52 protein-coding genes, 1 tRNA gene and 1 riboswitch (2 of these 54 cut by a window edge) are annotated in these 57,671 nt (G+C 57.5%); of the genes, 36 read left to right on the top strand and 17 right to left on the bottom strand.

Annotated elements, in window-relative coordinates; genetic code table 11:
• The 3 genes in view from EL26_RS17860 to EL26_RS25060 are tightly spaced (at most 13 nt apart) and all read right to left on the bottom strand, a layout consistent with a single transcriptional unit that may run on beyond the window.
• Positions 1–45 carry the beginning of a hypothetical protein gene (locus tag EL26_RS17860; RefSeq protein ID WP_038092002.1) on the bottom strand. 261 nt of this gene lie to the left of the window's left edge, so the window shows 45 of its 306 coding nt (coding positions 1–45); the start codon lies at positions 43–45; its stop codon lies off the left edge, out of view.
• A gap of 13 nt (positions 46–58) precedes the next feature.
• Positions 59–619 (bottom strand): G1 family glutamic endopeptidase, encoded by a 561-nt coding sequence (locus tag EL26_RS26750; protein ID WP_420802071.1) that lies wholly within the window; start codon positions 617–619, stop codon positions 59–61.
• A gap of 6 nt (positions 620–625) precedes the next feature.
• Positions 626–1,099 carry a hypothetical protein gene (locus EL26_RS25060; RefSeq protein WP_152559314.1) on the bottom strand — a complete coding sequence of 158 codons (474 nt, stop codon included), beginning with the start codon at positions 1,097–1,099 and terminating at the stop codon, positions 626–628.
• Between the two features lie 172 nt (positions 1,100–1,271).
• On the opposite strand from EL26_RS25060, the gene EL26_RS26815 reads away from it, so the two are divergent.
• Entirely contained in the window at positions 1,272–1,382 is a 111-nt protein-coding gene (locus EL26_RS26815) for a DUF1294 domain-containing protein (RefSeq protein ID WP_476689140.1), read from the top strand.
• 37 nt (positions 1,383–1,419) lie between these two features.
• Here the strand turns inward: EL26_RS26815 and EL26_RS17855 are convergent, their stop codons facing one another.
• Positions 1,420–2,241, bottom strand: a complete 822-nt coding sequence (locus EL26_RS17855) for an MBL fold metallo-hydrolase (RefSeq protein WP_038092000.1) — start codon at positions 2,239–2,241, stop codon at positions 1,420–1,422.
• Positions 2,242–2,467: 226 nt separating this feature from the next.
• On the opposite strand from EL26_RS17855, the gene EL26_RS17850 reads away from it, so the two are divergent.
• On the top strand, positions 2,468–5,896 hold the full coding sequence (locus EL26_RS17850; RefSeq protein WP_038091999.1) for an S-layer homology domain-containing protein: 3,429 nt from the start codon (positions 2,468–2,470) through the stop codon (positions 5,894–5,896).
• A gap of 42 nt (positions 5,897–5,938) precedes the next feature.
• Here the strand turns inward: EL26_RS17850 and EL26_RS17845 are convergent, their stop codons facing one another.
• The gene (locus tag EL26_RS17845) at positions 5,939–6,802 is read right to left on the bottom strand and encodes an SDR family oxidoreductase (RefSeq protein WP_038091998.1); all 864 of its coding nucleotides are present in this window, start codon (positions 6,800–6,802) and stop codon (positions 5,939–5,941) included.
• A 159-nt stretch (positions 6,803–6,961) separates the two neighbouring features.
• Between EL26_RS17845 and EL26_RS17840 the strand changes: the two genes are divergently transcribed.
• The 8 genes from EL26_RS17840 (at position 6,962) to EL26_RS17805 (ending at position 12,672) form a co-directional block, all read left to right on the top strand.
• Positions 6,962–7,669, top strand: coding sequence for an IucA/IucC family C-terminal-domain containing protein (locus EL26_RS17840; protein WP_038091996.1), 708 nt, complete (start codon positions 6,962–6,964; stop codon positions 7,667–7,669).
• Between the two features lie 142 nt (positions 7,670–7,811).
• Positions 7,812–8,717 carry an ABC transporter ATP-binding protein gene (locus EL26_RS17835; RefSeq protein WP_038091993.1) on the top strand — a complete coding sequence of 302 codons (906 nt, stop codon included), beginning with the start codon at positions 7,812–7,814 and terminating at the stop codon, positions 8,715–8,717.
• On the top strand, positions 8,714–9,463 hold the full coding sequence (locus EL26_RS17830; protein WP_052036536.1) for an ABC transporter permease: 750 nt from the start codon (positions 8,714–8,716) through the stop codon (positions 9,461–9,463). The genes EL26_RS17835 and EL26_RS17830 overlap by 4 nt, the downstream gene beginning before the upstream one ends.
• Complete coding sequence (locus EL26_RS17825) at positions 9,460–10,590, top strand: sensor histidine kinase (protein ID WP_038091991.1); 1,131 nt, start codon at positions 9,460–9,462, stop codon at positions 10,588–10,590. Before EL26_RS17830 ends, EL26_RS17825 begins: the two co-directional genes overlap by 4 nt.
• A gap of 4 nt (positions 10,591–10,594) precedes the next feature.
• On the top strand, positions 10,595–11,194 hold the full coding sequence (locus EL26_RS17820) for a response regulator transcription factor (RefSeq protein WP_038091988.1): 600 nt from the start codon (positions 10,595–10,597) through the stop codon (positions 11,192–11,194).
• Between the two features lie 63 nt (positions 11,195–11,257).
• Entirely contained in the window at positions 11,258–11,623 is a 366-nt protein-coding gene (locus tag EL26_RS17815) for a VOC family protein (protein ID WP_238546146.1), read from the top strand.
• The gene (locus EL26_RS17810) at positions 11,620–12,282 is read left to right on the top strand and encodes an MOSC domain-containing protein (protein WP_038091979.1); all 663 of its coding nucleotides are present in this window, start codon (positions 11,620–11,622) and stop codon (positions 12,280–12,282) included. Before EL26_RS17815 ends, EL26_RS17810 begins: the two co-directional genes overlap by 4 nt.
• A 57-nt stretch (positions 12,283–12,339) precedes the next feature.
• Positions 12,340–12,672: a hypothetical protein gene (locus tag EL26_RS17805; RefSeq protein WP_038091976.1), complete on the top strand. Its 333-nt coding sequence runs from the start codon at positions 12,340–12,342 to the stop codon at positions 12,670–12,672.
• A 201-nt stretch (positions 12,673–12,873) separates the two neighbouring features.
• Here EL26_RS17805 and EL26_RS17800 read toward each other — a convergent pair whose 3' ends face one another.
• Positions 12,874–13,809: a WD40/YVTN/BNR-like repeat-containing protein gene (locus EL26_RS17800; RefSeq protein ID WP_152559313.1), complete on the bottom strand. Its 936-nt coding sequence runs from the start codon at positions 13,807–13,809 to the stop codon at positions 12,874–12,876.
• Positions 13,810–13,960: 151 nt separating this feature from the next.
• The gene (locus EL26_RS17795; RefSeq protein WP_038091972.1) at positions 13,961–14,431 is read right to left on the bottom strand and encodes a hypothetical protein; all 471 of its coding nucleotides are present in this window, start codon (positions 14,429–14,431) and stop codon (positions 13,961–13,963) included.
• 145 nt (positions 14,432–14,576) lie between these two features.
• On the opposite strand from EL26_RS17795, the gene EL26_RS17790 reads away from it, so the two are divergent.
• Entirely contained in the window at positions 14,577–15,671 is a 1,095-nt protein-coding gene (locus EL26_RS17790; protein WP_038091969.1) for a CotH kinase family protein, read from the top strand.
• Positions 15,672–15,825: 154 nt separating this feature from the next.
• Here the strand turns inward: EL26_RS17790 and EL26_RS17785 are convergent, their stop codons facing one another.
• Positions 15,826–17,958 carry a HelD family protein gene (locus tag EL26_RS17785; protein WP_038091966.1) on the bottom strand — a complete coding sequence of 711 codons (2,133 nt, stop codon included), beginning with the start codon at positions 17,956–17,958 and terminating at the stop codon, positions 15,826–15,828.
• 166 nt (positions 17,959–18,124) lie between these two features.
• On the opposite strand from EL26_RS17785, the gene EL26_RS17780 reads away from it, so the two are divergent.
• From EL26_RS17780 to EL26_RS17760, 5 genes are all read left to right on the top strand, one after another.
• Entirely contained in the window at positions 18,125–19,567 is a 1,443-nt protein-coding gene (locus EL26_RS17780) for a TerB N-terminal domain-containing protein (protein ID WP_038091964.1), read from the top strand.
• Positions 19,568–19,583: 16 nt separating this feature from the next.
• Positions 19,584–20,921, top strand: a complete 1,338-nt coding sequence (locus EL26_RS17775; RefSeq protein WP_038091961.1) for an ATP-binding protein — start codon at positions 19,584–19,586, stop codon at positions 20,919–20,921.
• Positions 20,922–20,944: 23 nt separating this feature from the next.
• Positions 20,945–22,030 (top strand): AAA family ATPase, encoded by a 1,086-nt coding sequence (locus tag EL26_RS17770; RefSeq protein WP_038091958.1) that lies wholly within the window; start codon positions 20,945–20,947, stop codon positions 22,028–22,030.
• On the top strand, positions 22,021–22,887 hold the full coding sequence (locus EL26_RS17765) for a hypothetical protein (protein WP_038091955.1): 867 nt from the start codon (positions 22,021–22,023) through the stop codon (positions 22,885–22,887). Before EL26_RS17770 ends, EL26_RS17765 begins: the two co-directional genes overlap by 10 nt.
• Before the next feature lie 91 nt (positions 22,888–22,978).
• Positions 22,979–25,144: a DEAD/DEAH box helicase gene (locus EL26_RS17760; protein ID WP_052036535.1), complete on the top strand. Its 2,166-nt coding sequence runs from the start codon at positions 22,979–22,981 to the stop codon at positions 25,142–25,144.
• A gap of 167 nt (positions 25,145–25,311) precedes the next feature.
• On the opposite strand, the gene EL26_RS17755 is transcribed toward EL26_RS17760, so the two are convergent.
• Positions 25,312–26,364, bottom strand: a complete 1,053-nt coding sequence (locus tag EL26_RS17755) for a DUF6687 family protein (protein ID WP_038091953.1) — start codon at positions 26,362–26,364, stop codon at positions 25,312–25,314.
• A gap of 188 nt (positions 26,365–26,552) precedes the next feature.
• On the opposite strand from EL26_RS17755, the gene EL26_RS17750 reads away from it, so the two are divergent.
• From EL26_RS17750 to EL26_RS17725, 6 genes are all read left to right on the top strand, one after another.
• Positions 26,553–26,843, top strand: coding sequence for a YerC/YecD family TrpR-related protein (locus EL26_RS17750; RefSeq protein WP_038091951.1), 291 nt, complete (start codon positions 26,553–26,555; stop codon positions 26,841–26,843).
• Positions 26,844–26,939: 96 nt separating this feature from the next.
• Entirely contained in the window at positions 26,940–27,644 is a 705-nt protein-coding gene (locus tag EL26_RS17745) for a geranylgeranylglyceryl/heptaprenylglyceryl phosphate synthase (protein WP_038092138.1), read from the top strand.
• Between the two features lie 67 nt (positions 27,645–27,711).
• Positions 27,712–28,389 carry a response regulator transcription factor gene (locus EL26_RS17740; protein ID WP_038091949.1) on the top strand — a complete coding sequence of 226 codons (678 nt, stop codon included), beginning with the start codon at positions 27,712–27,714 and terminating at the stop codon, positions 28,387–28,389.
• Positions 28,386–29,765, top strand: a complete 1,380-nt coding sequence (locus tag EL26_RS17735; RefSeq protein WP_038091947.1) for a sensor histidine kinase — start codon at positions 28,386–28,388, stop codon at positions 29,763–29,765. The genes EL26_RS17740 and EL26_RS17735 overlap by 4 nt, the downstream gene beginning before the upstream one ends.
• Positions 29,766–29,848: 83 nt before the next feature.
• Positions 29,849–31,999, top strand: a complete 2,151-nt coding sequence (locus EL26_RS17730) for an MMPL family transporter (protein ID WP_038091944.1) — start codon at positions 29,849–29,851, stop codon at positions 31,997–31,999.
• A 19-nt stretch (positions 32,000–32,018) separates the two neighbouring features.
• Positions 32,019–32,480, top strand: coding sequence for a hypothetical protein (locus EL26_RS17725; RefSeq protein WP_152559312.1), 462 nt, complete (start codon positions 32,019–32,021; stop codon positions 32,478–32,480).
• Between the two features lie 185 nt (positions 32,481–32,665).
• Here the strand turns inward: EL26_RS17725 and EL26_RS17720 are convergent.
• Both EL26_RS17720 and rseP read right to left on the bottom strand, forming a co-directional pair.
• Positions 32,666–32,742 (bottom strand) — tRNA-Pro (locus EL26_RS17720).
• A 133-nt stretch (positions 32,743–32,875) separates the two neighbouring features.
• Complete coding sequence (rseP, locus tag EL26_RS17715) at positions 32,876–33,913, bottom strand: RIP metalloprotease RseP (protein ID WP_038091941.1); 1,038 nt, start codon at positions 33,911–33,913, stop codon at positions 32,876–32,878.
• Between the two features lie 138 nt (positions 33,914–34,051).
• On the opposite strand from rseP, the gene EL26_RS17710 reads away from it, so the two are divergent.
• The 8 genes from EL26_RS17710 (at position 34,052) to EL26_RS17675 (ending at position 44,316) form a co-directional block, all read left to right on the top strand.
• Positions 34,052–35,116, top strand: a complete 1,065-nt coding sequence (locus tag EL26_RS17710) for an AAA family ATPase (protein WP_038091939.1) — start codon at positions 34,052–34,054, stop codon at positions 35,114–35,116.
• A gap of 141 nt (positions 35,117–35,257) precedes the next feature.
• On the top strand, positions 35,258–37,498 hold the full coding sequence (gene pcrA / locus EL26_RS17705) for a DNA helicase PcrA (RefSeq protein WP_038091937.1): 2,241 nt from the start codon (positions 35,258–35,260) through the stop codon (positions 37,496–37,498).
• Between the two features lie 19 nt (positions 37,499–37,517).
• Complete coding sequence (locus EL26_RS17700) at positions 37,518–38,720, top strand: bifunctional 3,4-dihydroxy-2-butanone-4-phosphate synthase/GTP cyclohydrolase II (protein WP_038091934.1); 1,203 nt, start codon at positions 37,518–37,520, stop codon at positions 38,718–38,720.
• A gap of 87 nt (positions 38,721–38,807) precedes the next feature.
• Positions 38,808–40,820 (top strand): NAD-dependent DNA ligase LigA, encoded by a 2,013-nt coding sequence (gene ligA, locus EL26_RS17695; protein WP_038092136.1) that lies wholly within the window; start codon positions 38,808–38,810, stop codon positions 40,818–40,820.
• 79 nt (positions 40,821–40,899) lie between these two features.
• Positions 40,900–41,439 (top strand): TlpA family protein disulfide reductase, encoded by a 540-nt coding sequence (locus EL26_RS17690; RefSeq protein WP_052036533.1) that lies wholly within the window; start codon positions 40,900–40,902, stop codon positions 41,437–41,439.
• 92 nt (positions 41,440–41,531) lie between these two features.
• The gene (locus EL26_RS17685; RefSeq protein ID WP_038091930.1) at positions 41,532–42,623 is read left to right on the top strand and encodes a YeiH family protein; all 1,092 of its coding nucleotides are present in this window, start codon (positions 41,532–41,534) and stop codon (positions 42,621–42,623) included.
• A gap of 137 nt (positions 42,624–42,760) precedes the next feature.
• The gene (gene murA / locus EL26_RS17680) at positions 42,761–44,035 is read left to right on the top strand and encodes a UDP-N-acetylglucosamine 1-carboxyvinyltransferase (protein WP_038091927.1); all 1,275 of its coding nucleotides are present in this window, start codon (positions 42,761–42,763) and stop codon (positions 44,033–44,035) included.
• A gap of 23 nt (positions 44,036–44,058) precedes the next feature.
• On the top strand, positions 44,059–44,316 hold the full coding sequence (locus EL26_RS17675; RefSeq protein ID WP_038091925.1) for an IreB family regulatory phosphoprotein: 258 nt from the start codon (positions 44,059–44,061) through the stop codon (positions 44,314–44,316).
• 110 nt (positions 44,317–44,426) lie between these two features.
• Here EL26_RS17675 and EL26_RS25575 read toward each other — a convergent pair whose 3' ends face one another.
• Positions 44,427–44,567, bottom strand: a complete 141-nt coding sequence (locus EL26_RS25575; protein WP_161780751.1) for a hypothetical protein — start codon at positions 44,565–44,567, stop codon at positions 44,427–44,429.
• Between the two features lie 215 nt (positions 44,568–44,782).
• On the opposite strand from EL26_RS25575, the gene EL26_RS17670 reads away from it, so the two are divergent.
• The 3 genes from EL26_RS17670 to EL26_RS17660 all read left to right on the top strand — a co-directional run bounded on the left by EL26_RS17670 (position 44,783) and on the right by EL26_RS17660 (position 50,168).
• Positions 44,783–45,772 (top strand): MraY family glycosyltransferase, encoded by a 990-nt coding sequence (locus EL26_RS17670; protein WP_038091923.1) that lies wholly within the window; start codon positions 44,783–44,785, stop codon positions 45,770–45,772.
• A gap of 99 nt (positions 45,773–45,871) precedes the next feature.
• A riboswitch (cyclic di-AMP (ydaO/yuaA leader) is annotated at positions 45,872–46,038 on the top strand.
• Between the two features lie 117 nt (positions 46,039–46,155).
• A complete protein-coding gene (locus tag EL26_RS17665) occupies positions 46,156–47,985 on the top strand; it encodes an APC family permease (protein ID WP_038091921.1) in 1,830 nt (609 codons plus the stop codon).
• A gap of 206 nt (positions 47,986–48,191) precedes the next feature.
• A complete protein-coding gene (locus tag EL26_RS17660; RefSeq protein ID WP_161780750.1) occupies positions 48,192–50,168 on the top strand; it encodes a putative bifunctional diguanylate cyclase/phosphodiesterase in 1,977 nt (658 codons plus the stop codon).
• Positions 50,169–50,227: 59 nt separating this feature from the next.
• On the opposite strand, the gene EL26_RS17655 is transcribed toward EL26_RS17660, so the two are convergent.
• Positions 50,228–52,300: a thioredoxin domain-containing protein gene (locus tag EL26_RS17655; RefSeq protein WP_038091919.1), complete on the bottom strand. Its 2,073-nt coding sequence runs from the start codon at positions 52,298–52,300 to the stop codon at positions 50,228–50,230.
• Positions 52,301–52,386: 86 nt separating this feature from the next.
• Positions 52,387–52,917, bottom strand: coding sequence for a Uma2 family endonuclease (locus EL26_RS17650; protein WP_038091917.1), 531 nt, complete (start codon positions 52,915–52,917; stop codon positions 52,387–52,389).
• A gap of 157 nt (positions 52,918–53,074) precedes the next feature.
• On the opposite strand from EL26_RS17650, the gene EL26_RS17645 reads away from it, so the two are divergent.
• Positions 53,075–53,749, top strand: a complete 675-nt coding sequence (locus EL26_RS17645; RefSeq protein ID WP_081857308.1) for a GNAT family N-acetyltransferase — start codon at positions 53,075–53,077, stop codon at positions 53,747–53,749.
• A gap of 100 nt (positions 53,750–53,849) precedes the next feature.
• Positions 53,850–54,092, top strand: coding sequence for a hypothetical protein (locus EL26_RS25055; RefSeq protein ID WP_152559311.1), 243 nt, complete (start codon positions 53,850–53,852; stop codon positions 54,090–54,092).
• Here EL26_RS25055 and EL26_RS17640 read toward each other — a convergent pair.
• The 3 genes from EL26_RS17640 to EL26_RS24690 form a co-directional block, all read right to left on the bottom strand.
• Complete coding sequence (locus EL26_RS17640; protein ID WP_038091915.1) at positions 54,089–54,532, bottom strand: SRPBCC family protein; 444 nt, start codon at positions 54,530–54,532, stop codon at positions 54,089–54,091. The genes EL26_RS25055 and EL26_RS17640 overlap by 4 nt on opposite strands.
• A gap of 92 nt (positions 54,533–54,624) precedes the next feature.
• Positions 54,625–56,094 carry a protein adenylyltransferase SelO gene (locus tag EL26_RS17635; protein WP_238546145.1) on the bottom strand — a complete coding sequence of 490 codons (1,470 nt, stop codon included), beginning with the start codon at positions 56,092–56,094 and terminating at the stop codon, positions 54,625–54,627.
• A gap of 152 nt (positions 56,095–56,246) precedes the next feature.
• A complete protein-coding gene (locus tag EL26_RS24690) occupies positions 56,247–56,456 on the bottom strand; it encodes a DUF1272 domain-containing protein (protein ID WP_081857314.1) in 210 nt (69 codons plus the stop codon).
• Between the two features lie 132 nt (positions 56,457–56,588).
• Here EL26_RS24690 and EL26_RS24685 point away from each other — a divergent pair, with 132 nt between their 5' ends.
• Positions 56,589–57,671 carry the 5' portion of a polymorphic toxin type 15 domain-containing protein gene (locus EL26_RS24685; RefSeq protein ID WP_161780749.1) on the top strand. It continues 345 nt past the right edge of the window, so only the first 1,083 of its 1,428 coding nucleotides appear in the window; it begins with the start codon at positions 56,589–56,591; the stop codon falls past the right edge of the window.

Raw genomic sequence — 57,671 nt, 5'->3', positions numbered from 1 at the left:
TGTCAGGACCAGCAACGAGATGAGGATCCAACCTGCTTTTTTCATGCTCTGCTCCTCTCTAGTTTCCGTTGCCGTAGCTAAGCCATGTTGCTTCATAATACCCATTGTAATCAATTGTCGTGCACCCAGCAATCTGAGTTCCGGCGGAGTCTCTCATTCGGGTGTAGACTGTGCTGGCATCGTATGGATCGGGCTTTGTTTTAACACCATAGTTTGCGGCAAGACAAGTGAATGGGACGTTCGAAATTTTTGAGAGATAATACAAACTAGTATTCCGAGACGGGCGTTCTAAAATCCACTCAGCTGAAGAAGTGACACCCGACCATGCTGATATTCCAGAAACGCTGAAGGAGTAGGTTAAATTCTTCGTTTGATCGGAAATGTAGAAATGTGCAGTCATGAATCCAGAGGTGTCAAACGTTAGCCAAATATCCCCATAGTACTGGTCGCCGGGAGAATGGGTTAAGGGAATGATCATACTTCCACCTGTATCTTTGTTTGTACCGACAATCTCATACCAAACATCATAGTCGCTATTGCTACCTGTGGCGTTTGAATACGTGCCCATTTGAATGAGTGGTGCATTATTGCCTCCAAGTCCAATCCAAGTGGAAGCCAACGAAGGTTAATGAGTAGAGTCTGTAGCGGCAATCGGCTGTTTCCAGTAGCCATAGACCTCATCATATGTTTTTTTTGAAACAACTCCGTCCCAATTGCTGCTAAAAGTGTAACTAGCAAGAGAAGGTTCAGAGGCTGTTTTGACTTGTGGAGACCTTGGTATCCCTTTTTTTATTTCTCCTCCTACCCATTTGGATTTTGAAACAACCTCTGTCCATTGAGCCATCGCTTCTTGGTTTCTTGGGCGAGGCGGGTAGTTGTAAAAGTTGAGCTCTGCATCGGTTGCCGTTAACGGATTCCATCCTTGAGGAGGTTCATGTATTTCAACTCCTTGAGTGACTGAGGCTCCCGCAGTGGTTGACACCTGAACAGGTTGATCAGCGAAGGAAGCGACAGGGAGGATAGAAGTGGAAATGAACATGATTACTAGTGGGGATAAAATTTTTTCAAAGTAGCACCGCCTGATCTTATTGTGATTCATGCAGAGACAAATATATCATGAAATTTGTTATTTGGTAAATGTTCATTACAAAAGAAATCTGACTTCGCTTGTGGCGACCTTGAATTTGCTGGATCTCTTTGTGGGGCTTTGTTGATGGGACAAGACAAGCGCGGCGGACGACGCCAGGGGCTGCATCGGAATCGAGAGAGGCATGAAAAAGTTCCGCCACAAAACACAACACCGCTCGTTTCGCATCTTGGTGCCGCTGTCGTTCGTGACAGTGGCGCTGCTGTACGGGGTGTTGTTGAAGTTGATGCTGTAGAGAAAAGCCAAGGGCCGCGGGAGCGGACCTTGGCTTTTTACTTTTGCAACTCGCGAGTGATCAGGTCGATGTTGTCTTGGTGGAAGCGCCGCAGTTGGGGCGCGAACTTCCAGCGGTTGATCATGGCGGCGAGTTCGGGTTGGTTGTCCTGTTGGACGCACTCGCGGACTTGGGCAATGTACGCTTGCGACTCGTCGGTGCGGCGGCGGATCTCGTCCACAGACTCCGTGGTGCTGCCGTGGCCGGGGACGAGCAGGCGCACGGCGTGAGTTTGCAGGATGTGCTCGACTTTCTGCAACGTGCGGTCGTACTCCGTGCTGCTGTAATAGATGAAAGGAAACTCGGCGTCGGAGAGATAGTCGCCTGCCAAGAACACGCCGAGCGGCTCCACCACAGTGAACAATCCGCTCCTCTCGTGCCCGTGCGCGTGGTAGAACGTCAGCGTCGTGCTCCCCGCGCTCACTTGCTGGCCGTCGTGCTCGATCACGACATCCACAGCGGGGAACTCAATCGGGTACGGGCGCTCCAGATAGTAGTTTCCGTCAAAGTTGCGAATCGCGTCCAGTTTGCGTTGGCGCTCCGTTTCCGGATACGTGTGAACGGCGTGGCTGGCGATCACCGTCGCCTCCGGAAACGCCCGATAGCCGATGATGTGATCCCAGTCCGCATGCGTGAACAGCAGGTACAGCGGACGTTCGCCCCGGATGGTTGCGACATAGCGGCGAATTTCTTCCACTTCGCCGGGCAGCCAGCAGGGATCCGCGACGAGCACGAGGTCGTTCGTGGCAACCACCGTGGAGGTCGTTTGTTGAAGGTGACTTTGGAAAACGGTGATGGATTCCGATTGGTAGTGGATCACGGAGAAACCTCCCTAGGTGTGGTCATTCCCAAGTGTAAGGGATATCTTGAGGGTTATGCAAGATAAGGAAAAAGAGGGATTTTTATATATATTTACATAGAGGCAAATATGCTGTGCAATATTTTTAATTTAGAGTATAATTAGGCAATTGATACGCACAAGAGTCCTTCGATTCGTGGGATGTGTTCTTCAAAATTGCACTGAGGGATCAGGGGGATCGCTCTCTATGAAACAACAAGTCCGCAACTGGATGATCGCAACGCTGGCGTTAAGCACGGTTTTGACGCCGAACCTGTTCCAATCGTCTGCCTATGCTGCCGGGGAGGGGACGGTGAAGCAATCGAATTCATCTGTAGCTCCGTTCTCCGATCTGAACGGCGTGTCGCCTGAACAGATGAACAAGATCTTGCAAGCCCTTCAAGCCGGTCTGTTGAAAGGGGATGCGGCCGGCACGTTCCGCCCGGCCGATACTTTGACCCGTGAAGAGATGGCCGTTCTGTTGACCCAGTCCCTTCAATTGCCGATGGGGCAAGCGGCGACGACGTTCTCCGATGTGCTTCCGAACGGTTGGGCCAGCCGCTACATCGAAGCGGTACGCAAAGCGGGCCTGATGGTCGGCGACGGCGACGGTGCGTTCCGTCCCGAAGCGCCCGTCACGCGGGAGGAAATGGCTGCGCTGCTGATGCGCGCCGCTCAATTCCCGCTGGCAGAGGGAACGGAGTCGTCTGCCGTTTCCGATTGGAACACCGTCAGCCAGTGGGCGAAACCGTTCGTGAACACCGCGTTGAAAACCGGCTCTCTGAAAACGACCGGATCTAACTTCCACCCGCAATCTCCTGTTTCGCGTCAAGAGATCGCAGAGATGCTGTTGGACACGTTTTTCCCGACAGACAGACCCGCTTTGCTGCAAGAAGTCGAGGACGGAAAGGTCAAGATCAACGGGATCTCCTACCGTCTTTCCGATTCGGTGAAAGGATTGTTGCAACCGGCGAACCGCGCGGCGTTGCAAGGAGCGAGTATCCAGTTCAGCGCCACCGACCGCACGGTGCAATCGATCACGAAACTGGAGCTGCACGCCAGCGGGCAGGCGCCCGCCGACAAAGCTCCGGAATTCAGCGGCAACTTGGTGCTTGACGGTCACGGCGCGACGCTGGACGGAGACTTGGTGTTGTCGGGCAATTACCTCTCCGTGCAGAATTTGAACGTGAAGAAGGACTTCCGGATCACGCCGGAGCTTGCCAACGACTTTTCAGCCCGTCAACTGAACGTGCTGGGCAAGACGCTCATTCAAGGGGGCGACGAGGACACGGTTGCGTTTGCCGATTCGAAATTGCAAGACGTCGAGGTTTCGAAACCGGACGTGCATCTGGTGGCGCAAGAGAACTCGTCCTTGCAAAACTTGACCGTCTCCGCCAACGCCACGCTGGAGAGCGATGATTCGTCCCTGTTGCAAAAAGTCACCGTCGCCGACGGCGCTCAAGAAGTGAAGTTGCAAGGGACGATGCAAGATGTGGTTGTGAACAGCACCCAGCCGACCACGCTGACCGGCAACGCTTCCATCAGCAATGTGGTGGTCAACACGGCAGCGCCGCTGAAACTGAACGGAACCGGGAGTGTTGCCAATCTGCAAGTGAACAATCCAGGAGCCCAAGTGAAAGTCGCTTCCACGCTTACAGTCTCGAACGTTGCCTATGCCGCGGGCGTTCCGACCAACACGGTCGCAGGCGTGACGGATCCGTCGACTCCGACGACTCCCGACCCCGACCCCAATACCGCTCCGATCTTGGTCACTCCGTTCAGCGACCAAGCGATGACGGCGGGAGACAGCGTTATGTCGGTGAACGTATTGGGTCACTTCACCGATGCCGAACAAAGCGTGTTGAAGTACACGGTCAGTACGTCGAACCGACTCATCTGCAAAGCGACTTTGTCAGGGAACAACATTCAGTTGACGCCGATGTCGCGCGGTACGGTCACGATCTATGTGACGGCGGACGACCTGCACGGAGAACAAACTTCCACTTCTTTCAACGTGACGGTCAACGATCCGCCGCGATCAAGCGGAATCCCGGATCAGACGGTGACGTTGGGTTCCGGCGACTTGACGTTGTCTTTGAATTCCTTCATCACGGACGCGGACAACGATCCGCTCGCGTATGAAGTCAGCGTGGCGGACCCGAACATCGCTTCGTATTCGCTGAACTCCGATCAACTCGTGCTCAAGCCGCTTGGCGTCGGCAGCACGACCGTCACGGTTAAAGCGACCGACGGACGCGGCGGCACGCTGACGAAATCCTTCCAACTGAACGTGGGCGCACAGCCGAACCAAAACCCGGTTGTTGATCAGACGCCCAGCGATCAAACGATCACTCTGGGCAGCGCCGACTACACGTTGGATGCGGCGACGCTGTTCAGCGACCCGGACCATGACACGTTGACGTATGATGCGGTTTCGCTGGACCCGTCGATCGCGACGGTTACCCGCAACGGATCGCAAATCACCGTGCACGCCGTTGCAGAAGGCGCGACGAAGATTCAACTGAAAGCGATGGACGGCAACGGCGGCGAAGTCACGACCGAGTTCAACGTCACCGTCAAACCGGTTCCTTCCCAGAACAATCATGATCCGCAAGCCGTAGCCACCATCTATGAACAAGTCCTGACAGCCGGAGTGACGAACGCTCGATCGTATGACCTGTCGCAACTGTTCGAAGACCAAGACGGCGACGCGCTGACGTTTACCGCTGTCCCGCAAACGCCGGGCATCGTCAATGCGGACGTTTCCGGCGCTGCCATTACACTGTCGGCGGGCTCGACGGCTGGCAGCACGACAGTCGTGATCACCGCCGACGACGGCAAGGGCGGCACGGCGACGTACAACTTGATCGTGCACAACGCACCGCTTGTGCCGGGCGGACAGTTGAACATCCACACGAAGCAAGGCGTCAACGACGACATCACCGTCGACCTGTCGAAGTTCTTCCCGGGCCAAACCTCGTTCCAAGTGTATTCCGGAACGCCGGACTCGACGTTCACCGGTCCGACGCCGCTTTCCGGCAACACCTGGAAGTGGAACGGCGATACCTTGCTCGACTATTGGGTGATCGGCGCGGACGGAACCGCCGTCGTCTTGCATGTCAGCGCGGATCCGCAAGGGGCGGAAGATCTGTACTTCTCGCAATACATGGACATGGGGAACGGCCGCACAGCGCTTCAACTGTATTTCAACCCCGTCGGCGACACTTCGCAGACGGTATCGGGGTATTCCTTGGAAGTTCATCAACACAACCTCAAGACCAATCAGGAGACGTTCTACACCCGAGCGATGTTGCCGCTCTGGAAGGGCATGCCGTATCTCTTCATCGACCGGACTTTCTACGATCTCTTCGACATCGCCCCCGTCCAGTATTTCAATGATGAACTGATTCTGTCCGATCCGGGGAATTCGTACGTGACGGGCTTCGTGCTCAAGAAAAACGGGGTTACGATCGACGTGCTGGGCAACCCGAACTCGTCCGCGCAGTTCATGCCAGACGGCGGGACGTTCATCCGCAAGAAGGGCATCCGCGCAGGTTCGAGCACCTTCAGTTTGTACGGGGAATGGAACAGCTACCCGGTCGGCACGCTTCAATATCTCGGCACCCACACTCCGTAATTCTTCAAAAAAGACTCGACCCTTCGCGGGCCGAGTCTTTTTTTATCCGTTCACGATCTCCCCGCCGTTGACGTGCAGGATCTGCCCCGTCACGTACGACGCGTCGTCCGACGCCAAAAACACGTACGCCGTCGCCACTTCCTCCGGTTGACCCGCCCGCTTCATCGGCGTGGTCGTGCCAAACGACGCCACTTGCTCGGCGGTGAACGTCGACGGAATCAACGGCGTCCAGATCGGGCCGGGGGCAACGCCGTTGACGCGGATGCCCTTGTCGGCGAGCGTCAACGACAACGAACGGGTGAACGTCACGACCGCTCCCTTGGTCGCGGAGTAGTCGATCAGTTCCTTGTGCCCGTGATACGCGGTCACCGACGCCGTGTTCACGATGGCGCTGCCTGTCTTCAGATGCGGCAACGCCGCTTTGCTCATGTGGAAGAACGAGAAGATATTCGTCCGAAACGTCCGCTCCATCTGCTGGGCCGTGATCTCGTGCAGGCTTTTTTGCGGATGCTGTTCGGCGCAGTTGTTGACCAGCACGTCCAGTTTGCCAAACGCTTGAACGACAGACGCCACCGCGTCTTGGCAAAACGTCTCGTCACCCGCGTCGCCTGACAGCAGCACGCAGCGACGGCCTTCCGCTTCCACGGCGCGCTTCGTCTCTTCGGCGTCGCCGTGCTCGTTCAAATAGACGATCGCGACGTCCGCGCCCTCTTTGGCGTACAGCACCGCCACCGCCCGTCCGATCCCGCTGTCTCCGCCGGTGATCAGCGCGGCTTTGCCCGCCAGTTTTCCGGATGCGTTGTAGTTTCGGTTCTCAAACTTTGGGCGCGGGGTCATCTCCGACTCGATGCCCGGTTGCTGATTCTGATGCTGCGGGGGGAACGCTTGCTTGCTTTGATCCGCCATCTGAAAAAACCTCCCTGTTCCGTGTGTCTCCAGTCTTTCTAAAAACTTCCCCAATCCCCCCGCTTTTATTAAAATTGACAAGTCTGCGCGCGGTGATTATCATTGAGAATGAAAATCAACTGATCGGCATAATCTCAAACTCAGAGAGGAGAGCCGCCGATGACCACGATTTCTGTTTGCGACCTGTTGGAAGGCCCGCACTTGCGACATCATATCGAAAGCATCGCCCGGAGGCTTGGCACAGACGACCTCGCCGCCGCCGCGTCGCTGTTTCAAAAGCGGTATTGCGGCAAATTGCTCAGCAGCGTGCTCAACCCGCTGACCCGCCTGCGCGTCGGGATTCTCGCTCCCGCCGAAGCGCTCGACATCGTGTTGGAAGACGATCTGCCCGCCGAAGTGGTACTGCACGCACCGCAGACGCGGATGGTGAATCTGCATGACGCGCAGGAAGAGGACCGCTTGCGAAGCGAGGTCTTTCGCGCGCTGTTTGACGACAATCTGGGCCGCTTGTCGATGCGCATCGCTTCGGAGATCGGCGTCTCTCTGCGCGTGCTCTGGGGGAACATCGGCAACTACGGCTGCTGGCTCTACGAAGACGTGCTCTTGCAAGACCCGGACTTGCAAGACCGCGCCCGGCGCGACTTCGAAGCGCTGATGGCCTGCCCCGGCATGGACAAAACCCCGCCGCTCGCCTGTTCCTGCCAGAAAGTGTTCGTCGAGGACGCCGAGCCCCCGCGCTGGGCGCGCGTGCGCCAAACGTGCTGCCTCGCGTATAAATTCGAGGGACGCACCCCTTGTTACACCTGCCCGCGCCTCTCGATGGCACAACGGGCGGAGTTGCTCCCCAAACCGATACCCGCGCCTTAAACCAAGACCCTGTCGCCGACGGGGTCTTTTTTTCATGACAATTGTCACCTTGGAGTCATGACGGACTCTACTGCTTGCCCGACGGCAGAATGTCATATGATGGAACCAAGGAAACACCAGACAGAAAGGAAGGAACTCCACCATGAAACACGTGTTAGACCTGCAAAACGTTCGCAAATCGTTCGGCTCGAAAAACGCCGTGGAAGATCTTTCGCTCACCGTGGAACCCGGCACCGTGCTTTCGCTGCTCGGCCCGAACGGCGCGGGCAAAACGACGACGGTCTCGCTGATGCTGGGCCTGCTTAAACCGACGTCCGGCACGATCCGCTTGCTCGGCGGCGACCCGCGCGACGCCCGCACCCGCCAGCGCGTCGGCGCGATGCTCCAAGAAGTCAGCGCCATCGAGCGCTTGAACGTGCGCGAGACGATCGAGCTGTTCCGCAGCTTCTACGAAAAACCGCTGACCACCGACAAGCTGCTGGAGATCGCCGGCCTGCACGAACACGCCAAAACGATGGGCACCGCGCTCTCCGGCGGGCTGCAACGCCGTTTGAACTTCGCGCTGGCGATGGCGGGCAACCCGGACGTGCTGTTCCTCGACGAGCCGACGGTCGGCATGGACGTCTCGTCGCGCACGCTGTTTTGGGAGCATCTGCGCGAATTCGCGAACCAAGGCAAGACGATCCTCTTGACCACGCACTACCTAGAGGAAGCGGACGCGATCTCCGACCGTGTCGTCGTGATCGCGAACGGCCGCATCACGGCGGACGGCACCCCCGGCGAGTTAAAAAACGCACTGGGCAAGCGCTTCATCACGTTCCGCGCAGGCGACAGAACGACCGACGCGCTCTTGCAGCAACTGCCGGGCGTGGACCGCATCGAACGAAGCGGACGCCAAGTGCGCCTGCAAGTCAGCGATTCGGACGCCGCGCTGTTTGCGATCGTGCGCAACGGGTTGGACGTGCAGGACATCGAAGTCAAGGGCGGCGGTTTGGAAGACGTCTTCCGCTCGCTGACCGAAACGGGAGAAGGGGTGAAGGCATCATGATGAAGGCTTTGGGGATGCAAATCAAATCGGAAATGGTGCGGACGCTGCGCAATCGCAAGTTTGTGTTTTTCGCGCTGTTGATGCCGCTGGGGTTTTACTTCCTGTTCGTGACGCAATACGGCCCTGCGATGCAGATCGGCGGGGCGCAATGGAGCGCCTATCTGCTGATGTCGATGACCGTCTACGGCGTGCTGATGGGTTCCGTTTCGCAACTTGCCAACACGTTGGCGCAAGAACGCAAGCTGGGGTGGTACCGCCTGTTGCACACGACGCCCGCTCCCGCTTGGGGCTATCTGTCCTCGAAAATGATTGCGCAGTTGGGGATCAACCTCGCCTTGATCGTGATCATGTTCCTCGTCGGTCACTTTACGGAGAACGTGGACCTAAGCGCATCACAGTGGGTGTCTTGCGCGCTCTCGATTCTGTTCGGGTCGCTGGTGTTCCTCTCGCTTGGCGGTTTGATCGCCGTGCTGCTCGGCGCGGAGGCGGCTCCGCTCGCGGCGGTCGGGATTCAATTGGCGCTCTCGTTCCTCGGAGGGTTGTGGACGCCGGTGCAAGCGTTCCCGGATACGCTGCGCAAATTGGCGGAATGGTTGCCGTCGTACCGCATCGGCCATGTGCCGTGGAACATCGTGTCGGGAGTTGATGTCGCCTGGCAGGACTTCGCGGTGACGGGTGCGTACTTGATCCTGTTTGTGCTAGTATGGGGAGGAATCTCCAAACGACAGGAAGCGGTTGCCGCATGATTGGAAAGTTTGAATTTTTCCCAAAACGGGTCGGGAAGTTTATCTACTTCAACTTGATCTATTGGGTGCTGGGAGTTTATAACCTGCTTCATTTTTCAGACACGACGACGAAAGCTCTCCTCGGGCTTTCGTTGTCGTTGCTTTTTCTGATTGCGTATCGGGAGTCGTTTTGGGCGGAGGAGAAGCCGTGGAAGGGCACCGTGTTCTTGCCGGTGCAAGTGCTGATCGTCTGCGTGTGGGTGGCTTTTTACAACGAGAACTTTTGCTACATGACGTTCTTCTGCGGAAGTGTCATCGGGTTTATGCAGTCCAAGAAACGCATGTGGGGATCGCTCATCGCGATGCTGGTTGCCGTCACCGTTGCGATTCTGATCGCGGAGGGTCAGGGGCAATGGGGGGATATCTTCTCGTTGATTCCGTTTTATCTGACCAATATCATGTTTCCGTTCAGCATGCGGGCGATGCGCATCTGGAAGGAGCAGAACGAGGAACTGCAAGCGGCCAACGCGCAAATCGAGCACTTGAGCAAGCACGCGGAACGCCAGCGGATCGCCCGCGACCTGCACGACACGATGGGGCATGCGCTCTCGATGATCACGCTCAAGAGCGAGCTTGCCGAGAAGCTCGCCGTGCGCGACCCGGAGCGCGCCGCCCGCGAGATGCGCGACGTGCAGACCGCCTCGCGCGCCGCGCTCTCGCAAGTGCGCGAACTGGTCGCCAACATGCACATGATCTCGCTCCCGGACGAGCTGCAAAACATCCGGCGCATCCTCGACGCCGCACACATCGAATTGCATGTGCACGGAACGCTGGAAGAACTCCGCTTGAACACGTCGACCAGTTCGATTCTGGCGCTGTGCTTGCGGGAAGCGGTCACGAACGTCGTGCGGCACAGCCGCGCCAGGATCTGCCGGGTCACGTTGCAAGACGACGCGGCGGGCACGATCATGCGTATCGTCGACGACGGACGGGGTTGGAAAGAAAAAGGAAACGGGCACGGATTGCTCGGCATGCGCCAACGCGTCGATGTGGTCGGCGGAACTCTGCACCTGGAAACCGCGCCGAACGGCGGCGCGGCGTTGACGGTGACGCTGCCGCATATCATATCCGGTCAGAAAGGAGACTGACTTCATGCGCATCTTGCTTGCAGAAGACCAAGGCATGGTGCGGGGAGCGCTCGCGGCCCTGCTCAATTTGGAAGACGACATCGACGTGATCGCCGAAGCCCCCACCGGCACCGAGGCGTGGGCGAAAATCCAAGAGCTCGCTCCCGACATCTGCTTGCTCGACATCGAGATGCCGGGGCTGAGCGGACTCGACGTCGCGGAACGAATCAAGGAAGCCGCGCTTGCCACCCGCATCGTGATCTTGACCACGTTTGCCCGTCCCGGTTATTTGCAACGGGCGTTGCGTGCCGGCGTCAGCGGCTACTTGCTGAAGGACGCGCCGGTGGAAGAATTGGCGAAGGCCCTGCGCAAAGTGCACGGCGGCGGGCGGGTTCTCGCCCCGGAACTGGCGATGGCCGTCTGGGACGAGCCCAACCCGCTGACCGAGCGCGAACGCGACGTGTTGGCGCTGGCGGGAAAGGGCTTATCCACCGCCGACATCGCCGGAAAGCTGTTCCTCTCCGAAGGCACCGTGCGCAATTACGTCTCGGAAATCCTTCATAAGGTAGGCGCGAAAAACCGCGTCGAAGCCGTCCGCATCGCCGAGGAAAAAGGTTGGCTGTAAGGGCGCAACAGGAGTACAATGAGGCTATTGAGTATGGAAGATTCTGACTGGAGGGGAATGCAGATGAGTTTCAAATATGCGGGGATCGATCACGTGCAAGTCGCGGTGCCCAAGGGCGTCGAGGACGAAGTGCGCCGTTTCTACGGCGGGTTGCTGGGCATGGAAGAGCGGGAGAAGCCGGAGAAGTTGAAAGTGCGCGGAGGCTGCTGGTTCCAGTGTGGAGCTCAGCAATTGCACATCGGCGTGGAAGAGCCGTTCGCTCCGGCGAAGAAAGCGCACCCGGCGTTCGCGGTGCAGGAGATCGGAGCGTTGCGTGCGTTTTTGTTGGAGCAGGGAATTGAGATCAAGGACAACGACGAGATTCCGGGCGTGATCCGCTTCTTCGTGAGCGATCCGTGGGGCAACCGATTGGAGTTCACGCAGGTATGAGCATCGCGATCACGGGGTTTTTTACAGGGGAGCCGAAGCGCGTGACGTTTGGAGCGCGGGAAGAAATGACCGGCATCTGCAAGGAGCCGGCGGACACTCCGCTGTTTCTGTCGTTTGAGCGTTTGGAAGGCAACGATGTGGCGAATCCCAATTTCCACGGCGGCGAAGCGCGTACCGTGTGTGTCTATCCGCATGAGCATTACGCGCATTGGAACGAGCAGTTTGGCGTCGAGTTGCCGCCGGGGGCGTTCGGTGAGAATTTGACGCTCCAAGGCTTGACGGAGGACGATGTGTGCATCGGCGACATCTACCGAATCGGCGACGCGGTCGTGCAGGTGACGCAAGCGCGGATTCCCTGCAAGATGATCGACTTGAAGCTGGACGTGAACGGTCTGTTCCAGCAGACGGCGTTGCAGGCGAAGAGCGGGTACTTTTTCCGCACGTTGCAGGAAGGGCGCATCGCGAAGGACAGCCAAGTCATGTTGGTGGAGCGCGATCCGCGGGAAGTTACCGCTAGTTTCTGCCTGCACACTGTCTATCATGATAAGAAAAATACAGCAGCTCTGCGCAAGATCCTGGCGGTGCCGGCGCTTGCCGACAACTGGCGGAACATGCTGCAGCGCCTGTTGGACGAGGCGGACAAACAGGCGGAAGCATGACGGACGGCGTCACGGGGCAACCTACGACAAGACCATTGGTCAAAGGGGGCTTGCCACGTGACAAAAGGGGAAAAGCAAAGCTTCAAGGATTTTACCAACCAGAAGCAACTGCGGCTGAGCGACGATCCGAACTACCAAGTCGCAAACCTCTCGGGGGACGCGTCGACCGATAACCGTCAGTATGTCACCGAACCGATTGAGAATGCCGAAGCGCTGGCGTTGACGCAAGCGAACAGCGGGATGTTCATGCACCCGATGCACGACGTCACCCAGACCGAGCAGATCAACGGCGACAAAGTTTTGGAACAACTGCAAGCCGATTTGGCGGCGTTGGATCAAAACTATGAGCCGGACGGGCAGCACGACCCGAACGAACAACAAAACCGATAACACCGCTGGACAAATAGGCCGGGGCGAGATGCCCGGCCTTTTTCTATTGAAGCGCGAGGAGACGTGCAGGTTCGATGTACCGTTGGAAAAAAGGACGGGGTGAGATGCCTGGCCTTTTGCTATTGGACGCGAGGTGACGTGCTGGTTCGAGTTCCAGAGGAGACGCTCTGCCGGTTGATTCGGCGCGGGGTGCGTGACGGGTTAGTTTTTTCCGTTGCGGAGGGTGCCGTGGTCGATCAGTTTCTGCGGGAAGGCGCTGGATTTGAGAGAGAGGCGGATGAGGTCGCCCTGCTTCGTGGCGATGGTGTAGTCGTAGGGTGACGACTTCGTGCTGAGCAGTTGCACCGCTTCGTCGCCCGTGCTCAGTTGGTACAGCGGCTTCATCGGCTGGTTCCAGAATTCCGGCGTGCCTTTCATGCTGGAGATGTACAATTTCGGGTCGAACGGCCCGATGATCACTTGCGGCTTGCCTTGATAGGGGGCGGCGAGCACGGGGATCGAAGAGGTGTACGCGTCAAACGTCAGCGCGGTGACGGGCATCTGCTCCATCTGTCTGTCGGGATAGCCGATGTTGAAATGCTCGCCGCGGTCATCGGAGAGGGACATGCCTCTCTCGGTGCCGACGCCGACGTAGCGGTCATCGTCTGGGTGCACGGTGAGGCAGAGGATCTTTTCATTCTCCAAGCCGATGGTTGCGGCGTGCGTCCAAGTCTTGCCCTCGTCTTGGGTGTAGTTGAGCCCTTTCTCCAGCGGAGGCTGGTCGGTGTTGACCCACGCGTAGATCGCGTGACCGTGCAGGGAAGCGGCGAGGAAGTCGAAGTGGACGCCGCTTGCGCCGAGGTCTTGGAACGTGCGGCCGCCGTCGGTGCTTTTTTTCAGACCGTCGCTGCCGACGTAGAGCGCGTTTTGCATGGCGGCGAATCCGGAGATCGATTGCCGGGTCTCCGGCTGCACCCAGCCGGTTTCGTCGCTGTAGCGCAAGATGCCGTTGTCGGTGGCGAGGTAGAGCGTTGTGGCGTCGGGGGAGTAGGCCATGCCTTGGAAGCGGTTCAGTTTGCTGTCCGACTCTCCGCAACCGGACAGAACGACTGCGGCCGCCAGAAGTCCGGTGATCATCCCGGTAGAAAAACTCCTCATGATCGATTCCTTCCTCTCGTGTGTTCTTACAGAATTGGAACCCGTTTCAGGTTTTTCGTTACAGGACAAAGAGTCGGTTTTAGAAAAAAAGGAAAAACCCTCCTCCATGCGGGGGAAGGTCTTTTTGAAAGGGATCTCTATCCAAAAAGCGTTAGGCGTTCGACGCTTCCTCGTCGTCGCCGGAGTCGTTGTCGGAATCGTCTTCTTCAGCCGCCGGAGCTTCGGAATCTTCCTCCTCGTCGTCGCCGGAGTCGTTGTCGGAATCGTCTTCTTCAACCGCCGGAGCTTCGGATTCCTCTTCTTCGTCGTCGCCGGAGTCGTTACCGGAGTCGTCACCGGAATTGTTTTCAGACTCGCCTTCTTCAGTTTCGTCGGCAGCCGGTCCTTCTTCGTCGTTGCCGGAATCGTCGCCCGACTCGTTTCCAGTATCGTCGCCGGAGGAATCGTCGCCAGATTCGTCAGAGTCGTTGCCCGACCCAACAGCGGTGTTGGCGGTTTTCTCCTCCTCTTGGGCGGTTGCGAACTCGGCGACGGGGTTGTTTTTCAGCAGGGACTCGGCCACCGTGCCGACCGTTACGATTTCAAGCAGTTTTGCAATTTCTTCACGGGAAAGCTTTCTCAATGTCTCTCACCTCGGGGCAGGATTGGGGGATTGATGTATTGTACGAACTTCCCGTCACTTTTGCGTTAGGTAGGAACATATTTTGATATGAGCAACTCTTTTTTACGAGGAAGCAACCCGTACCCGATTGGAGGTTTTGAAGAGCATGTCCCGCGACCCGCTCCCGGAGTACGCGCTGTCTCTCCCGCCCTCCGACCTGCAATCTCTGCTCGACCACCCCAAGGGCAAGCACGCCGTCCCCGCTCTCTTGCAACTCTCTGTGCTCTCGCCAACGTTCCCGATCCGCCTCTCCTTGCGCGGCTCTCACACGCGTCGGTATCCCAAAAAGTCGTTTCGCATCGAACTCCCCGCCCCGCACCCGACCCTCCAAGCCCGTGAATTCCACCTCAACGCCGAATACGCCGACCCCGCGATGATTCGCAACAAGTTGTCGTTTGCGTTTTTTGAACGACTGGGTGCGTTGACGCCCGACGCGCAGTACGTCAAGTTGCTGCTCAACGGCACCCCCGCAGGCGCCTACCTGCACTTGGAGTCGGTCGACGACCTCTATTTGAAAAAACGCAACCTGCCCCCCGGCCCGATCTTCTACGCCGTCAACAACAACGCCAATTTTTCGCTGATCAGCAAGATCACGCAAGGACCGAAAGCAGCGCTCGAAGCCGGGTATGAAGGCAAAGTCGCGGCAGAGCACGACTGGGCGAGCTTGCGTGAATGGATCTACTTCATCAACACCACGCCGGCCGACGATTTCGCCCGCGGCATCCCGCGCTATCTCGACCTCGACGCCTATTTCAATTGGCTCGCCGGGGTCGTCTGCACGCAGAACTTCGATGGCTTCATCCAAAACTACGCGCTCTACCAAAACGGAGAGACGGGGCTGTTTCAATTGATTCCGTGGGACTATGACGGCACCTGGGGGCGCAATTTGAAAGGCAAGCCGCTTCGCCCCGACTACATTCCGATCACCGGATACAACACGCTCACCGCCCGCATGCTGGCAGATCAGACCTTGCGAGCCCGGTATCGCGTGCGAATGGAGGAGGTGTTGGCGACGCACTTTACACCCCGCGTCTTGGAGCCGCTCGTCCAAGACTTGCTCCGCACCGTCCGTCCCGCCCTGGAGCAAGACCCTCACCGCAACGCCTCGCTCCCTTTGCTTGACGGCGAGTTCGACGTCATTTCAACGTTCGTCGCCAAGCGCCGACGCTACTTGCTCGACCATCTCCGCGACCTCGAATGAGAAAAAAACAAACGGTTCCGGCAACTGCGAATGTAAACGAAAAAAGCCTTCCTCCCGGATGGGGGCGAAGGCTTTTTTGCGTTCTGCGGGAGCAGAGAACGTGTGCGTCACAGATGGGACGAAGACGGTTTCCCATAGGGCGAGCAAGCGCTTTTTAGGAAAGGGGCAGTTGCGGCGAGTGCACGTCTTCGCTCAGGTTTGCAATCAGCGGCGACACCTCGCCCGAATGCAGCAACCACAGATGGTGCAACGCACGCGTGCACCCGACGTACAGCAGTTTCGCGTCTTGGGGGTTCAACTCGTACCGCGTGCTGTCCACGTCGGTGAGCAGGACGGCGTCGAACTCCAGCCCTTTGGAGAGATACACGGGCAACACCGACAGCCCGCCGCGATACTCGCGCTGGCCGGAATGAATCAACGTGGTTTCGATGCCGTTGTCCGCGAGATACTCGTGAATTTCCCGAGCTTCCTCGTCCGTCCGGGCGATCACCGCCACCGTGGACGACTCGCCCTCGCGCAAGTGCTCCACCGAGCGGCGGATGGTGTCCAGGCGTTGCGCAGGGGCCACTTCGTGCACGATCACTTTTTCCCCGGAGCGGAACACGGGCTTGGCCAGCGTCACCGGCTCGCCCGAACGCTCCAAAATCACGTTGGCAAAGCGGATGATCTCCATCGTGGATCGGTAACTGCGGTCCAAGCGGAAAAACGCGCTCTCTTCCTTGCCGAACAGCCCGAGGAACTCTTGCCAATCGCGGATGCCTTGGTAGGCGTGAATTCCTTGCGAGAGGTCGCCGAGGATCGTGAACGACTTCCCGCGCGTCCGTTCGTTGAGCACCGCAATTTGAAAAGGCGAGAAGTCCTGCGCTTCGTCGATCACGGTGTGGTCGAACACGTCGTTGCCGTCGACGCCTTGCAGGCGGTCGCGGATGTAGAGCAGCGGGGCGAGGTCTTCGAGTTCGACCCGCTTCTTCTTGAACAGCTTGGCGGACGACTTGCGGAGTACTTCCGGCATCTCTTCCAGATTGTCGACGAACTGCTTGTACAGCGCAAACGGCGTGTGCGACGGCCAGAGTTTCAGGTAGGCGCGGAGCTTGGCGTTGCCGGACTTTTTGTAGTCTTTCTTGAGGTGCACTTCCCAGACTTTGTCGAGTTCCATCTCCAACCAGCGCTTGATGCGCGCATGCACCCGCTCGCGGCGCTTGGCGAGCGGGTAGTGTTTGTATTCGGTGTGGAACCACTCGCGGATGGTGTTGTACCGCAGAGTCGCTCCTTCCCACGGCGAGAAGTCCGCCTGAGGGACGAACGTTTCCTCGTACGCGCGCAGTTGCCCGTCGAGCAGGTCGCGGTAGTAGAGCGCCCCTTTCCAGCGACCCGGCGCTTCATTGGTCAGCGTCGGGCGCTTGTCGCCGATCGCGAACCACTCCTGCAAGCGATCCGCCGGGTCGGTCAGCGAAACTTCATGGTCGAGCAGGTCCAGCGTCCAGTCGGTGAACGTCGTCTGCTGAATCCCGCCGACGCCCAGTTCCGGGAGGACGCTGGAGATGTAGTCGAGGAACATCGAGTTCGGCGCGAAGATGATCATGCGCTCGGCCCGGACGTTTTCACGGTATTGGTAGAGCAAGAACGCGAGGCGGTGGAGCGCCACGGTCGTTTTTCCCGAACCGGCGACGCCTTGGATGACGAGGGCGAGGTTTTTGGCGGAACGGATGATTTTGTCCTGCTCCTCTTGGATCGTGGAGACGATGTCGCGCAGTTTGTTGTCTTTGTTCTCCGAGAGGCGGTAGAGCAGGAATTCGTCGGTGACGGCGAGGTTTTCGCCGCCGCGCTCGTACGCGTCGACGACGCGCTGGAGAATCTGCTTGCGGATGACGAGGTTGCGCTTCAGATAGATAAGTCCTTGGATCAGGCCGTCCGGCGAATCGTACGTCGCGGGTTCGTCCCCGCCGGTGAACGAGTAGAACATCGAAGCGACCGGCGCGCGCCAGTCGATGACGAGCAGTTCGCCGGTGTCGATGTTCTCCACGCCGACTTTGCCGATGTAGAGCGGCAGAGGTTGTTCGCGGCCTTCCTCTTGGAAGTCCAGCCGTCCGAAGTACGGTTCGGGCCCGGCGACTTTGAGGGCTTGGCGTTGCGATTCGCGGATGTTGTCCAGCGCTTGTTCGGCGATGTCGTTGCCGTAGTAGCGCGGGATTTGTTCGAGGGTCTGCAATTGGCTTTGAATCTCGGCAGCGGTTTGTTCGAGTCGCTGCAACTCTTCGGTGTAGGCACTTTGTATCTCAGGTTCCAAGACCAGTTACCTCCAGTTGAGAAAATTTCGCCCCACTTGCAGACGAGAGGTTCCCAATATATCACAGCGAAAGGTTGCAGGCAAGGAGCGGAAGGGGTACGATGAAGAGTAGGACATCTGGCAGACGGGAGGGGAAGGGCCTCTGGAACTTGGGGAACTGAAAGCCATGCAATTTCGGGAAGCGGTGTGTCGCTATCGAGATGTTCAGGGCACATCGGCCCCCGAAGTCGAATTTTCGCATAACTGGCCTAAGCACGAACACTTGGACCGCGAGCAACTCGCGTGGTTTCTCTACTGGCGCTCGCTGTGGGAGCGCGGCTATGTGCGGAAAACAAGCCTGTCTTATATGATGATTCACATCTTCGAACTGTTGAGTTTGGAATATATACAAGACCCGCAGCAAGCGGTGAAGCGGTTGATTCAGTTCTACACCGACTTCCACGACATCCAGCCGCGGCTCGACGTGACGGTGGTGCGCTGGATCGGCGATTTCTATCTCAAGATGGGCGAGATCGACAACGCGCTGTACTGGTACACGCACGGCACGGCGGGAGACCTTTTTGAAAAACTGTCTTGGTACCGCTTCGGTCACCGCGACATCCCGCTTTCGCTCTTGCAGAAGATCGCCGGTGTGCCGAAATCGCAGTATTACCGCGAGCACATGCCGGAGATCGAGCCGGAGATGGAGCGGATGATGCACCAAGTGTTTCGGACGTTTTATGAGATCGAAGGGATGCATCCGCTCGACAAGTTTGCGCGGTATACGGATGAGCCGACGATCTACTTGTTTTCGAACACGCCGATCCATGAAAAGTATTACCTCGACGGATTCCGCCGCTACGAGCAGGCGGGGACGTTTGTGCATTTCGTGAAGCACGCGCTGCGGTACGCGGAGAATTTGCTGCGCCGCGCCGAACGCAAGCCGCGTTTGAAATGCGACGAGTCGATCGGGCTCTACTTCCGGGAGATCGAAGAGCAGTACCCGATGCCTGAACCCACGGAGAAGAAACGGGATAAAGAGCGCGCCTCCGCAGAAAAAACGCCCCCGCCCACACTCGCCGCGGAGTTGCCCGAAGAGCCGGTCGTGCTCGACCTCTCGCGGGTGAAAGCGTTGACGACGGAGACGGAGTGGCTGGTTGACATGATGCAGGAGGGCGAGGCGGCGGGAGAGCCCCTGTTGCGAAAAACGCAACCGACGACCCCGTCCGTTTCGGAGGGCACGACTGGCACGTCAGCCCTGATCGCGAGCGATGCTGATCGGGCTTTGGAACCCTTGAGCGCGGCAGTCGAGGAAGCTGATTCCGGCGGGTCGCTCGTCAGTTCACTTTTTTCCGATGTGGAAGCGGGAGAAGTGGAGGAATTTTTGGATAGCCTGAAGGAAGGAGAGCAGGCGTTTTTGCGTCATCTCGTGCTGAGCGGGGAGACGGAGCGCCGGCGATTGTCCGACTGGTTGAAGGCGAAGCGGATGTTCCTCGACGCCACGGTGATGGGAATCAACGAAGCGGCGATGGACGCCGGGTTGGAGCCGCTGCTGGACGACGACGGAGAGCAGATTTCCGTAGCCGAAGAGCACGAAACGGCGCTGCAGGACTGGGCGTCGCGCGGATGATAGAGGAGGGAACGGCATGAGTCAGACGGTGAACAGCAAACTCACACGCAAGGCGGCCAACGCCATCATTCAATCGATGGGCGGCGGTGTCGTGCCGCAAGAAGGCATCGAGCACGTGGTCGTCGGCCGCGTGCGGGAGATTCGGCAGTTGGTGGAGGACTTGAATTCCACGGCTGACGGGCTGTCGTGCATGAAATTTTTGATCGGCGATTACGGGACGGGCAAGAGCTTCATGGCGACGTTGACCCGCTACATCGCGTACCGGGAGAATTTCGTGGTTGCGTACACCGATTTGACGGCCAACCGCCGTCTCTACGCCCACGACGGCAAAGCGGTCGCCACGTACTCCGACCTGATTCAAAACCTCTCCACCAAATCGAAGCCGAACGGCAACGCCCTGCGCTCTTTGATCGAGCGCTGGCTGTCCGACCTGCAGCAAAAAGTCGCGATCGAGCACGAGTTTGACGGCGTGCCCGACGCGTCGGACACCCGCTTCACCCGACTGGTCACCGCACAAGTGCAGAAGGTCATCCACGACATCCAAGAGCTCTCCGGCGGGTTTGACTTTGCGACGGTGCTTGGGAAGTACTACCAAGGCTATCTGAGCGGCGACGAGCAAGTGCAGGAGTACGCGATCAAGTGGTTGCGCGGCGAATACCGCACGAAGACGGAAGCGCGGGCGGACATCGGCGTGCGCGAGATCATCAACGACGACAACTGGTTTGATTACGTCAAAGTGCTGACGAAGTTCATCACGTCGATCGGGTATCGCGGGTTGCTGGTGTTGTTTGACGAAGCGATCAACCTGTACAAAATCGACCACCCGCAAGCGCGCAGCAAAAACTACGAGCGGGTGCTGGAGTTCTACAACGAATGCACGCAAGGACGCGCGCCGCATCTTATGGCGATGTTCATGGGGACGACCGATTTCTTGGAAGACGAGCGGCGCGGGTTGTTTTCGTATAAAGCGTTGAAGTCGCGGTTGCAGACCAACCAGTACGAGACGGAGCAGTACCGCGACCTGCGGCAGCCGGTGATCAAGTTGGCTCCGCTGTCGGCGGAGGAACTGTATGTCCTGTTGCAAAAAATCCGCGACGTCTACGCGGCGCTCTACCAAGTCGAGGACATCACGCGTCTGGTCACCGACGACAACATCCTCGAAATCGTGCAGAAAGCGCTCGCCCGCCCCGGCGGCGTGCAGTTCATCACGCCCCGTGAACTGATCCGCGAGTTTATCGGGATCTTGAACTTGTTGCATCAAAACCCGGAGATGGACCGGAGCACGATCTTCCAAGAGCGCTTGGAACTCGCACAGGCGGAGACCCGCCGGTTTACGGGGCGGGTTTTGGAATAGAATGAAGGGGTGGAGGTGAGAACATGAAGATTCGCTCTATTTCGATTCGCAACTTCAAGCGAATCAAGGAGTTGGACCTCAGTTTCGTGGATGAGAAAACGGGGCTTGTCCGCCCGATCACCACGATCTTCGGTGATAACGGGTCGGGGAAGACGACGGTGTTGCAGGCGATTGCGTATGTGGTTTCGATGGCGACTGGTCAGCGAGATTCTAATAGACCATTTTACTGGCATGGTTTTGATCCAAATCGAATCGAGACCCACGGTCCGACTAAAATTGAGATAGAGATTGAATTGATTGAAGATGAGATTGAGGCGACGCATGATATTTTCGCTCAATGGGAGAAGGAACAGAAGTCGCCTGGCAGTTTTCTGCCACCAGAAAACGACCGTATAATAAAAGTGATCTATTCAGATGGTGTTGATCACGTGGGCAATGCTGATAACGGTAACGAGGAGCAATTATTAGGCCGATACTTTCTCTCAGAAATTACAAATCTCAAAAAAAACATTCGAATGCAATATTTAGATCGTACCGGCGATGTTTTTTGGTTTGACCAATATCGGAGTTTTGGTGCGGACGGCTTTGTGGAGCTTGATGAACAAACTCAGCAGATTGGTTGGGAGGCTGGAGTTGCTGGTTTGCGAGAGAATCTTATCGGCTGGTGGATGCAACGTCAGTATTCTTCTAAGCCTTCGGAAAGCGATTTTATCAACACTTTGGAAAAAGGCTTTCAGCGAGTTTTCAAAGGTGCCTCCTTTGCAGGCTTAGAAGCTATGCCCACCAAAAGAGCACCCAAACCGACAGACTTCTACTTTTTAATCGAACGTGACAACACACAATACGACATCAGCGAAATGTCCTCCGGGGAACAAGCCGTCTTCATGATTCTCTACAACTTCGTGCGTCAACACATCTCGCGTTCCATCGTACTCATCGACGAACTCGAACTCCATCTCCACGCGCCCGAACAACAAACTCTCTACCACTCTCTGCGCAAGATCGGCCCGGATTGCCAGTTTATCATCACCAGCCACTCGTCTTACTTAGCCGACATCATTCCTGAAGCAAGCAAGATCCGATTGGCAGGTGGCAAACTGTGCCTGTAACCCAACTTTTTGTGGAGGGCGAGTTTGATTCCAATCTGATTTCTGCGGTGTTGCAGGAAGCAGACCTTGAAATCACCGTCACCCCGAAAGGCCCGAAGTACGGTTTGCAATCGAAGGTGTTGGAGGAGCGCGGGAGGCTTGGCGGCACCATTTTTTATCTACGAGACCGCGATTTTGATTTCGGTCTCACGGAAATCGGAGACGCCCCCGAACTCCTCGAAGCGAATCTCGATGGTGTCGTAACACACCTTGGCTGGCGTTGGAGTCGCCATGAGATTGAGAACTATGTGGCAGAACCGGCGGTGCTGTCTGAGGTTGCGAGCCTCGTGGCGCGCCGAACGATTTCCGTCGAGGAAGTCACCAACAAACTCACTGAGTCTGCCCAAACTCTCCGCTTCTACCAAGCGGCCCGCTGGACGATCGGCACAGCCAAAAAAGTCCTGCCCCCGTACAACAAAGAAATCAATTCCCGCCCTATGAAAAAAGAATGGCGGCTGCCTCCGGCAGAGGCACTTACAGCAGAATCGAACGTCCAATGGGTCTTGGACATGACGAACCCCTTTCTCAATCAGGTGCAATCCGTCCTCAACGAACAACAAATTCGAGCCGACTTTGAGAAGTATGTCGAGCTGTTTTCCGAAGCAAACTGTAACAACATCCAATGGGTGCTTCACATGTGCTCCGGCAAAGACTTGCTGACTGGCTTGAAAGACTGGTTCATCGAACTCGGATTTCAAAGCCCCAAAGACGTTGTTTCAACAGTGATCAACCATGTGGTCCAACATGACCCTCAACTGCCGCTCCGGCACATCCCGGAGTTTCAAGCTTTTTGCCAACTCATTCAAGCGATTGAGTAGTGAATGAAACGAAAGAGACTCTCAACCACCCGTCACCAAGAGTCTCTTTCTTTTTGTTCATAAGCCCATTCAAATCCCAGGAGGTCTCCCCATGACCTTTCAACTGTTAAGTCCCACCTTGCAGAAAATCGTCTGGGACATGGAATGGCGCGGGTTCACCGCGATCCAAGAACAGTCCATCCCGGCGATTCTTGCCAAGAAGCATTGCCTGCTCATGGCGGGAACCGCCTCGGGGAAAACGGAAGCGGCTTTTCTGCCTGTGTTAAGCCTGTTGGAGCGCGAGGGTGTGAACGGCTGCAAAGTCCTCTACCTCTCGCCTCTGCGCGCCCTCATCAACGATCAATTCGAGCGCATCGAACGCTTGACGGAGCGCCTGCACATCCCGCTGCTCAAGTGGCACTCCGACGTCTCCCGTTCGAAAAAAATGACCTGGCTCGCCAACCCGAGCGGCATCCTCCAAATCACGCCCGAATCCCTGGAAGCGCTGCTCGTCAACCAAACCGACCGCATCTCCGACCTGCTGTGTGAAGTCGAATACATCATCATCGACGAACTCCACGCCTTCCTCGACGGCGACCGCGGTCTGCAAGTGCAATCGCTGCTCGCCCGCATGCGCCGCTACATGAAGCGCCCCCCCGTCATGATCGGACTGTCCGCCACCATCGGCGCGACGGAGACGGCGCAGGCGTTTCTCCATCCGGACGCGCCGGAGGACGTGGCGGTGATCAACCCCGGCGACGGCAAGCGGCAGATCTTCTTGCAGGTGGAGTTTTTTCCAAAGCTTGGCGGCACGTTTTCGCCGGCGCTGATCTCCGACCTCTATGATTTGACCAAGGATAAGAAATCGATCCTCTTCTGCAACTCGCGCGGCCAAGTCGAAGAACTCACGCACCGCCTCAACGAGACCGGCCGTACGCTCGGCGGCCCCGCGTACGTGCAGAAATACCACGCCCACCACTCCTCGCTCGACAAGTCGGAGCGCGAATGGGTCGAGGAGCAGATGAAGACCTCCCGCCAACCGCTCTCCGTCGTCGCGACGAACACGCTGGAACTCGGCATCGACATCGGCTCGCTCGACCTCGTCGTCCAAGTCGACGCCACGCATTCCGTCTCGTCGCTCAAGCAGCGCCTCGGCCGCTCCGGCCGTCGCGAAGGAACGGACTCCTACCTGATGATGTACGCGACGGAGGACGAGGACCTCGTGCAAGCGGTGGCGATCACCGAACTGCTTTTTGATAAATGGATCGAACCCGCCGAACCCCGCCGCATGACCTACGACCTGCTGTTCCACCAAGTGCTCTCGATCTGCACGGAACGGCGAGGCGTGTTCTGGGAGGACTTGCTCGGCGAAGTGGGGGAGAACCCGACGTTCTCGCACTTGCCAAGCCGGCGCGCGCGCGAACTTCTGCAATGGATGCTCGAAGAAGACTGGCTTGAAATCGTGGAAGGCAAGTGCATCCCCGGCACGGAGGGCGAGAAGCTGGTGCGTTCGCGGGATTTCTACGCGGTGTTCCAATCGCCCGCGCTCTACCGCGTCCTGCACGGCGTCCGCCAAGTCGGCACGATCGAAGCGAACCCGCTGGTGATGGTCGGCGAGTCGTTGCTGCTCGGCGGTCTCACCTGGTCGATCACCTCGTTGGATGAGCGGAGGGGCATCGTCTACGTCGAACCCGCTTTTGACGGGAAAAAACCGATCTGGCTCTCCGGTTCCCGCTTCATCCATCCGCAAATCGCCGACCGGATGTACGCCGTGTACACCGCAGACGACGACCTCGACTATCTGAGTCCTCGTGCATGGCATCGCTTACAAGACGTGCGGAGCATCGCGCACACGCTCGGCTGGACTACGGAAGCCCGCATCATCCAAGAGGGTCAGCGGACGCTGACGTTTTACGACTTTGCGGGCACGCGCCGCCAGAACGCGATGGCGACGCTCCTGCGCGGCTGGTTGCGCGAACAGGATTCCCGCCTGACCGTCAAACAAAGCCCGTTCTCCCTCGCGCTTGAAGGCGGCGAAATCGAAAAAGGTCTCGCCAAGCGCGCCCTGAACTTCCTCGTCGACACCCTGCAACGGGGGAACGCGGAGAAGTACTTGCTGATGGGCCGCGCCGCCGAGCCGGAAAAAAGCCCGCCGACCAAGTTTGCCGCCTACCTCCCGAAGAACTTCCAACACTGGATCGAAGACGAGATACTCCGCGACTTCGACGGCCTGCGCGAGTGGATCTCCGTGCAGAAGTGGAAGATTCTGCGCAACTAGAGCCAATCGCTCTGTATGAAAAAAGCCTCTTTCCAGAAAAGGAAGGAGGCTTCTTTTGTCAATGCCCATTTTCGTTTGTCACCGTATCAGCGGCGGGGACGTCGGAACGGCAAAGGAGGGAGGTTTCGTGCGCCTCCTACGCATCCTGCGGGGCAGGGCGTTTTTTCCTAGAAAGCGTTGGCGAGCATCGACGCGACGAGGTCGGGCATCAGCGCGCTCTCCGTCAAGAACGAGAGCACGACAGGGAAGTCGCGGCCCTTGATCGAGGCGAACGGCGACAGTTCCCTGGCGAGCGTCCACGTTCCGTCCGCCGTCTCCAACTCCTGCAACTGCGCGACGATCTCCTCCAGCGGGGGATGTCCGTAGTAGTGTCCGTTCGTGCTGCCGCTGAATTCAAATCCGGGAGCCCGCCAAGCGTGCGGTGTTTCCGCCCACATGTAGCCGGGATACCAGAGGTCGTAGTACGTGCCGATGGTACCCTCCACGGAAACCAAGTGGACTTTCTCCGGGTCCAACTTGTGCCGGACTTGCGGCAGAAGCAGCGCGGCGTCGGTCAACAGCGCGTTGAACGCCGGAATGTGCAGGGCGCGGTGTAGTTCGCCGCCCGCGACATCGGCAGGGAGGTGATAATGAACGAAACGCTCGCCGTACACGCGGCGCTTCACCCGCCCGGATTCCACCAACTGCAGCGAGCGCTCCACCAGCGCGTGCAACTCTTGCGCCTGTAGATCGTCGCTCAGGTCGGTTTCAAGCATCCGGATGATCAACTCAAACGACGCCTCGTAAATCTTGCGAATGTCCACATTCTCCGCTTTCGCCCCGAACATGAACTTCGTCAGTGCCTGATAGACCGCTTGGGCTTTGGAATCGCCCCAGCCCATGAAGTCGCCCATCTCGGCGATCTGCACGATCGTCTCGCGGTGTTTCAACGCAAACTCGCTGTGCACCAGCGTGAAGATCGAAAGCACGCCGTCGCAATCGAGATGGTTGTTGATCGCCAAGTCCCAGCCTTCCGTCGAATTCCCCGCCACGAAGTTCATGCAAATCTCCGTCGACGTGTTCGCTTTGAACTCGGAAGGCGTCCGGTTCGGAATCCAATGGCTCAACTCCAAATCCACGCCGTCGCGATACGTTTGGTCCGCCGATCCGTCCGCGAAGATCGTCCGCACACTCTCCGGTCGCGGTTCGGAACTTCCCAACACATAAAATTGCGGAATCATTGAGCAATCCCCCTTTTTCTACCAATTTATTTCTCGTTCGCATCCTTGAACTCCTTTTGTTATAATAACCATTGGCGTCATGTACTTGAAGGAATTAGAGAATCTTTTGCCGAATATAGACGTTACAGAGCTAAAGTATTGCTTCGTCACCGTGATAAACGGACGAAGCAGAATCCGGAGGGATACACGTGCAGCTTGATAAGCTTCGAGATAAAACGGTAGACCAGCTCTTCGAAGCGATCCTCCAACTGAAGTCGCTGGAAGAGGCCTATCTGTTCTTTGACGATCTGTGCACAGTCAACGAGGTGCAGTCTCTGGCCCAGCGCTTAGAGGTCGCCCGCATGTTGCGCAAGGGACATACGTACAACCAAATCGAAGCGGAGACCGGAGCGTCCACGGCGACGATCTCCCGCGTGAAGCGTTGCTTGAACTACGGCACCGACGGGTATAAGATGGCGCTTGAACGCTTGAATCGATAAGGAATGAACGACAGACAGACCTTCGCTTTCATTTGAGCGGAGGTTTTGTTATGTTTAGAAGGAACCAGTTCCCAGAGGGAGGATGTCCTTGTGACCATGCCAAGTGAGCAACCGTGGCGCCGCTGGCGGCACGTGGTCAAGCTCGACCCCGACCGTCCGCTGCCGGAGGGATTGCTGCAAGCGCTCGGCGATTCCGGCACCGATGCCGTGTTGCTCGGCGGGACGCAACGGATTACATACGACAACGTCCAAGCGCTGCTCGGCCGTCTGCGCCGCGACGTTCCGCACGTGCCCGTGTGGCAGGAAGTGTCGTCGGAGGAAGCGGTCGTCAGCGGCGTCGACGGGTACGCGATTCCCGTCGTGTTGAACGCCGGAGACACGCGCTGGCTGATCGGCGAGCATGTGCGCGCGCTGCTGAAGTACCGCCCGTTTCTCGACTGGTCGAACGTGCTGATCGAGGGGTACTTGGTGCTCAACGACGACTGCGCCGTCGCCGATCTCACCGAAGCGAATGCCTGCCTGACGCGGGAGGAAGCGGCGGCGTATGCGGTGGCGGGCGAGTCGCTTTTTTCGATGCCGGTGATCTACATCGAGTACAGCGGCACGTACGGCGACCCGGAGACGGTGAAGGAAATTGCGCGGGTCGTGCAGAACTCGCACGTTTTTTACGGCGGCGGAATCGATTCGTTCGCCAAAGCTTCCGAGATGGGAGCGCTCGCCGACACGATCATCGTCGGCAACGCGCTGTACGGCGAGAACTGGCGCGAGGTTTTGGATGCAAGCGTGCGAGCGGTGAAATGAAGCGAGACTCCCTGATGCGTTCGGCTTTGAAGGGAGTCTTTTTCTATAGGGGAGGTTACGGCGGACGATGAGAATTCATGTGTTGATGGCGGACGATGATCCGCATATCCGCGCGTTGGTGCGGTTTTTTCTGAACAAGGAAGGGTATGCCGTGTTGGAAGCGTCCGACGGCGTGGAAGCGTCGGAGATCATGGAGCGGGAAAAAGTCCACCTCGCCGTCGTCGACATCATGATGCCGGGCAAGGACGGCTTGGAGTTGTGCCGGGAAATTCGGGCGATGTACGACATCCCCGTGATTCTCTTGACGGCGAAGGGGGAAGTGGAAGACAAGGAAGTCGGGTTTGAGTCGGGGACGGACGATTACCTCGTCAAGCCGTTTGAGCCGCGGGAATTGCTGTTTCGCATCAAAGCGCTGCTCAGGCGCTACCAGTTGCGCACCGAGGATGTGTTGCGGTTTGCGGAGACGGAGATTCACCTCACCAACTACGAAGTGACCGTGGAGGGCACCCCGCTGGCTCTGCCGCGCAAAGAGTTTGAGCTGCTCGCGATGCTTGCGTCGAACGCCGGGCGCATCTTGACGCGGGATCAAATGATTCAGCGCATCTGGGGCGTCGAGTACGAAGGCGACCCGCGCACGGTGGATGTGCACATCAAGCGCCTGCGCGAGCGGCTGGCGGACGTGCGCGGATTCTCGATTGTGACGGTGCGCGGGCTTGGCTACAAGCTGGAGGTCAACGGCGGATGAAGACGTTGTATGTGCGCACGGTCGTGTTGATGGTGCTGGCGTTGATCGTCAGCAGCGTGCTGTCGTTTTTGCTTTCCAACGTGTACTACCAAAGTTTCCTCAAGTCGTACAACGAAGAAAAACTGATGGGCGTCGTCGAAAGTTTGGCGGCGGAGTACGAAGCCAATCCGGGGCTGGACTTGGACGGCTATCTCCAGACGGCGGCGCATCTCAACTACCAATTGGCGGTGATCGACGAGACGGGACACCGTGTGTTTTACGGTTCGGAATTCAAGGACCGGGAGTTGGACGCCGGAGTTGTCACGCGGGTGTTGCACGGACAGAAGTACCACGGAATCCTTGAGAACCGGCACGGGCTGTTTGTCACCGGCTTTTTTGAAAACACGTTGAAAAACAGCGTGGGCGTGCCCTTGCAGGCGCAGGGGAAGACGGTCGCGTTGTTTTTGCGGCCGGATATTGAGCGGATGTTGGGCGAAGTGCGCGTGTTGCTTGCGTTTTTGCTGGCGGGGACGTTTGTGCTCAGTTTGGTTTTTCTGGTGGTGTTTGCGCACTTTGTCGTGAAGCCGGTGAAGCGCTTGACCGCCGCCACGCAGAAGATCTCCGAGGGCGAGTACGACGTGCGCTTGGAGTCGTCGCGCCGAGATGAGATCGGCGAGTTGGCGCGGCAGTTTTCTCAGATGGCGGGCGAGTTGAAGCAGTTGGAGAGCATGCGGCAAGAGTTCGTCTCGAACGTGTCGCATGAAATCCAATCGCCGCTCACGTCGATCAAGGGATTTTCACAAGCGTTGCGCACCGCCGACATGGCAGCGGAGGAGCGCGATCTCTACTTGGGCATCATCGAAGCGGAAAGCGAGCGGCTGTCGTCGCTCTCCAAGCAATTGCTGACGCTCGCGTCGCTGGATAAGGAAGCCGCGCAGGTGGAGAAGACCCTCTACCGCTTGGACGAGCAGATTCGCGAGGCGTTGCTGGTGTTGGAGTGGCAATGGCAGGAGAAGGGCTTGCAGGTGGACCTTCAGCTTCCGGACGTGACGGTGCAGGGCGACCGCCATCTGTTGCAGCTCGTGTGGATCAACTTGCTGACCAACGCGGTCAAGTTCACGGACGCGGGCGGGAGAATTCGCGTGGCGTTGATCAACGAAGGCTCCGACGTCTGGGTGCGGGTGCAAGACAGCGGCATCGGCATCTCCGAAAGCGAGTTGCCGCGCGTGTTCGAGAGATTTTACAAAGGCGACAAGTCCCGCAACCGCACCCGCGCCGGAAGCGGGCTGGGGCTTGCGATCGTCGACAAGATCGTGCGCTTGCACGGAGGAGCGGTATCGGTGAATAGCAAGTTGGGCGAGGGGACGACGGTGGAAGTCCGGTTGCCCCGATTGTAATGTGAAGTTCATCTTTTGTTCATGTAGGACTCCTAGAATTCGAAGTGTCACAGGAGATTGACCTACAGAACAGGGGGTTGAACATGTTTAACATACTTCATGCCGTCACGAGGATGGCGAGCGGCAAGCGCGGGGCGAAGATCATCGCCGGGATTTGGGTGGTGATCGCGCTGGTCCTGTCGGTTGCGGCTCCGTCCTCCAAGACGTTTGCTCTCACGTCCAACGTTTCGGATTTGCCGGCGGACATGCCGTCGGAAGTCGCTCGTCTCGTCGTTGACAAACATTTCCCCGCAGACGGCGGGTCAACCGCGCTGCTCGTCTTCCACGACGACCATGCGCTCAATGACAAGCAAAAAAGCACGATCGCAGATGTTGCTTCCTGGCTCTCGGACGGAAACGTGCAAGGGGTCGAAAGCACGGTGCCCTTAAAAACGATGCCTGAAAAAGCGTGGGGGACCTTCCTCTCGGAGGACGGCACGACGTTGATGCTTCCGGTCACGATGCAAAAAGGATTGGATTCACACGGGGTTCATGACGCTGTGAAAAACCTCAACGAACTGGTGCAAACGAAAGTGCTCGGCACGCTTCACGTCTGGATCACCGGCCCCGCCGGGATCGAGTCCGATGCAATCGGCGTGTTTCAAAATGCCGACTTCGTGTTGATGCTCGCTTCGGTTGGCCTGATTCTGGTCTTGCTGTTCGTGCTCTACCGCTCTCCGCTGTTGGCGGTTGTTCCGCTGATCATCGCAGTGTTTATGTACGAAGTGGCCGACCGAGTGATCGGATTGGCTGCGAAAAATGGATGGTTCGTCGTCGAAAGCCAAGCGCTGTCGATCATGGTGATCCTGCTGTTCGCGGTGGTGACCGACTACAGCCTGTTCGTTTTCTCCCGGTATCGAGAAGAACTGCGCACGACCGAATCGCAGTATGAAGCGATGGGCGCGGCGATGCGTCAAGTCGGTGAGCCGATCTTCTTCTCCGCGAGCATCATCGCCGTTTCGGTGCTTTTGTTGGGTGTCGCGCTGTTCAAACCGTACCAACACTTTGCCGCTCCGTTCGGCGTCGCGTTGGTCGTGGTGCTGCTTGGCGGCTTGACGCTGGTTCCGGCGCTGTTTGCTTTGTTGGGCCGCCGGGCGTTCTGGCCGTTCATTCCGCGCGTCGGCGAAGCGCTTCCTGCGAAAAAAGGACTGTGGGAGCGCATGGGACGTCTGGTCGTCAAGAAACCCCGCGTACTCGGCTTGGGGATCACGGCGCTCTTGGTGGGTGTTTCGCTGTTCATCGGGAATCTCCAAACGTCATACAATCTCTTGAAGTCGTTCCCGGCGGATACGTCCTCCCGCGTGGGATTTGAAACGCTGCAAGCGCACTTCCCGCCGGGGACGCTCGCTCCGGCGACGGTGGTTTTGGAAAGCGATCAGGAGCTGAATGCGGGGTCAGAATGGCAATCGCTGCAAGAGCAACTGAAGGACCTCGCAGGCGTTCAATCGGTGTCCGCTGGTCAAAACGCGAAAACTTCCGACGGTCACGCGTTGCAACTGCAAGTCGTGCTCGCGCACGACCCGTACAGTCCGGAAGCGATGCAAACGGTCGAGGAGATCCGTCAAGGCGCGCAGGGGCTCTTGCAAAAGAGCGGCTTTGACCCGCAACATGTAACGCTGCACGTAGCAGGTCAGACGGCCACGCAAGTGGATACGCGCAGTGTCAACGACCGCGACACGAAGCTGGTGATTCTGCTCGTGGTGCTGTTCACCGCCGTGCTGCTCATCTTCCAATCGCGCTCTCTGATCGCGCCGATCTACATGATCGCAACGATCCTGCTCACGTATTCGGCGTCGCTCGGACTCACGTGGTTTGTGTTCCATGATCTGCTCGGTTACGAGTCGATCTCGTACCGATTGCCTTTGTATTCGTTTGTGTTCTTGGTGGCGCTGGGCGTCGATTACAACATCTTGCTGCTCTCCCGCGTTCGGGAAGAAGCGCAACATCATGACTTGCCGACCGCTATACAGCGCGCCGTCTCCGTGACGGGCAAAACGATTTCGTCGGCGGGGCTGATCCTCGCGGCGACGTTCTCGGTGCTGCTTTCGCAACCGATGTTGGACCTCGTGCTGTTCGGTTTCATGGTCGGCATCGGAGTGTTGCTCGACACGTTCTTGGTGCGCGGCTTGTTGATGCCGTCGATCATGTTGTGGCTGGGCCGTTGGAACTGGTGGCCGGGACGCACGAGAAGATAAGAGAGGAGAGATGAAGATCATGATGGGAATTCTGTACTTTTTGCACTTGGCAGGCTTTACGGTGTGGCTGGGGTCGATGTTGTTGTTGGCGATTCTGTTGCTTGCGATGCGCAAAAACTTGGGGGAGTGGAACAGCAAACCGCTGTTCCTGCTCACCGCCTCCTTGGTGAAATGGGTGTTGAACGGCGCGGCGCTGGTCGTGCTGGCGTCTGGAGTCGGCTTGGTCCAAACACTGGGACTCACGACGGGAAACAAACCGTTCTACGTGTCCTTCATGGAACAAACGGGCGGCATGACGATCCTCCTGTTCATCGTGCTGATGACTTGGTTCAGCAACCGCGCTTCCAAGAAACTTCGCGAAGACAAAAACCAAGCGCCCGGCGCGTTCCCCAAACTGCTCGCCCGTTACAGCGCCGCCCTCAGCGTGTTCCTGATCTTGGGCGTCTCGGTGCTCTTGGTGGTCTCGTTCCGCGTTTTGTAAGATGGCAAGAACAAGACTCCCTGACGAACAGCGTGTTCGTCAGGGAGTTTTTTCTATGCCGGCAAATTGACTTCCAACCCCCGAGCAAATGCAGGCGCGATAAGGTCTGATCATTAGCAGTGTTTACTTTGGAATCTCCGAACACAACAAAAAACCACTGATCAAGGATCAGTGGTTTACTTATGTGGTCGGAATGCAGGGATTCGAACCCTGGACCTCACGCTCCCGAAGCGTGCGCGCTACCAAGCTGCGCTACATTCCGACATGTTAGAACCTGATCGGCGTCGCCGACAAGAGATAATATAACACGTTGAATATCCCAGGGTCAAGCAGTTCTCGCAAAAAATTTGCAAGAAAAAAATCCCCTCGCGCGGAAGGGATTTTGTGATACGCTTTTATTGGTTGAAAATCTTGAATACGTCCTTGAACGTGACCACGACCATCAACGTCAACAGGAACAAAATCCCGATGAAGTTGATGCTTGCCTCGCGCTCCAGAGGAATGCGTTTGCCGCGACGGAGCCACTCGATGATCAAGAACACCAGTCGCCCGCCGTCCAGCGCCGGGAACGGCATGATGTTCAGCACAGCGAGGTTGCAGCTGAGGAACGCTACAATATAGAGGAAGTCCGGCACGCCGCTTTGCGATGCTTCGCCGGTGATGCGCACGATCTCAACCGGACCGCCGATCTCCTTGAGCGAGACGCCGCCGGTGACGAGCATTTTGAATCCGGTGAATACCTTGCCCGTGATCTCACCGGTGTCGGTGAACGCATCGGAAACCGATTGACCGAATCCGCCCTGCTTGACCCACTGCGTCGATTGGCGCGGTTGCACGCCGATCATGACGTTGTCGTTGACTTTGCGCGGAGTGACGGTGATCGGAAGCGTCTGATCGCCGCGCTGGATGTCCAACTTCATCGGCTGGCCTTCGTGAGCTTTGACCGTGTCGGAGAAGTTCTCAAACGTGCTGAATTTCTGACCGTCCACGTTCAAAATCACGTCGCCCGCTTTGATGCCCGCTTCAGAAGCCGGGGACGAGGCGGTGACTTGTTCGATCACGTTGGAAACTTGCGCCGTCGGATGTCCGTAGAGGTTGTACATCAACAGAAGGATCAAGAACGCGCCGATCAAGTTCATGATCACGCCCGCCACGATGACGAGAATGCGCGCCGCGATCGGGCGGTTATTGAAACTGTCAGGTGCATCTGCCGCTTCGGGATTGTCTTCTCCAAGCATCTTCACGTAGCCGCCAAGCGGAATCCAGTTCAAGCGGTAGGCGATTCCCTTGCGCTTGTGCTTGATGATCGCCGGGCCGAACCCGATGGCGAACTCCTCGACGCGAACGCCGACTGCACGTGCAGCCCAGAAGTGTCCCAGCTCGTGGATGAAGATGAGGAACCCAAGTGCAAGTAGGGCCATCACGATATTCATTCAATGCATCACTCCCGTATCTAATATGTAGGCAGAAGCATCCGATCATACTTATGACACGTAAAAACCCGATATTCTCTATTATAGCATAAAAAATGGAGCATCCTAAACCTGAAGAACGAAGGAGGGACGTCCCCTATGCCCGTGTTGACGATTTACGTCGGATTCCCAACAATCTCCAAGTCCCGATCCGCTCACACTTATGCCGCCGAATCGGACGCTCTCCTCGTCCGCTATGAAGAGGACAAAGTGGAAAAAGTGCCCCGCGACGTCACGGACGCTCTGAAAGCGGGACGCTCCGTCGTCATCGACGGTCCGAACCGCTTGCCCAAACAGCGCAAACTCTTCCTCGACGCCGCCCGCCGATTCGGGTGCAAAACGGAAGTCATCTATCACAACGTCACGTTGGAACAAGCAGAAGCTGATTCCTCCGCAGACCGCCGCGCGTTGCTCAAATACCAACGTCACCTCCAGGTTCCCACCTATGCTGAGGATCTCGACCGCCTCGACGTGCAAACCGACGAACCGGTGCTGACGGAGGCACGGGATTTTTTTCACGAGCAGGAGAAAAAACTAATCGCCGACCCCGTGCGGATGATCCGTACGTTAGAAGCGGACGGCCGCTTGCAGCGATGGCTGCCGGAACTCGCCGCCGCCATTGCGATCGACCAGCACAATCCGCACCATCGGTTCACCGTGTATGAACACATCCTCAAAGCCACCGAAGTCGTCGCCGGGTCGTCGCTGAAATTCGTCTGGACGATGCTGTTGCACGACATCGGCAAAGCGTATCCCGGCATCAAGCAGTTCACCGGCTTTCTTACTCAAGACTATGAGCGTTGGCGGAAAAAGGACTTCGTGATCATCGAAAACGGAGCCGATATCCGCGAAGGGCGCGATTCCGGGGAGTTCTACGTCGTCTCCGGCCGCAAAATTCCCAAGGAGTATGTGAACACCGATCTGGCGGGACACTTCTATCAACATGAAAACATCGGCGCGCAGATGGCGTTTCGCATCCTCACCCGCTTCGGGTATTCGCATGATTTCGCGCGTGAAGTGATGGCGCTGATCCAATTTCATATGACGCTTCCCTTTGAGAAAGACACCTGCGACTTGAGCTACATGCGCAAATTTTACGAGGTTGTCGGGCGCTATGCCGCCGATCTCGTCTTGGTCCGTTTGGCAGACTCCAGAGGGAAATAGTACGGTTTACGAATGAAGAACTCGAAAGTTTCACGTTCGGGTTCTTTTTCGTTTTTTGTGATGCAGATTCTTTGTCAGAGAACGGATGTTTGCTATATACTAAGGGGAGCGAACCGAGAATGGACATGAGGTGTTGAAAACATGTTTTCCATACAGAACGCGGACTCGATTCTGAACGGATTGAATCCGCAACAGCAAGAAGCGGTCAAGCATGCGAGCGGGCCGCTCTTGATCATCGCGGGTGCCGGCACCGGCAAAACCAGCGTGTTGACCCGGCGCATCGCCTATATGATTTCCGAGCGCCGCATCGCCCCGTGGCACATCCTCGCCATCACGTTTACGAACAAAGCGGCGGCGGAGATGCGCGAGCGCGTCGAAGGGCTGATCGGCCCGACGGCGCACGACGTCTGGATTTCCACGTTTCACTCCATGTGCGTGCGCGTGTTGCGCCGCGATGCGGTGAAGCTGGGCTATACGAATTCGTTTACGATCCTCGACGCTTCCGACCAGCTCACGGCGGTCAAGCAAGTGCTCAAGGAACTCAACCTCGACCCCAAGAAGTTCGATCCGCGCGGTTTGCTCGCGACGATCTCCAATGCCAAAAACGAACTGATGACCCCCGAGGCGTTCTCGAAAACGGTGCGCGACGGTGACGTTTTTGGCAAGACGGCGGTGGACGTTTATGCGGCGTACCAGCGCAAGTTGAAAGCGAACAACTCGTTTGACTTTGACGATTTGATCATGAAGACCGTCTACCTGTTTGAGCACCACGAGGACGTGTTGGCACACTATCAGAACCGTCTGCACTATTTGCATGTCGACGAGTACCAAGACACCAACCGGGCGCAGTACAAACTGGTGCAGCTCTTGGCGAAGAAACTGCGCAACATCTGCGTCGTCGGCGACTCCGACCAGTCGATTTACGCCTGGCGCGGGGCGGACATCTCGAACATCTTGAATTTTGAAAAAGACTACCCGGACGCCACCGTCATCAAGTTGGAGCAAAACTACCGCTCCGTCGGACGCGTCTTGCAGGCGGCGAACGAAGTCATCCGCAACAACGTCGAGCGCAAGGAGAAAAACCTCTGGTCGACGAAGGACGAGGGCGAGCCGATTCGCCTGTACAAAGCGTACGACGAGCACACGGAAGCGCAGTTCGTGATCGGACAAGCGATCCAGCACGTCAAGCAGGGCGGCAAGTATTCGGACATCGCCGTGCTCTACCGCACGAACGCGCAGTCCCGCGTAATCGAGGAAGCGATCATCAAATCGGACGAGCATGTGCCGTATCAGATCTTCGGCGGTCTGAAGTTCTACGAGCGCAAGGAGATCAAGGACATCCTCGCCTATCTGCGCTTGATCGCCAACCAGAGCGACGACATCTCGTGGGAGCGCGTGATCAACGTGCCGAAGCGCGGCGTCGGGAACACGTCGGTGGACAAGATCTTGGCGTATGCGCGTCTTCAGGGTATCTCGGCGTTTGACGCGTGCAAGGAAATCGACCAGATCGGAATCAAAGGCAAGGGCGCCGCGGCGATTCGCGAGTTCGTCGCGCTGATCGCGATGTTCGCGGAGCAAGTCAAGTACCGCGAACTGACGGAGATCACCAACGACGTGCTGGACAAGACCCTCTACCGCCAAGAGCTGGAGATGGAGAAAACTCTGGAAGCCGACGCCCGCTTGGAGAACTTGGACGAATTCCTCTCCGTGACGGCAGAGTTTGACCAAAAGCATGAGCTCACGGAAGAAGACCGTCTGGTCGAGTTCTTGGGCGAAGTGGCGCTGCTCGCCGACAGCGAGCAGTCGCAAAACAACTTGGAGGACGGAGCGGAAGCCGGGCAGCGGGAGTCGATCACGCTGATGACCCTGCACGCGGCGAAAGGTCTGGAGTTTCCGGTCGTCTTCCTCGTCGGCTTGGAAGAGGGCGTGTTCCCGAGCGCGCGGGCGATGATCGAAGACCCGACCGAAGTCGAAGAGGAACGCCGCTTGATGTACGTCGGGATCACGCGAGCGGAAGAGAAACTGTTTCTCTCCTGCGCGACGTCGCGGATGCAATACGGCCAGATGAAGATGAACCCGCCGTCGCGCTTCTTGAAGGAAATTCCCCCGCACTTGCTGGAGGAAGTGGGGATTCGCCGCCAGCCGGTCGTCCCGAACCGCGAGAAGCCGACGACGAACCTCGGCACGCGGATTCCGGCGAACTTCGGAGCCGACATGAGTTTGACGTGGGAGATCGGCGAGAAAGTCGAGCATCGCAAGTGGGGCATCGGCACGATCGTCGAGACGGAGAAGAGCGGCAACGATTTAGAACTGCACATCAACTTCCCAGGCCAAGGCGTCAAGAAATTGCTTGCAATGTTTGCGCCGATTACGAAAGCCTAACAAGAGGAGGCGGACAGAGATGGCGAATTTCAACACCATCGAAGAAGCGTTGGAAGACCTGCGCCAAGGCAAAGTGGTCATCGTGGTCGATGACGAAGACCGCGAGAACGAGGGCGACTTCATCGCGCTCGCCGAACACGCGACGCCTGACGTGATCAACTTCATGATCACGGAAGGACGCGGGTTGGTCTGCGTGCCGATCACGGAGAAACGCGCGCAACAACTGGAGTTGACCGCGATGGTCGACGTGAACACCGATTCGCACGGCACGGCGTTCACCGTGTCTGTCGATGCCAAGGAAGGCACCACCACCGGGATTTCCGCGTACGAACGCTCGGTGACGGTGCAACGCCTGATCGACGAAACCGCGACGGGCACTTCGTTTCGCAAACCGGGACACCTCTTCCCGTTGATCGCCAAGGAAGGCGGCGTGCTGCGCCGCGCCGGGCACACGGAAGCGGCGGTCGACCTCGCGATTCTGTCCGGTTCCTATCCGGCTGGCGTGATCTGCGAAGTGCTGAACGCGGACGGCACGATGGCGCGCGTTCCGGACTTGGAAGGGATCGCGGCGAAACACGATCTGAAGATGATCACGATCGCCGACTTGATCGCCTACCGCAAAAACCACGAAACCTTGATCCACCGTGCCGTCGACGTGCGCATGCCGACCGAGTTCGGCGAGTTCCGCATGGTCGCGTACACCAACAAAATCGACGACAAAGAACACGTCGCGATGGTCAAGGGCGAAATCAACCCGGAGCAACCGGTGCTCGTTCGCGTGCACTCGGAGTGCTTGACGGGCGATGTGTTCGGTTCCTGCCGCTGCGATTGCGGACCGCAGAAGGAAGCGGCTCTGCGTCAAATCAACGAAGCGGGCCAAGGCATCTTGCTTTACATGCGCCAAGAAGGCCGCGGCATCGGTTTGATCAACAAACTGAAAGCCTACCAACTGCAAGACAAAGGCTATGACACCGTCGAAGCCAACGAACAGCTTGGATTTGCGGCAGACTTGCGCGAGTACGGCATCGGGGCGCAAATTCTCCAAGACCTCGGCGTCCGCAAGATTCGTCTGTTGACCAACAACCCGCGCAAAATCGCGGGCATTGAAGGCCACGGTCTCGAAGTGGTCGAGCGCGTGCCGATCCAGATGGAGCACAACCCGAACAACGAAGGCTATCTCAAGACCAAGAAAGCCAAGTTGGGGCATATGCTGAACATCTAAATTGTCAAACTATTACCCGGGAAAAGGCATGCCGCAGCATGTCCTTTTTTCGCGTACATATGAGGTGAGTCGAACGTGCAAGAGAGAATGCGCGAACTGGTAGCCCTGCTGAACGATTATGACTACCATTACTACACGCTGGACAACCCCAAAGTAACAGACGCGGAATATGACCGGCTGTACGACGAACTGCGCCGTTTGGAAGCGGAGTCGGGCGTCGTGCTGCCGGATTCGCCGACGCATCGAGTCGGCGACGTGATTGTCGATACGTTTGTGGAGCACAAGCATCTGTCGCGCTTGTGGAGTTTGGACAAAGCGCAGAGCGCGGACGATTTGCGCGAGTGGGACAAGCGCGTGCGCAAATTGATCGACGACTACAACACTAAGAATCCGGACGCGGAACCGCTGCCCGCTCCGACCTACATGTTGGAGCAGAAGTTTGACGGGCTGACGATCAATTTGACGTATGACGGCGGGGCACTCGTGCAAGCGGCGACCCGCGGGCGCGGTGTCGTCGGAGAATCGGTGTTGCCGCAGGTCAAGACGATTCGCTCGATTCCGCTCTCCATCGACTACCAAGGGCTTTTTGAAGTGCAGGGCGAAGTGATCATGCCGCTCTCCGAACTGAGCGCCTACAACCAAAAAGCGACCGAAACGGGCGCCGAACTGCTCAAAAACGCCCGCAACGCGGCGTCCGGCGCGATTCGCCAGAAGAACGTGGAAGAGACGGCGAAGCGCAACCTCGACGCCTACTTCTACGCCATCGGGTATTCGGCCGACCTGAACTTCAACACGCACGAAGAGATGACGGCGTTTCTGCGGGCGAACCGGATCAAAGCGGGATCGTACAGCAAGCCGTTTGCCGACTTGGACGAGTTGATCGCGGAAATCGAGCGCTTCGACCGCGAGGATCACCCGCAACTCGACTACTTGATCGACGGCATGGTGTTGAAGATCAACGACATCCGCACGCGCGAAGTGCTCGGGTTCACCGACAAGTTCCCGCGCTGGGCGGTCGCTTTTAAATTCGAAGCGGAAGAGTATTCGACGGTCTTGCACAGCGTCGTGTGGGACGTGGGACGCACCGGCAAGATCACGCCGACCGCGCTGTTGGAGCCGGTCGACATCGGCGGCGTCACCGTGCAGCGCGCGACGCTGAACAACTGGGGCGACATCCAGCGCAAGGGCGTGGACATCGGCTGCCGGGTGGCGATTCGCCGTTCAAACGACGTCATTCCGGAAGTGCTGTACAAGCTCGACGACGAGAGCTTGGAAACTTCGCCGATTGAAAAGCCGGAAACCTGCCCGAGCTGCGGGCACGAACTGGTGGAGAAGGGCGCGCATCTCTTCTGCCCGAACGTGACCGGATGCGCCACCCAAGTCATCGAGCGCGTGTCGCACTTTGCCAGCCGCGGCGGGATGGACATCGAGACGTTCTCCATCAAGACGGCGGAGCAGTTGTTCAAGGAGCTGGGCATCAACGACCCTGCCGACCTGTACGACCCGCAGAAGCTGAACTTGGAAAAACTGCTCAGCCTGCCGCGCTTCGGGCAGAAGAAAGCAGAGAACCTCCTGAACGCCATCGAAAAAAGCAAGAATTGCGACTTGGCGGCGTTCCTCAACGCGCTTGGCATCCCGAACACCGGACAGCGGATGTGCCGCGACTTGGCGGAAACGTTCGGCTCGCTTGAAGCGGTTCGCGCCGCGACGTTTGAGCAGTTGGTGGCGATTCCGGGCTTCGGTGACATCGTGGCGGAGAGTGTGGTTGGGTTTTTTGCGACGGAGCGCATCAACGAGAGCATCGACCGGATGCTCGCTTCCGGCGTCGCCCCGCACTTTGAAGCGCCGGAGATCGCCGAAGCGGCGGAAGACAGTGTGTTTTTTGGCAAGACGGTCGTTTTGACCGGCACGTTGCAGACGATGGGACGCAACGACGCCAAAGCCAAGCTCGAAACGCTTGGCGCGAAAGTTACGGGCAGCGTCTCCAAGAAAACCGACTTCGTCATCGCGGGCGAAGAAGCCGGTTCCAAGTTGGACAAAGCGCGGGAATTGGGCGTGGAAGTGCTGACGGAAGAGCAGTTTTTGGAAAAAATCAAGTAAACCGGTCCCGTACTCCAACAGCCTGGTTCCGTGCCGGGCTGTTTGGTACGGTAAGACCCAGGTGTTGGAGGTTCTCGGCATGCGCTTTCGAGCGTTTCTTTCGATTCTCTGCTGTATGTGTTTGGTTCTTCTGGCGGCGGGGTGCTCGACCGATGGTTCGGATTCGAGCGCGCCCAAGCAGAACACTGTCGTCAAAGCGGGCTCGCCCGCGCCCGACTTCACGCTTGCCACTTCGAGCGGCGAATCGTTTACGCTCTCCAAAATGAAGGGCAAGAGCGTCGTGCTGAACTTCTGGGCGTCGTGGTGCGGCCCGTGCAAAACGGAGATGCCCGACTTGCAAGCGATGTCCAAAAAGTACGCCGACCACGTGCAGTTGCTCGGCATCAACCTCACGTCGGACGACGACCGCGATCATGCCGTGCAGTTCATGCTGGAAAACGGCCTGACGTTCCCGAGCGTCCTCGATGTGGACGGAGCGGCGAAGAAGCAGTACGGCATCCTCGGCCTGCCCGTGACGATCACGATCGACCAAACGGGCAAAGTGGTCGAGCGGCATGACGGACAACTGTCGCATGATCAAGCGGAAGCGATGTTCCAGAAGCTCTTGCAGCAATCATAAGGTCGACTTATAGACAGAATCATAAAGCGTCATTTCTCTTCCGCCTGTCTCCCGGAGTATGATGAAGACATCAGAAACGGGGGCGAATCCCAATGAAAATCAGATCGATCCGCATGTGGAGCGGCGTCGCGTTGACCGCGATGTTGGCTTTGATCGGCAAAGGACTGTCGTTGTTGCCGCAACTCGGAATGATCGGGCCGATGGTGCTCGCCATCTTGCTCGGCATGGCGTTTTCAACATGGGGACCGGCAATTCCTCAGAAATCATCGACCGCAAACGTTGCGGACGGTTATACATTTGCTTCGAAATACTTGTTGCGCGCCGGGATCATCTTGCTCGGTGTGCGTTTGGATCTCGTCGCGCTCGGGCATGCTGGAATTCGCGTGCTCGGGACGGAGATCGTGTTGGTGGCGCTCACGATGCTCGTCGGCTATTGGATTGCGCGGCGCTTTGGGATCGACGAGAAACTGGCGGTCATCATCGCGGCGGGGACGGCGATTTGCGGAGCGGCGGCGGCTGTTGCCATCGCGGTGCAAGTCAAGGCCCGCTCAGAGCAGACGGTGCTCGGCGTGGCGATCGTGGCGGTGCTCGGGACGGTTTTTACCGTGCTGTACACGCTGTTGTTTCCGTGGCTGGGACTGTCAAATGAAGCGTTTGGAGCGTTCTCCGGTGTGACGCTGCATGAAATCGCGCATGTGATCGCGGCTGCGACCCCGCACGGAGCGGAGAGCCTCGACAACGGCTTGCTCGTGAAACTCTCCCGCGTCGTGCTTCTGGCGCCGGTTGCAATGTTCGTCGGCTGGTGGTCGAACCGCCGGGAATCGCGCGAACACAACGCGGCGGTTGCTCCAAGCACAACGGCGAGCGCGGGCGACCGCAACGAAACGGCGAAGTCCGCTGTCCCGGCGAAGAAACGTTCCGGCAAAGCTCCGATTCCGTACTTTGTGCTCGGCTTCCTGATCGTCGGCGCGTTGCACACGTGGCAGGTGTTGCCCGCGTCGTGGACGCAGCCGCTCATTCAGACGTCGCTTTTTCTGCTCACGATGGGCATGGCGGGCCTCGGCTTGCAAGTGAACATTCGCGCTCTGCGCGGCGGCGGACGGGCGTTTCAAGCCGCTCTGTTGCTCTCGTGCTTGCTGGTCGTCGTCGGTTACGGCGCGGTTAAAGTCCTGCTCTTCCCCTGAGGAGCAGGACTTTTTCGGTCCACCCCCATTTGTCCCGATTCTGTGACGAAACTCTGTAGTTCGTAACATGTTTTTCTCATGTCCACTGTGGTAAAATGTGTCTTACCAGCCAGTAAGATAATGATGAGGTGTACAACATGGAGCTACTTCGTGTGAAAGGCGGGCAACCGCTTCACGGCGAGATTCAGGCATCGGGGAGTAAAAACTCCGTTCTCGCCATCATGTGCGCCGTCCTGCTCTGCGACGGCGAAACCATCCTAGAAAACGTACCTGAACTCAGCGACGTCAACACGCTGATGCAGATCTTAGAAGAAACCGGCCTCAAGTGCGAATGGATCGCCCGCAACACCCTGCGCATCCAAAACGACGGAATCACGAACAGCGAAGTGTCCGAAGACCTCGTGCGCAAGATGCGCGCGTCGTTCTCCGTGCTCGGCCCGCTGCTCGCCAAGTCCGGCAAAGCGATGATTCCGCTTCCGGGCGGTTGCGTCATCGGCGCGCGTCCGGTCGATCAGCATTTGAAAGCCATGCGCGCACTCGGCGCAAACGTCACGATGACGGACGGCGCGGTCACCGCCGAAGCGGAGAACGGCCGCCTCAAGGGTTCGGCGATGTTCCTCGGCACCCGCTACGGCGCGACGGTCGGCGGCACCAACGCCGCGATTTCGGCAGCCGCGCTCGCGGAAGGCACGACGATGATCTACAACGCGGCGCGTGAACCGGAAATCGTCGACTTGGTGATGTTCTTGAACAAAGCGGGCGCCCGCATCCGCGGCGTCGGCACGGACATCATCACGATCGAAGGCGTGGAAAGCCTCAAGGGCGTGCGCTATTCCGTCATGGGCGACCGCATCGAATCGGGAACCTACCTCTGCGCCGGCGCGATCACGCGCGGCAAAGTGACCGTTTCGAACATCGCGCCGCAGACGCTCGCCGGTCTTCCGTCGCTCCTGTTTGATATGGGATGCGGCATCACGATGGAAGGCGACAGCATCACCGTGGACGCGACGAACCGTGAATTGCGTGCCACCAACGTCATCACGTTTGCCTATCCGGGATTTGCGACCGATTTGCAGCCGGCTATGTTGACGCTCTTGACCACGGCGAAAGGCATTTCGTACGTGAAGGAGACCGTGTTTGACGCCCGCTTTGGCTTTACCCAAGAGCTGACCCGCATGGGAGCCGACATCAAGATCAGCGGCGACACCGCGATCATCAACGGTGTGGAATCGCTGACGGGAGCCCGCGTGCTGGCAAGCGACTTGCGCGCCGCCGGCGCTCTGATCGTGGCAGGTCTTGCCGCAAACGGCTCGACGAACATCGAAGGACTGCAATACCTCGACCGCGGCTACGAAAACCCGGTGGAGAAGTTTAAAAGCCTCGGCGCCGAGATCGAACGCGTCCAGTCTTGAACAAACAAAGGAGGGACCCCCACATGTCCAACCTCGACAAGACGATGATTTTCCGCCCCGATGAACAAAACGACCTCTTAAATGAAATTCTCTCGACCGTCGTGCCCGCACTGCGCGAACAGGGATACGACCCGGCCCGCCAATTGGCAGGCTTCATCGTCACCGGCGAATCCAACTACATCACTTCGTCCGGCGGCGCCCGCGCGACGATGGCGAAGATGGACCGCCTGCTCGCTGTGGAGCAGATTTTGAACGATTACCTGAAACTCAAAGGCCAGTAAGAGCCGGCAATAGAAAAGACGCGACCTCATCGGTCGCGTCTTTTTTTATACAACTTGTACTCCACGTCAGAGAAGGAGATGGGATTTTTTTTCTGGAGAATTTGAGAAAACTAGTCGCGGGTGCGCAGGAACTCTTGGACCGATGCGCCGCGTTGGGCTTTGACGCGCAGAAAGGCAACCTTGTTCGACATGCGGCCGAGCATGAAGACGAGGGGGATCGCGACGATGTGAATCAGTACGAGCGTGCTCATTAGGGGAGGTCCTCCTTTGGAAACTGTCAAATTTGTTGTGGTTGCTAGATTCTATGAACGCGCGGGACATGCTAGAACCTGACTTTTTGCACCGTCATAAAATTGTCCACGGACTCGACACGTATGGTATAATAACAACGATTGTTTTTTGGCAGATTTGCGCACACTACGGGAAAGCAACCGCTGTGGCGCAGAGGGAGGCGTACGAACTCAACATGCAATCCCTGACACAAGGACTGACCTTGACCTTAGTCGTCTCGTTTGTGCTGGTGCTTCTGATGATGCCCGTCTTGCGCAAAGTGGCGATGAAAACCGGATTCGTCGACATGCCGAATCCGCGCAAGCTTCACAAAGAACCGATTCCGGTGCTGGGCGGGGCGGGAATCTTCATCGGGTTCCTGATCACGATCACGGCGGCGGAAGCGTATTATGGGACTTTTAACGGCCGGTATTTTGGCATCATCATCGGCGGCGGGTTGCTGTTCTTGATCGGTCTGGTGGACGACTACTACAAGACCCAGGGCAAGGACTTCCCGGCTTGGCCGAAGTTTTTGACGCAGATCTTGGCGGCATGCGTGCTGATCAAGTTCGGCGTGAAGGTTTCTTCGATCACGATCCCGTGGATTGAGCAACCGTACTTCTCGTTTGCCGATCACGGCATGGAGTGGCTGTCGTGGGTGGTGACGATCATCTGGATCGTCGCGATCACCAACATGCTGAACTTCCTCGACGGCGTGGACGGCCTCGCAGCCGGCATCGCGTCGATCTCGGCGACGACGCTGGTGTTCGTCTCGCTGCTCACCTCGAACAACGACGTGGCGTTTTACGCGGTTGCGCTGATCGGCGCGTGCCTGTCGTTCCTGCGCTACAACTTCCATCCGGCCCGCATCTTCATGGGCGACGCCGGAGCGACGTTCCTCGGCTTTACGCTCGCCGCCGTCGCGGTGGACGGCGCGTTTAAGTCGGCGACGTTCGTGTCGGTGATCGTGCCGGTGCTGGCGCTGGGCGTGCCGATTTTTGACACGATCTTCGTCATCACCCGCCGGATCAAAGAGAAGCGTCCGATCTACACGGCGGATAAGTCGCACACGTTCCATACGCTGATGAAGAGCGGGATGAGCCAAGTGCAGACCGTCTCGTTTATGTACTTGCTCGGCATCTGCTTCTCGCTGGCGTCCATCGTGATTTTGCTCGTGAACAAGTGAACCGAACTCCTCCCGCCCCGTTGCGAGAGGAGTTTTTTTCTGCATGCAAAATCTCTCTTGTCAAGAAGCTTGGGTCGGGAGTATGATTAGCACAACTCAATTGAATCACGGCCTAAATTCGAGAAATCGGATACGGAGGACCCAATCAAGTGGGGTTAATCCTGCGCGTCTTGCGTTTGTGCATGACCGCGCGGGAGGGATGAGTGAAGTCAGCTTCTCTGCCATCCTACCCGTCAGCTAACTTCGTCGGCTAAAGCAGGGAAGGTCCGGGACCTTCTGTTTGTGGAGGTCTTTTTTGCGTTTTCATAAGGAAGCGTGGGACTGGAGCAAACCCCCTGTCTTTTTGATTCTTGATGAATTTCTTGATGAGAAAAGGTGGTTTCATGATTCGCGAATTGAAACGGTTTTTGATCGGACGTCCGATGAAGACGTCGCAATTGGATCACGAGCGGCTCCCGAAGTGGAAGGCGCTGCCGATCCTCTCGTCGGACGCGCTCTCGTCGGTCGCGTACGGGACGGAGGCGATCCTCGGCGTCCTCGTGGCGGTCAGCGCGTCGGCGATGTGGGTTTCGCTCCCGATCTCGCTGGCGATCGTCTTGCTGCTCACGACGTTGATTCTCTCGTACCGCCAGATCATCCACGCGTACCCCGGCGGCGGCGGGGCGTATGTCGTCTCCAAGGACCAGCTCGGCGACAAATTCGCGCTGATCGCAGGCGCGTCGCTGTTGGTGGACTACACGCTCACGGTGGCGGTTTCCGTCACGGCGGGGGTGGCGGCGATTACATCGGCGTTTCCGGCGCTGTTGGAGCACAAAGTGTTGATCGCGGTGCTTTTGGTGCTCGTCATCATGGTGTTGAACTTGCGCGGCGTCACGGAGTCGGCGACCGTGTTTTCCTATCCGACGTATGCGTTTATCCTCGGCTTGTTGGTGTTGATCGGAGCGGGGCTGTTCTCGCTTCGCAGCGGTCACGTCAACTTCGACCTCTCGCGCCCGCACGATCTGGCGATATCCGGCATCACGTGGTTTGTGATTCTCCAAGCGTTCTCCTCCGGTTGCTCGGCGCTGACCGGTGTGGAAGCGATCTCCAACGCCACGCCGAACTTCCGCGCCCCGGAAAGCAAAAACGCCGCCAACACGCTGGGGATTCTCGGCATCCTCTTGGCGGTGCTGTTCAGCGGCACGTCGCTGCTTTCGTATCTGTATCACATCGCCCCGCACCCGAACGCCACCGTCCTCTCGCAAGTGGCGGAACAGGTCTTCGGACGCGGGGGCATGTATTACTACATCCAAGGCACGACCGCGCTGATCCTCGTCTTGGCGGCGAACACGTCGTTTACCGGGTTCCCGCTTTTGGCGGCGTTGATGGCGCGAGACGGCTACATGCCGCGCCAGTTTACGTTGCGCGGAGACCGGTTGGGCTATTCGATCGGTATCATCGCGCTGTCGGTGGCGGCGATCGTGTTGATCGTCGCGTTCGGCGGCAATACGGACGCGTTGATTCCGCTGTATGCGATCGGCGTGTTCCTGTCGTTTACGCTTTCGCAGACCGGGATGGTGCGCCGCTGGTTCCGATTGCGCGACAGAGGGTGGCAGGGCAAAGCGCTGATCAACGGTATCGGCGCGGTGGTGTCGCTGGTCGTCCTCGTGATTTTTGCCGTGACGAAGTTTGACGAGGGCGCGTGGGTGGTGCTGCTGATCTTGCCGGTGATCATCTTCTGCTTCTTGATGATTCACCGTCACTATCAGGCGATCGCGTCGGAGCTGCGGGTGGACATCGAACGCGTGCACCCGCAACAGAGCGGCAACTTGGTGATCATCCCCGTCTCCTCGATTTCGCAAGTGGTCAACGAATCGCTTTCCTACGCGAAGTCGCTGACCCGGCCGGAGAACATCATCTGCGTGTACATCGGCTTCGACTTTGAGACGATCCACGCTTTTGAAGAGAAGTGGCGGCGTTGGAACCCCGGCGTCCGGCTGGTCTCGATCCGTTCGCAGTACCGCTCGATCTTGCGCCCGCTGTTCCGCTTCATCGACTCGGCGGAAGCGCGGGTGTCCGAGGGCGATTTCGTCACGTTGCTCGTGCCGGAGTTCATCACGCGCAGATGGTGGCACCGCATCTTGCACAACCAGACCTCGCTGCTGATCAAAGCGTGGGCGTTGCACAGCCGGGACATCATCGTCATCTCGGTGCCGTACCGCTTGAAACACTAATGCTTTCTTCTAAAAAGAGACGTTTCCGCCGGGTGAGCGGGGACGTCCTTTTTCTTTGGACGCAACGGATGAATGGTAGTGGTATCGCAAGAAAGAATTGTTCGAGTAGACAGGAATCGACAAGAAGGGCGTCGAAAGGGTATGCAAACGAACTTTGTGTACGTATGCCATTTGCCATTGATCCTTATGGGGAGGAGGTTGGCTGCATGAGTCTGACTTATATTCTATCTATTCTAATAAGATGCGTAGCGACAGGTTGGACGATCGGCGCTGTCCGCCGGTTCCGCGATTGGCGATTGGGAACGGTGGCGACGGCGGTTGGGTCGGTGGTGATCTATCAGTTTTATTTGCTGTTGTTCTGGTATCTTCAAGACGCATGGTCTTGGACAGGCAGTTCAACCGATGCATATTGGCTGCTTGACAGTGTGATCACGACCGTTGCGGTTTTTTATATTGTGAAGATTTTGGCGGATCGGCGCGGGACGGAACAGAATCTCAAGGACAAAGAACAGCTCTACCGATCGCTGTTTGAACAAAACCAAGACGCGGTGTACACGATGGACTTGGCGGGGAACTTTCTCACGTCGAACCCGGCGTGCGAGAGAGTAATGGGCTACAGCTTGGAGGCGCTTCAGAACTTGACGGTCGAGGACCTGATCGTGGAAGAAGATGTGGCGTTGGTCAAACAGAGCTTTTTCCAAGCGGTGCGCGGAGAGGCGACGGAGTTTGAGTGCCGTGTGCAAAACAAGAGCGGCGGGCCAACCGATTTCTTGGTTAAGTTCGTTCCGATGTATGTCAACGGCAACACAGTCGGCGTGTACGGGATCGGCAAGGACATCACGGAGCAGAAATCGGCGGACGAGCGCGTGCGCAAGATGGCGTTCTACGACGTGTTGACCGATCTGCCGAACCGCGTGCTGTTTGAACAGCGGTTGGCGCAGGAAATCGAGCGGGCGCGCACGCAGGGCCAGATGTTGGCGGTGATGTTTTTTGATTTGGACCGCTTTAAGATGATCAACGACACGTACGGGCACAGCGTCGGGGACCGGTTGTTGCAAGCGGTGTCGGAGCGGCTGGTGTCGTCGGTGGAGACGGAAACGATTTTCTCCCGAATCTCCGGGGATGAATTTACGGCGTTGCTGCCGAACGTCGCCGATGTGAACGTGGTCGTCGAGGCGGCGCAACAAGTGTTGCAGACGTTGCAACGACCGTTCGTCTTGGACGGCAACGAGATGTTCATCACGTCGAGTATCGGGATTTCGCTGTATCCAAACGACGCGTCAACGCCTGAGCAGTTGGTGCGCCACGCGGATACGGCGATGTACCGCGCGAAAGAGAACGGCCGCAACAACTATCAGTTGTTCCAATCGGCGATGAACAAGCAAGTGATGGACCGCTTGAGTTTGGAGCATGACATGCGCAAGGCGTTGGAGCGCGGGGAGTTTGTCGTGTACTACCAGCCGCAAGTCAATTCGGCGACGGGCATCGTGTTCGGGTTGGAAGCGTTGGTGCGCTGGCAGCATCCGACGCGCGGGATGGTGTCTCCGGCGGACTTCATTCCGCTGGCGGAAGAGACCGGCTTGATCGTGCCGATCGGCGAGTGGGTGCTGAAGACGGCGTGCGAGCAGATCAAGCGTTGGCAGCGCGTGTTCCCGGAGTTGCGGGCGGCGGTGAACTTGTCCGCTCGGCAGTTCCAGAGTGACGACCTCGTGGACACGGTGGCGCGGGTGCTCCGCGAGACGGAGTTGGACCCGCATTGCTTGGACTTGGAGATCACGGAGAGCACGACGATGCACAACGTCGACCGGGCGATTTCGACGATGCACGGGTTGAAGCAGTTGGGAATTCAGATCTCGCTGGACGATTTTGGCACCGGGTATTCGTCGCTCAGTTATTTGAAGCATTTCCCGATTCACATGCTGAAGATCGACCGTTCGTTTGTGCGCGACATCACCACCGACGAAGACGATGCGTCGATTGTCGCGTCGGTCATCGCGATGGCGCACAGCTTGAATTTGAACGTCATCGCCGAGGGTGTGGAGACGGAAGAGCAGTTGGGGTATCTCATGGAGCGCGGGTGCGACCAGATGCAAGGGTATCTGTTCTCGCCGCCGCTGCCGGTGGAGAAGTGTGAAGAATTGCTCCACTTTATCAACAAGACCAGAGTGGAAAGTATGGGATGATAGGAAAAAACAGCCTGCCGGATTCCATGTAGGGATTCGGGTCAGGCTGTTTTTTTGCGTTACGAGAGACGGTCTTGAATTTGCGCGAACGTCAACGGCGCTTGGCAGGCGAAGTTTTGGCAGATGTAGAGCGCCGATTTGCCGTCGACGGGTGATTTGTCGGCGTGGGCCGGAGCGAGCGTGACGAGGTGTTCGTGTTGCTCGCGGCCTTTGTAGATCGTGACGGAGAACGGCAAGTAGGCTTGTTGGACGTGTGCGACCATCTCGGCGTAGGCGTCCACGTCATCGCCTTCTGCAAGCAGAAGTTTTTGGGAAGCGCCGAGGGCGAGTTGCAGGGCGAGCAGGAGGAATGAGAAGCCTGCCGGGTAGTGGTTGACTTGCCCGGAGAACGCTTGCAGTTGGCGTTCGACGAACGGTTCGAGGTTTTCGCGTCCCGTCAAGCGCAGGTGGCGGATTAAGTTGTACGCCATGACGGAGTTGCCGGAAGGAATCGCGCCGTCGTAGATTTCTTTGGGGCGGGCGATCAGCGTCTCGGCATCGGAGCCGTAGAAGTAGAAGCCGCCGTTGTCGTCGTCCCAGAAGAGAGCGAGGGCTTCGTCGATCAACTCGCCGGCGCGGTGCAAGTACTGCAGATCGCCGGACGCGTGGTAGAGTTCGTGCAAGCCCCACGCGAGGAACGCGTAGTCGTCCAGATAGCCGAGGAAGTTTGCTTCGCCGTCCCGGTAGCGGGCGAGCAGGCGGCCCTGTTCATCGACCAAGCGGGTTTCGATCATGTCGAGGGCGCGCTGAGCGAGGTGCAGGTAGTACGGGTCTTGCAGCACGGCGGCTCCCTTGGCAAGCGCGGCGATCATCAGGCCGTTCCACGAGGTGAGGATTTTGTCGTCCTTGTGCGGGGGGACGCGTTGTTCGCGGACGGCGAAGAGTTTCTCGCGCAGGGTGGCGAGTTTTTCTCCGAGTTGTTCCGGCGTGAGGCCGTGGTCGACGGCGATTTCGCTCAGGTCTTTGTGGGTCAGGTTGAGGATGCTGGCACCCTCGAAGTTTCCGTTGACGGTGACATCGTAGACTTCGGCGAAGAGATCGGCATCGTCGGGGTCGAGGACGGAGTGAAGTTCGTCGAGCGTCCAGACGTAGAATTTGCCTTCCACGCCTTCGGAGTCGGCGTCAACGGCTGAGTAGAAGCCGCCTTCGGGGGAGGTCATGACGCGTTCGACGTAGTGAAAGACTTCTTCGGCGACCCGGGCGTAGAGCGGGTTGCGGGTTTCTTGGAAGGCTTCGAGGTAGGCGAAAGCGAGCAGGGCGTTGTCGTAGAGCATTTTTTCAAAGTGCGGGACGAGCCAGGATTCGTCGGTGGAGTAGCGGGCGAATCCGTAGCCGATGTGGTCGTAGAGGCCGCCTGCGTGCATGGCTTGGAGGGTATGCTCGACCATGCGCTTGGCGTCCGGGTTGCCGGTGCGTTTCGATTCGCGCAGCAGGAACACCAAGTTGTGCGGCGTCGGGAATTTGGGCGCGTCGCCGAAGCCGCCGTGGTGTTCGTCGTAGTTGTTGGTGAATTCGTCGAGGGCTTGTTGGAGCGTCGCTTCGGTGAGCTCGCCCTTGCTGTGCGACTGGAAGTGGGGTTGCATCGCCTCGGTGATTTGGTCGCTGGACGTGAGGATGCGTTGGCGGTCGTTCGCCCACATGTCGCGGATTTGGGACAGGACTTCCAGGAGGCCCGTCCGTCCCCACTTGGCGCGCTTGGGGAAGTAGGTTCCGGCGTAGAACGGTTTTTTGTCCGGGGTCATCAAGATGGTGAGCGGCCAACCGCCTTGGCCGGTGAGTTCTTGACAGACCGCCATGTAGATGTGGTCGATGTCAGGGCGTTCTTCGCGGTCGACTTTGATCGAGATGAAGTGGTCGTTGAGGAGCTCGGCGACTTCGGGGTCTTCGAAGGACTCGCGCTCCATGACGTGGCACCAGTGGCAGGTGGAGTAGCCGATGGAGAGGAAGATCGGTTTTTGTTCGGATTGGGCTTTTGAGAAGGCTACTTCGCTCCACGGCATCCAGTGCACTGGATTATAGGCGTGTTGTTGCAGGTAGGGGGATTTTTCGTGGATGAGGGCGTTGGGGTGTTTATCGTAATGGTTCGCGGACATAGGGAACCTCCTCGTTCTTCAAGTGCTCATACTGGGTAATTGTACCACTGCACAAGAAAAATATCCCCGCACAAAAAAAGACGAGCCTATTCGCTCGTCTCGAATACGTCTAGTAATTGTATCTCCAAGTCCTCGAAGATTCCGACTCGTACCGTTTCGTCCTTGCCATACACCTGTGGCTCGCTGAATACATTTTCGGACAATCGAAAAACCTCAACGACTTGGTAGACAGGATCGACGATCCAGTATTCACGTACACCGGAAATCCGATATCGTTTTAGCTTCACTCGTTTATCTATCAGAGCAGTGGATGGAGAGAGCACTTCGACCACCAGATCGGGAACGCCTAGGCATCCCTTTTTGTGGATCTTAGACGGATCGCATATCACTGTAATGTCAGGCTCTACATAGTTGCCGCTGTCTTCGGCATCTAACCATACGCCAAACGGTGCAGGAAATGCTTTACACGGTTTGCCCTTGAGATAGACACTTATTTCACGGAACAAGTTGCCGACAATGCTCTGGTGCTCGGAGGATGGCGGCGGTGTCAGATCGTAGACCACTCCGTCAATCCGTTCCCATCGCTCAGATTCGGGCTGCAAGTCTTTAATCTCCATCGCACTGCTCCTTTCGTTCGGTTGTTTGTGTGCCTATTGTATCATAGCTGACCACCTCAAGACATGGGGTAGTCTTCTGAAGAGGAGACGCCTGACGTTAGGCGAATACATATGACACGAAACTTTGTGTCTAAAATTAAGTCTGGAGGGTCGATACATGACTGCGAATAGAGAATCCAAAGCGGAACTCCAGAAGTCAAGCGAGGCGTTTGTGGAAACGTCAACAACGGACACTCAAATTACGGTCAAGCCTGCCAACGAGGCATCATGGGAAGACTTGGACGCCGTGCTCGGCTCGTCTCGATGCCACGGGGGAAAGTGCTACTGCCAGCGGTTCAAAATCCCCGCTTCGAAGTGGCGTGATGTAGAAGATGACGAGCGCGCTTTCATGCTTCGCGCAGAGAGCAACTGCGGGCAACCGGAGTCGAGTACAACCAGTGGACTTGTCGCCTACCTGGACGACCAGCCGGTCGGATGGTGTGCGGTTGAGCCCCGAACCGCCTACCCAACGCTACGAAAAAGCCGTGTTTCGTGGGACGGACGCAACGAGGACAAAAACGACCAAAGCGTTTGGGCCATCACGTGCTTCGCTGTACGCAAGGGCTATCGTCGGCGCGGGATCACCTACGCCCTTACGCGAGCTGCCGTGGACTTCGCCCGAAAGCAAGGCGCCCGCGCCATCGAAGGGTATCCGATGCTCACGGTGCCGGGAGAAGAGATCCCTTGGGGTGAACTCCATGTCGGCAGTCGCAACGCTTTCGTTGCAGCCGCTTTCCGTGAAGTAACCAGACCCACCACACGCCGGGTCGTGATGCGTCTCGATTTCGAGTAGGATGTTGTGTTTGGAAAGACATAATAGGACTTTTGACTGAGCATCTTGTTCGATACATACACCTGAGTTCCTTCCGAATTTATTCGAGGGGAGATCGCCTTTGATAGGACCCGAATTATATGAGTTGGAGTATCTCTTTGAATGCGAGGCTGTGAATGAAGAACCGAAAATCCCTTGGCAATATGGTCGTGTATCGTTCTCGCTTTCAAGAGGTCATACAAAGGTCGAATTTGATTTAGAAAAAGCGATGGAAAAAAAACAACGAGGCTGCCGAGTGATTCTCGACAGCCTCGTTGGGGTTGGATCGCAGGTGTTGGTTGCAAGTTGGGCACCCGCGGGTTAAGAAAGTTCTCTCATCCACTTCTCCAATTGTTCCAGCACCAACGGCCAAGCCTGTTCGTGCGCGTTCTTCGATTCCTCGTCTGGAAACCCGGCGTGCGTCAGTCGCAGTCGGGTTCCGTCGCCAGCCGGTTCAAGCTCAACCGTCACCACGGTTTCGGCCCCGTTCGTTCCGCGAGTCACCCACGTAATTTCCACGATCCTGTCTTGCTCAATTCTCAAAAAACGTCCGTAATGCGGATGCCGTTTGTCCTCGAATGCCGTCTCAAAGAAAAACGGCGTGTTCACTTCTCCCTGCATGATCACGCTCCCGGGTGCCGCAAACCAGCTGTCAAAGCGCTTTGTCCACGCTTGGAAAAGCACTTCGGGCGCTGCCTCGATCTGGCGCTCCACTGTCAATTGAAACGGTCTTGCGGAAAGGTCGGGCTTACGAATCGGTTCCATGTAAAGTCCTCCGTTTTATCAACTTCATACAACGATTGTGTCATGCAAACAAGACCGCTTTTGCAGAAGGCGGTCTCGTTTGCATGCGTTTTTTACGTTCCGCAATAAGTTCGGTACGGGGAGGAGGCAGGCTCCGGCAACGCCGCGTACTCCGCTTGTTCGGGGGTGTGGGCGTAGGGCGCGGAGAGAACGGCCAGCAGTTTCTCCATCACGCTGAGATCCCCATGCTCCACGGCGGCTTCCAGCGCTTCTTCGACTCGGTGGTTGCGCGGGATGACGGCGGGGTTGCTGTTGCGCATCAACTGGTGCGCGTCTTCCTTGGATTCCTGCTGTCGACCGAGTCGCGCTTGCCATTGCTCGTGCCACTTTGCAAATTCCGGCGTGCCAAACATCTCGGAGCCCTCGCGCGTATCGAACGTCAACGCGCGGAAGGTATTGGTGTAGTCTGCGCGATGCTCCTTCATCAGAGAGAGCAGGGTTTCCATCAGGGCTTCATCTTCTGCTTCCTCGTGGAACAGCCCCAACTTCGCCCGCATGCCCGTCAGCCAATGTTCGCGGTACACGTCCCCGTAGACGGAGATTGCATCTTGCGCGATTTGGACCGACCTCTCCTCATCTTCGTGCAGGAGCGGCAACAGCGTTTCCGCAAACCGCGCCAAGTTCCATCCGCCGATGTACGGCTGGTTGCCGTACGCATAGCGGCCTTGCACGTCGATGGAACTGAACACCGTGGCGGGGTCGAACGTATCCATGAACGCGCAGGGGCCGTAGTCGATCGTCTCGCCGCTGATCGTCATGTTGTCGGTGTTCATCACCCCGTGGATGAAGCCGACCAACTGCCACTTGGCAATCAACGCCGCCTGACGCTTGAGGACTTCTTGAAGCAGCGCCAGATAGCGGTTCTCTGCGTTTGTTACATCGGGGTAGTGGCGGTCAATCGCAGTATCGGCAAGGGCGCGAAGTTCCTCGACGCTGCACCATTTGGCGGCGTATTGGAAGGTGCCGACGCGCAGATGACTTGCCGCCACACGCGTCAAAATCGCGCCGGGCAGGTACGTTTCGCGCACGATTCGCTCGCCGGTCGTCACCACGGCGAGGCTGCGGGTGGTCGGGATGCCGAGCGCGTGCATGGCTTCGCTGATGATGTATTCGCGCAGCATCGGCCCCAGCGCCGCTCGACCGTCGCCTCCGCGGGAGTAGGGAGTTCTGCCCGAGCCCTTGAGCTGGATATCGAAACGTCCGCCGGACGGCGTGATCTGCTCGCCGATCAACACAGCCCGACCGTCCCCGAGCTTCGTGAAATGCCCGAATTGATGTCCCGCATAGGCTTGGGCAAGCGGCGAAGCGCCTTCCGGAACGCGGTTGCCTGCAAACACCTGCACGGCTTCTTCACTCAGCAACGCCTGCGCGTCCAACCCCAGAGAGGCCGCCAACGGCTGATTCAGCACCGCCAACTTCGGCGCACGAACCGGAGTCGGCTCCGTACTTGTAAAAAACGACTCCGGCAAACGGGCATAGCTGTTTTCAAAATTCCAACCTGCTTCTCTATGTTCAGTTCCCATAGTCATCGGGTCTCCTTCTCAATTCCATTCGATGAGGTTTGAAAAGCCTAGTCTGGTTAATTGTACCACTGTTCAAGCGAAATATCCCCCGCCCGCCATCCGTCTGTGGTGGAACAGAAAAAACGCGCTCCTAGTCGAGCGCGTTCTTTCCATTAGGAAGCGGTGGGGCACGAGAAGCCTTCCTTCATCTGTCGTTTCGGGCGTTTTACCAGCTCTCCTCCGCAATTCGGGCACAGATGGTGCATTCCCTCTGTGCAAGGAGCGCAGAACGTGCATTCATAGACGCAGATGTACGCCTCGGAAGTATAGTCATCAAGTGCAGAGTTGCAACGTTCGCATTCTTGTCTCATTTCCAATGCCATAGAGTCACAAACCCCTTCCGTTTGCTGTTGTTGCTCCTATCTTACTACGATTTCCAATTACAGAAAAGCGCTCCGATTCAAATCTACTTTTCAATTGTTTTCTCATTTAATAGGCTTAAAGGTGAAAAAAGGGTGACCGAATCGGTGTTTCAAGCAGACTCCTATACCCTGCGTTATGTTGCGCACCTTTTTTCATCGGGCGCTGCGGAAATACGAGGGCAAGCAAGTCGTACTAGCAGTTCCGCGCAAAATTTCCTACACTATTGGAAAGGCACAGCGGCGCAGAATTTTACTTATGTCCATGAGCAGATGGCGACCGATCTGCAAAAACTGGCGGGCGCGTTGGAGCGAACGGCGAGCGCACTCCAAGACCTTGCGAACCGCAATGACCAGATTCAAGACTTGAGGCGACAGGCGCAACAGGCGGAATGGCAATTGCAAGATCTCAATTCTTCGGACCCGAACTACGAGCATGAATCTGCCTATATTCGCAGGCGGGCGCATGACCTCTATTATGCCGCGGAGATGGAGGCGCGAGCGGCGGATGAGAAAGCGGCGAGCGCGTTTCGTGAGATTGAGGCGATCCCCCATTCGCTTTTTGTACAGGCGGTGCACGCTCACGCAACGGCAAGTTCCGCGCCAAAGGAACGCCACTGGTGGGAAAAAGCGATGGATTTCGTCGGCGGAGTCGTCTATTCGGTTGCTTCTTCGGAAACGTGGGGATTATTGGATCTATTTGCGGATGACCATGCGGAACTCCGCAGTGATGAGTATATGGAAGGCAAAATCGTGGGGGATACTATCGCCACGGGGCTAGGGGTTGTCGCAGCCGTAGAGGGTTTGTTTCTTGCGGCAGGCGGTGCGGTTGGAGGAATGCTTCTCTCCTGGACGGGTGTTGGGGCTGTCGCTGGTGCCGGCGTCGCCGTTGAAGGTCTTGCGATGGCTGCCTACGGAGCTGGAGCTGCGGTGAAGGGGTTCTCGAATCTGAAGCAAGATCAAGCGATTATGGAGGCGCGAAGTACTCAAGCTAAGTCTTCAACTTCAGGAGAAAATTCCAGTGATGTCTCTAGAATTTCAGAGATAGAAGTGAACTTTAAGCGAAATACTAAACATGATTCAGAAGAATTCCAAAGACAACTACGAGATCAAGAAGAGGGCATGAATCGATTAACTGTTGATGAATATCTAAAGAACAGAGAGCGGTACTTGAAAGAG

The sequence above is a fragment of the Tumebacillus flagellatus genome (genome assembly GCF_000714935.1).
GTDB classification, from domain to species: Bacteria; Bacillota; Bacilli; order Tumebacillales; family Tumebacillaceae; genus Tumebacillus; species Tumebacillus flagellatus.
The sequence above is the reverse complement of the archived record's forward strand: the minus strand, read 5'-3'. Positions and strand labels throughout refer to the sequence as shown.

Coding starts and splice junctions, on each gene's coding strand:
- EL26_RS17685 (WP_038091930.1), top strand. CDS start 41,532: ATGAAAATCAGATCGATCCGCATGTGGAGCGGCGTCGCGTTGACCGCG.
- EL26_RS17740 (WP_038091949.1), top strand. CDS start 27,712: ATGAGAATTCATGTGTTGATGGCGGACGATGATCCGCATATCCGCGCG.
- EL26_RS17755 (WP_038091953.1), bottom strand. CDS start 26,364: ATGATTCCGCAATTTTATGTGTTGGGAAGTTCCGAACCGCGACCGGAG.
- EL26_RS17825 (WP_038091991.1), top strand. CDS start 9,460: ATGATTGGAAAGTTTGAATTTTTCCCAAAACGGGTCGGGAAGTTTATC.
- EL26_RS17800 (WP_152559313.1), bottom strand. CDS start 13,809: ATGAGGAGTTTTTCTACCGGGATGATCACCGGACTTCTGGCGGCCGCA.
- EL26_RS17815 (WP_238546146.1), top strand. CDS start 11,258: ATGAGTTTCAAATATGCGGGGATCGATCACGTGCAAGTCGCGGTGCCC.
- EL26_RS17840 (WP_038091996.1), top strand. CDS start 6,962: ATGACCACGATTTCTGTTTGCGACCTGTTGGAAGGCCCGCACTTGCGA.
- EL26_RS17810 (WP_038091979.1), top strand. CDS start 11,620: ATGAGCATCGCGATCACGGGGTTTTTTACAGGGGAGCCGAAGCGCGTG.
- EL26_RS25575 (WP_161780751.1), bottom strand. CDS start 44,567: ATGAGCACGCTCGTACTGATTCACATCGTCGCGATCCCCCTCGTCTTC.
- EL26_RS17730 (WP_038091944.1), top strand. CDS start 29,849: ATGTTTAACATACTTCATGCCGTCACGAGGATGGCGAGCGGCAAGCGC.
- EL26_RS17760 (WP_052036535.1), top strand. CDS start 22,979: ATGACCTTTCAACTGTTAAGTCCCACCTTGCAGAAAATCGTCTGGGAC.
- EL26_RS17725 (WP_152559312.1), top strand. CDS start 32,019: ATGATGGGAATTCTGTACTTTTTGCACTTGGCAGGCTTTACGGTGTGG.
- EL26_RS17830 (WP_052036536.1), top strand. CDS start 8,714: ATGATGAAGGCTTTGGGGATGCAAATCAAATCGGAAATGGTGCGGACG.
- EL26_RS26815 (WP_476689140.1), top strand. CDS start 1,272: ATGAAAAAGTTCCGCCACAAAACACAACACCGCTCGTTTCGCATCTTG.
- EL26_RS17675 (WP_038091925.1), top strand. CDS start 44,059: ATGTCCAACCTCGACAAGACGATGATTTTCCGCCCCGATGAACAAAAC.
- EL26_RS17735 (WP_038091947.1), top strand. CDS start 28,386: ATGAAGACGTTGTATGTGCGCACGGTCGTGTTGATGGTGCTGGCGTTG.
- EL26_RS17770 (WP_038091958.1), top strand. CDS start 20,945: ATGAAGATTCGCTCTATTTCGATTCGCAACTTCAAGCGAATCAAGGAG.
- EL26_RS17775 (WP_038091961.1), top strand. CDS start 19,584: ATGAGTCAGACGGTGAACAGCAAACTCACACGCAAGGCGGCCAACGCC.
- murA (WP_038091927.1), top strand. CDS start 42,761: ATGGAGCTACTTCGTGTGAAAGGCGGGCAACCGCTTCACGGCGAGATT.
- EL26_RS17670 (WP_038091923.1), top strand. CDS start 44,783: ATGCAATCCCTGACACAAGGACTGACCTTGACCTTAGTCGTCTCGTTT.
- rseP (WP_038091941.1), bottom strand. CDS start 33,913: ATGAATATCGTGATGGCCCTACTTGCACTTGGGTTCCTCATCTTCATC.
- EL26_RS17845 (WP_038091998.1), bottom strand. CDS start 6,802: ATGGCGGATCAAAGCAAGCAAGCGTTCCCCCCGCAGCATCAGAATCAG.
- EL26_RS17640 (WP_038091915.1), bottom strand. CDS start 54,532: ATGGAACCGATTCGTAAGCCCGACCTTTCCGCAAGACCGTTTCAATTG.
- EL26_RS17745 (WP_038092138.1), top strand. CDS start 26,940: ATGCCAAGTGAGCAACCGTGGCGCCGCTGGCGGCACGTGGTCAAGCTC.
- pcrA (WP_038091937.1), top strand. CDS start 35,258: ATGTTTTCCATACAGAACGCGGACTCGATTCTGAACGGATTGAATCCG.
- EL26_RS17835 (WP_038091993.1), top strand. CDS start 7,812: ATGAAACACGTGTTAGACCTGCAAAACGTTCGCAAATCGTTCGGCTCG.
- EL26_RS17650 (WP_038091917.1), bottom strand. CDS start 52,917: ATGGAGATTAAAGACTTGCAGCCCGAATCTGAGCGATGGGAACGGATT.
- EL26_RS17710 (WP_038091939.1), top strand. CDS start 34,052: ATGCCCGTGTTGACGATTTACGTCGGATTCCCAACAATCTCCAAGTCC.
- EL26_RS17655 (WP_038091919.1), bottom strand. CDS start 52,300: ATGTCCGCGAACCATTACGATAAACACCCCAACGCCCTCATCCACGAA.
- EL26_RS17635 (WP_238546145.1), bottom strand. CDS start 56,094: ATGGGAACTGAACATAGAGAAGCAGGTTGGAATTTTGAAAACAGCTAT.
- EL26_RS17850 (WP_038091999.1), top strand. CDS start 2,468: ATGAAACAACAAGTCCGCAACTGGATGATCGCAACGCTGGCGTTAAGC.
- EL26_RS17780 (WP_038091964.1), top strand. CDS start 18,125: ATGCAATTTCGGGAAGCGGTGTGTCGCTATCGAGATGTTCAGGGCACA.
- EL26_RS17665 (WP_038091921.1), top strand. CDS start 46,156: ATGATTCGCGAATTGAAACGGTTTTTGATCGGACGTCCGATGAAGACG.
- ligA (WP_038092136.1), top strand. CDS start 38,808: ATGCGCGAACTGGTAGCCCTGCTGAACGATTATGACTACCATTACTAC.
- EL26_RS24690 (WP_081857314.1), bottom strand. CDS start 56,456: ATGGCATTGGAAATGAGACAAGAATGCGAACGTTGCAACTCTGCACTT.
- EL26_RS17700 (WP_038091934.1), top strand. CDS start 37,518: ATGGCGAATTTCAACACCATCGAAGAAGCGTTGGAAGACCTGCGCCAA.
- EL26_RS17690 (WP_052036533.1), top strand. CDS start 40,900: ATGCGCTTTCGAGCGTTTCTTTCGATTCTCTGCTGTATGTGTTTGGTT.
- EL26_RS17645 (WP_081857308.1), top strand. CDS start 53,075: ATGACTGCGAATAGAGAATCCAAAGCGGAACTCCAGAAGTCAAGCGAG.
- EL26_RS17820 (WP_038091988.1), top strand. CDS start 10,595: ATGCGCATCTTGCTTGCAGAAGACCAAGGCATGGTGCGGGGAGCGCTC.
- EL26_RS17790 (WP_038091969.1), top strand. CDS start 14,577: ATGTCCCGCGACCCGCTCCCGGAGTACGCGCTGTCTCTCCCGCCCTCC.
- EL26_RS25060 (WP_152559314.1), bottom strand. CDS start 1,099: ATGAATCACAATAAGATCAGGCGGTGCTACTTTGAAAAAATTTTATCC.
- EL26_RS17660 (WP_161780750.1), top strand. CDS start 48,192: ATGAGTCTGACTTATATTCTATCTATTCTAATAAGATGCGTAGCGACA.